This window comes from Neobacillus drentensis, assembly GCF_036962125.1.
Classification (GTDB): Bacteria; Bacillota; Bacilli; order Bacillales; family Cytobacillaceae; genus Neobacillus; species Neobacillus drentensis_B.
Genome location: NZ_JBALOA010000012.1, coordinates 1 through 44153 on the forward strand (window position 1 = coordinate 1; position 44153 = coordinate 44153).

General features: G+C 39.7%; 41 protein-coding genes and 1 pseudogene. 26 read left to right on the top strand and 16 right to left on the bottom strand.

Going from position 1 to position 44153, the window contains the following annotated elements; translation table 11 throughout:
- Positions 1–4767, bottom strand: a 4767-nt coding sequence (locus V7121_RS10900; protein WP_335546564.1) for an OmpL47-type beta-barrel domain-containing protein, incomplete at its 3' end; no start/stop codon positions are given.
- Positions 4768–5114: 347 nt separating this feature from the next.
- Between V7121_RS10900 and V7121_RS10905 the strand changes: the two genes are divergently transcribed.
- A complete protein-coding gene (locus tag V7121_RS10905) occupies positions 5115–8303 on the top strand; it encodes a DEAD/DEAH box helicase (RefSeq protein WP_335546566.1) in 3189 nt (1062 codons plus the stop codon).
- A 39-nt stretch (positions 8304–8342) separates the two neighbouring features.
- Here the strand turns inward: V7121_RS10905 and V7121_RS10910 are convergent, their stop codons facing one another.
- A complete protein-coding gene (locus V7121_RS10910) occupies positions 8343–8606 on the bottom strand; it encodes a YggT family protein (RefSeq protein ID WP_335494435.1) in 264 nt (87 codons plus the stop codon).
- A 113-nt stretch (positions 8607–8719) separates the two neighbouring features.
- Entirely contained in the window at positions 8720–9322 is a 603-nt protein-coding gene (locus V7121_RS10915; protein WP_335494434.1) for an HAD-IA family hydrolase, read from the bottom strand.
- 136 nt (positions 9323–9458) lie between these two features.
- Here V7121_RS10915 and V7121_RS10920 point away from each other — a divergent pair, with 136 nt between their 5' ends.
- Both V7121_RS10920 and V7121_RS10925 read left to right on the top strand, forming a co-directional pair.
- Positions 9459–9647, top strand: a complete 189-nt coding sequence (locus V7121_RS10920) for a hypothetical protein (RefSeq protein WP_335494433.1) — start codon at positions 9459–9461, stop codon at positions 9645–9647.
- 284 nt (positions 9648–9931) lie between these two features.
- Positions 9932–10801: an NAD-dependent epimerase/dehydratase family protein gene (locus V7121_RS10925; RefSeq protein ID WP_335494431.1), complete on the top strand. Its 870-nt coding sequence runs from the start codon at positions 9932–9934 to the stop codon at positions 10799–10801.
- 54 nt (positions 10802–10855) lie between these two features.
- Here the strand turns inward: V7121_RS10925 and V7121_RS10930 are convergent, their stop codons facing one another.
- Positions 10856–11665, bottom strand: a complete 810-nt coding sequence (locus V7121_RS10930) for an alpha/beta fold hydrolase (protein ID WP_335494430.1) — start codon at positions 11663–11665, stop codon at positions 10856–10858.
- 255 nt (positions 11666–11920) lie between these two features.
- Between V7121_RS10930 and hemY the strand changes: the two genes are divergently transcribed.
- From hemY to V7121_RS10970, 8 genes are all read left to right on the top strand, one after another.
- Positions 11921–13327 carry a protoporphyrinogen oxidase gene (gene hemY, locus V7121_RS10935; RefSeq protein WP_420490529.1) on the top strand — a complete coding sequence of 469 codons (1407 nt, stop codon included), beginning with the start codon at positions 11921–11923 and terminating at the stop codon, positions 13325–13327.
- Positions 13328–13706: 379 nt separating this feature from the next.
- A complete protein-coding gene (locus tag V7121_RS10940) occupies positions 13707–14954 on the top strand; it encodes a cation:dicarboxylate symporter family transporter (RefSeq protein ID WP_335494426.1) in 1248 nt (415 codons plus the stop codon).
- Positions 14955–15339: 385 nt separating this feature from the next.
- Complete coding sequence (locus V7121_RS10945) at positions 15340–15507, top strand: YezD family protein (RefSeq protein WP_335494424.1); 168 nt, start codon at positions 15340–15342, stop codon at positions 15505–15507.
- A 174-nt stretch (positions 15508–15681) separates the two neighbouring features.
- Positions 15682–16752 carry a sulfate ABC transporter substrate-binding protein gene (locus V7121_RS10950; RefSeq protein WP_420490528.1) on the top strand — a complete coding sequence of 357 codons (1071 nt, stop codon included), beginning with the start codon at positions 15682–15684 and terminating at the stop codon, positions 16750–16752.
- 83 nt (positions 16753–16835) lie between these two features.
- Positions 16836–17669, top strand: a complete 834-nt coding sequence (cysT, locus tag V7121_RS10955; protein ID WP_335494421.1) for a sulfate ABC transporter permease subunit CysT — start codon at positions 16836–16838, stop codon at positions 17667–17669.
- A gap of 375 nt (positions 17670–18044) precedes the next feature.
- Positions 18045–18935, top strand: a complete 891-nt coding sequence (cysW, locus tag V7121_RS10960; RefSeq protein ID WP_335494417.1) for a sulfate ABC transporter permease subunit CysW — start codon at positions 18045–18047, stop codon at positions 18933–18935.
- Between the two features lies 1 nt (position 18936).
- Positions 18937–20007, top strand: a complete 1071-nt coding sequence (locus V7121_RS10965) for a sulfate/molybdate ABC transporter ATP-binding protein (RefSeq protein WP_335494415.1) — start codon at positions 18937–18939, stop codon at positions 20005–20007.
- Positions 20008–20218: 211 nt separating this feature from the next.
- The gene (locus V7121_RS10970; RefSeq protein ID WP_335494413.1) at positions 20219–20704 is read left to right on the top strand and encodes an HIT family protein; all 486 of its coding nucleotides are present in this window, start codon (positions 20219–20221) and stop codon (positions 20702–20704) included.
- Positions 20705–20767: 63 nt separating this feature from the next.
- On the opposite strand, the gene gnd is transcribed toward V7121_RS10970, so the two are convergent.
- The 4 genes from gnd to V7121_RS10990 form a co-directional block, all read right to left on the bottom strand.
- Positions 20768–22171: a decarboxylating NADP(+)-dependent phosphogluconate dehydrogenase gene (gene gnd, locus V7121_RS10975; protein WP_335494411.1), complete on the bottom strand. Its 1404-nt coding sequence runs from the start codon at positions 22169–22171 to the stop codon at positions 20768–20770.
- Positions 22172–22314: 143 nt separating this feature from the next.
- Positions 22315–23661 carry a GntP family permease gene (locus V7121_RS10980; RefSeq protein ID WP_335494409.1) on the bottom strand — a complete coding sequence of 449 codons (1347 nt, stop codon included), beginning with the start codon at positions 23659–23661 and terminating at the stop codon, positions 22315–22317.
- A 23-nt stretch (positions 23662–23684) separates the two neighbouring features.
- Entirely contained in the window at positions 23685–25229 is a 1545-nt protein-coding gene (gntK, locus tag V7121_RS10985) for a gluconokinase (RefSeq protein WP_335494407.1), read from the bottom strand.
- Positions 25226–25960 carry a GntR family transcriptional regulator gene (locus V7121_RS10990; RefSeq protein ID WP_335494405.1) on the bottom strand — a complete coding sequence of 245 codons (735 nt, stop codon included), beginning with the start codon at positions 25958–25960 and terminating at the stop codon, positions 25226–25228. The genes gntK and V7121_RS10990 overlap by 4 nt, the downstream gene beginning before the upstream one ends.
- 232 nt (positions 25961–26192) lie before the next feature.
- On the opposite strand from V7121_RS10990, the gene V7121_RS10995 reads away from it, so the two are divergent.
- Complete coding sequence (locus tag V7121_RS10995; protein ID WP_335494403.1) at positions 26193–26900, top strand: MOSC domain-containing protein; 708 nt, start codon at positions 26193–26195, stop codon at positions 26898–26900.
- 18 nt (positions 26901–26918) lie between these two features.
- Here the strand turns inward: V7121_RS10995 and V7121_RS11000 are convergent, their stop codons facing one another.
- Positions 26919–27260: a YqzG/YhdC family protein gene (locus V7121_RS11000; protein WP_335494401.1), complete on the bottom strand. Its 342-nt coding sequence runs from the start codon at positions 27258–27260 to the stop codon at positions 26919–26921.
- Positions 27261–27368: 108 nt separating this feature from the next.
- On the opposite strand from V7121_RS11000, the pseudogene V7121_RS11005 reads away from it, so the two are divergent.
- The 3 genes and pseudogenes from V7121_RS11005 to V7121_RS11015 all read left to right on the top strand — a co-directional run.
- Positions 27369–27833, top strand: a pseudogene (locus tag V7121_RS11005) (GNAT family N-acetyltransferase); the annotation flags it as partial.
- Between the two features lie 21 nt (positions 27834–27854).
- Positions 27855–28427: a GNAT family N-acetyltransferase gene (locus V7121_RS11010; protein WP_335494456.1), complete on the top strand. Its 573-nt coding sequence runs from the start codon at positions 27855–27857 to the stop codon at positions 28425–28427.
- Positions 28428–28540: 113 nt separating this feature from the next.
- Complete coding sequence (locus V7121_RS11015; RefSeq protein ID WP_335494400.1) at positions 28541–29959, top strand: tetratricopeptide repeat protein; 1419 nt, start codon at positions 28541–28543, stop codon at positions 29957–29959.
- 77 nt (positions 29960–30036) lie between these two features.
- On the opposite strand, the gene V7121_RS11020 is transcribed toward V7121_RS11015, so the two are convergent.
- Positions 30037–30264: a hypothetical protein gene (locus tag V7121_RS11020; RefSeq protein WP_335494399.1), complete on the bottom strand. Its 228-nt coding sequence runs from the start codon at positions 30262–30264 to the stop codon at positions 30037–30039.
- Positions 30265–30415: 151 nt separating this feature from the next.
- Here V7121_RS11020 and V7121_RS11025 point away from each other — a divergent pair, with 151 nt between their 5' ends.
- Positions 30416–30871: a DUF2269 family protein gene (locus tag V7121_RS11025; RefSeq protein ID WP_335546569.1), complete on the top strand. Its 456-nt coding sequence runs from the start codon at positions 30416–30418 to the stop codon at positions 30869–30871.
- A 41-nt stretch (positions 30872–30912) separates the two neighbouring features.
- Here V7121_RS11025 and V7121_RS11030 read toward each other — a convergent pair whose 3' ends face one another.
- Positions 30913–31686: an alpha/beta hydrolase gene (locus V7121_RS11030; RefSeq protein ID WP_335494395.1), complete on the bottom strand. Its 774-nt coding sequence runs from the start codon at positions 31684–31686 to the stop codon at positions 30913–30915.
- A gap of 159 nt (positions 31687–31845) precedes the next feature.
- On the opposite strand from V7121_RS11030, the gene V7121_RS11035 reads away from it, so the two are divergent.
- The gene (locus tag V7121_RS11035; RefSeq protein WP_335494393.1) at positions 31846–32871 is read left to right on the top strand and encodes an alpha/beta hydrolase; all 1026 of its coding nucleotides are present in this window, start codon (positions 31846–31848) and stop codon (positions 32869–32871) included.
- Positions 32872–33367: 496 nt separating this feature from the next.
- Complete coding sequence (locus V7121_RS11040; RefSeq protein WP_335494391.1) at positions 33368–34612, top strand: MFS transporter; 1245 nt, start codon at positions 33368–33370, stop codon at positions 34610–34612.
- Positions 34613–34667: 55 nt separating this feature from the next.
- Here the strand turns inward: V7121_RS11040 and V7121_RS11045 are convergent, their stop codons facing one another.
- Positions 34668–35288: a DUF6944 family repetitive protein gene (locus tag V7121_RS11045; RefSeq protein WP_335494389.1), complete on the bottom strand. Its 621-nt coding sequence runs from the start codon at positions 35286–35288 to the stop codon at positions 34668–34670.
- A gap of 349 nt (positions 35289–35637) precedes the next feature.
- Between V7121_RS11045 and V7121_RS11050 the strand changes: the two genes are divergently transcribed.
- Positions 35638–37269, top strand: a complete 1632-nt coding sequence (locus tag V7121_RS11050) for a M4 family metallopeptidase (RefSeq protein ID WP_335494387.1) — start codon at positions 35638–35640, stop codon at positions 37267–37269.
- 179 nt (positions 37270–37448) lie between these two features.
- Entirely contained in the window at positions 37449–37580 is a 132-nt protein-coding gene (locus V7121_RS11055; protein ID WP_335494385.1) for a hypothetical protein, read from the top strand.
- A gap of 263 nt (positions 37581–37843) precedes the next feature.
- Here V7121_RS11055 and V7121_RS11060 read toward each other — a convergent pair whose 3' ends face one another.
- Positions 37844–38332: a nucleoside deaminase gene (locus V7121_RS11060; RefSeq protein WP_335494384.1), complete on the bottom strand. Its 489-nt coding sequence runs from the start codon at positions 38330–38332 to the stop codon at positions 37844–37846.
- 213 nt (positions 38333–38545) lie between these two features.
- Here V7121_RS11060 and V7121_RS11065 point away from each other — a divergent pair, with 213 nt between their 5' ends.
- Positions 38546–38767 (top strand): hypothetical protein, encoded by a 222-nt coding sequence (locus V7121_RS11065; RefSeq protein ID WP_335494382.1) that lies wholly within the window; start codon positions 38546–38548, stop codon positions 38765–38767.
- Positions 38768–38832: 65 nt separating this feature from the next.
- Here the strand turns inward: V7121_RS11065 and V7121_RS11070 are convergent, their stop codons facing one another.
- A complete protein-coding gene (locus V7121_RS11070) occupies positions 38833–39339 on the bottom strand; it encodes a DoxX family membrane protein (RefSeq protein ID WP_335494380.1) in 507 nt (168 codons plus the stop codon).
- A 259-nt stretch (positions 39340–39598) separates the two neighbouring features.
- On the opposite strand from V7121_RS11070, the gene V7121_RS11075 reads away from it, so the two are divergent.
- From V7121_RS11075 to V7121_RS11085, 3 genes are all read left to right on the top strand, one after another.
- Positions 39599–40315, top strand: coding sequence for an MBL fold metallo-hydrolase (locus V7121_RS11075; protein WP_335494378.1), 717 nt, complete (start codon positions 39599–39601; stop codon positions 40313–40315).
- A 5-nt stretch (positions 40316–40320) separates the two neighbouring features.
- The gene (locus V7121_RS11080; protein WP_335494377.1) at positions 40321–40893 is read left to right on the top strand and encodes a TetR/AcrR family transcriptional regulator; all 573 of its coding nucleotides are present in this window, start codon (positions 40321–40323) and stop codon (positions 40891–40893) included.
- A gap of 92 nt (positions 40894–40985) precedes the next feature.
- On the top strand, positions 40986–41591 hold the full coding sequence (locus tag V7121_RS11085) for an exonuclease domain-containing protein (RefSeq protein WP_335494375.1): 606 nt from the start codon (positions 40986–40988) through the stop codon (positions 41589–41591).
- Positions 41592–41662: 71 nt separating this feature from the next.
- Here V7121_RS11085 and V7121_RS11090 read toward each other — a convergent pair whose 3' ends face one another.
- Together V7121_RS11090 and V7121_RS11095 are read right to left on the bottom strand one after the other, a co-directional pair.
- A complete protein-coding gene (locus V7121_RS11090; RefSeq protein WP_335494373.1) occupies positions 41663–42088 on the bottom strand; it encodes a VOC family protein in 426 nt (141 codons plus the stop codon).
- Positions 42089–42274: 186 nt separating this feature from the next.
- Complete coding sequence (locus V7121_RS11095; RefSeq protein WP_335494371.1) at positions 42275–42799, bottom strand: DinB family protein; 525 nt, start codon at positions 42797–42799, stop codon at positions 42275–42277.
- A 265-nt stretch (positions 42800–43064) separates the two neighbouring features.
- Here V7121_RS11095 and V7121_RS11100 point away from each other — a divergent pair, with 265 nt between their 5' ends.
- Together V7121_RS11100 and V7121_RS11105 are read left to right on the top strand one after the other, a co-directional pair.
- Positions 43065–43559 carry a hypothetical protein gene (locus V7121_RS11100; RefSeq protein ID WP_335494369.1) on the top strand — a complete coding sequence of 165 codons (495 nt, stop codon included), beginning with the start codon at positions 43065–43067 and terminating at the stop codon, positions 43557–43559.
- Between the two features lie 85 nt (positions 43560–43644).
- Positions 43645–44049 carry a globin gene (locus tag V7121_RS11105; RefSeq protein WP_335494367.1) on the top strand — a complete coding sequence of 135 codons (405 nt, stop codon included), beginning with the start codon at positions 43645–43647 and terminating at the stop codon, positions 44047–44049.
- Positions 44050–44153 lie beyond the last annotated feature (104 nt).

The following is a 44153-nucleotide window of genomic DNA, read 5'->3' on the forward strand; positions in this document are numbered from 1 at the left end:
ATTATCGCGTTTTAGGGAAATGGATTTACTATCCTCTATATTTCCGGCTCGATCGCTACTGCGATAATCGATGGTGGAGATGCCATTTGTGTTTATCAAAATCGAACTTTCATACGTTTTCCAGTCGCCTTCATTCACACGGTATTCGGTTTTCTCAACACCGGCTCCTTCGTCAGATGCTGAAAGTGTGATACTGACTTCTGATTTGTACCACTCATTGGTACCGTCTGGTTTGCCTGGAGTACTTTCAGCCTTTGTAACCGGTTTGATATTATCGAGTTTTAGGGAAATGGATTTACTATCCTCTACATTTCCAGCCTTATCGATGCTGTGGTAGGCAATGGTGTAATTACCACCTGTTTTTACCGAAATTGAACCTTCATAGTTCTGCCAGTTACCCTCACTGACACGGTATTCGATTTTTTCTACACCGGCTCCTTCGTCTGATGGCGATAGTGTAATACTGACAGGTGATTTATACCACTCATTGGTTCCATCTGGCTCCCCTGGCACGACATTAGCCATTGTAAATGGCTTAGTAGTATCCAGCTTAAATGATATAGACTTGATCCCCTCAATATTTCCATTTTTGTCTATACTATGAAACTCAACCGTGTAGGGACCATTCTCTGTCGCAGGAATGGCTCCAGTGTAGACCTTCCACTCGCCATTATTGATTCTATATTCGGTTTTCTCTACTCCTGAATCTTGATCGACCGCAGTTAAGGTAATGCTTGCATCTTTCGTATACCAACCATTTGTACCATTCGGATTTTCAGGTGTGATTTTTGCTGTTGTGACTGGTGGTTCTTGGTCTTCTGGTAGTCTGTTATTATACAAATCAGTAATTTCAGCTGGACTTAATGAGTAGTTATAGGCCCTGAAATCATCCATTAGACCGCGGAAGTACTCTGTGACTCCTGGCGGGTCATAACCAATCAGCAACTGACCGTTATCATTCTTAAATACATCGTTCCAAGGTTTTGTATCTACTAGAGTTTCATTCACATAAAATTTGACGTTGCTGCCATCCCATGTGGTTGTGAACAAGTACCATTCTTTGAGATTAGTTTTTACTGTTGTGAATAGATGATCCGGCGAAGTTGTCGAACCGCCAGTCAATCTTACACCTGGAGAGACTCCGGATGGATCATGAAGTAGCGCATACGGACCGTACTCGGTGGTGTCACCTTTTGATAATATCGGTGACCATCCTCCGACTCCTTGATCTTCCTTATATAACCACATGGAAAACGAAAATGCGGTCGAAAGGTCAAGAGAATCATCATCCATTACTTTGATACCACTTTTTCCGTCAAATTTAGCTGCCTTCCCCTTAATACCATCGGCGAAGGTCATGTTCCCAGTAGGTGTACCATGGTTGTTGTTTCCTGAATAATCCTTAAAGTCGTTATCGAACGTGTATAAGGCAACTAGTTTAGGATCCCGTACAGCCCGTACGGTAATATCTTTGCTGTCCTTAGTTGATCCGCCGTCATCATCGGTAACGGTAAGCGTAGCAGTATATACCTTATCTGGTGCATCTTTTTCTAATGACGGGTACGTATGACTTGTAGTACAAATATCTGAGGTTGTTCCATCCCCGAAGTCCCATCGGCACGTTTTTGCATCAGCTCCCGGATCGTAGATATTTGCTGAAAAGGTTAACTTTTGTTCTGAACGCACGGTTATATCCCTGCCGACATCAACTGTCGGGGCAACATTAACCGGCGTAATGGTTTTTGTGACCTGTTGCTTCTTTCCATTTTTATCAACAGTTTCTAATGTGATGGTATATGTTTCGTTATCTCTATAAATATGATCATATGTTCCAGCGGTCGTCGTAAATGGAGAGGAACCATCGCCGAATTTCCACGTACTTGACACGATATTCCCCTCATCAAAACCAACAGAGGTATTGTAGAAGTTAACGTATTCTCCTTCTTTTGGTGTTTTTGGCAAGAAGGCGAAATCAGCTGATTGAACAATCTGATCTAAAGAGTAGGAACTGGTATTGCCAGCCTCGTCAGTAGCTTTTAAGCTGATCGTATACGTACCAGGTTCCGCATAAACATGCGTCGGATTTTTTTCCGTACTCACTGGGGTGTTGTCACCAAAATTCCATTCCCATGATACGATGTCGTTTTCTGGATCCGTCGATTGGTTTGCGAATGTTACTGTTGGCGTACTTACTTGACTGGTTTTAACTTTAAATTGTTGAGTAGAAATAACAGTATCCCCGCCATGTGAATTAAGAGGGCGGTACATAATATATTTTGCCAATACAGGTTGCGTCAATTTAAATTCCTGTAACGTCCCATTGTTGGCGGTTGTTGCCTTTAATACCGTTTTAAATGCGCCATCATCCAAGGTTGTCGTGGATACAGCCACCTCAAAGTCCTTTACGCGCTGGCTTGGGAAACCAGGGCGTGGCATCACTTGGATCCGATCAATTAAATACGTTTTGTTGTCGGCTAAACTGATTTTCACCCATTGATTGTCCCTCTGAGCTGTAGCCCAGGGATTGGAGTTTAAGTTCGTATCAAGCATGAGCTGTGCTGAATGACCTGAATCATATTGACTAGAGAAGGCCTCTACCTTTGCCCCAGATTCAAAGAGAGCTACGTTTTTTCCTAGACCGTCTGGATAGAACAATGCTTTAGGGGATAGGCTGATATCAGATGTCTCAGGATTGCAATCATCATCCTTCCCATTACCACGCTTCTCTTTTGCACCAGGATTGACAGTTGAATCTCCGTCATTACAATCCACATTAGCATTCCATTTGTCACCGTCGTTGTCCGGCATAAGGACAGACACTGGCCAGCTGACCGTCTCGTATCCACTTCGATGAGAGGAATCCGTTACAATCGCTTCAATAATGTGTTTACCGACTTTATCGTCTGAAGGTTTGTATGTGAATCCACTTCCTGTTCCAACATGAACACGGTCTACATACCACTCGATTTGAACCTGATCACCTTCTGGATCTGTTGCTTCTATCGCAAAGTCCTTGGCGTCACCGGCTATTACTACTGTTTCTGCCCGATCAGGTGACATGCTGGTGATGGTTGGACCATGGTTGCTATTTTCAATAAAAACAGTAGCATAACCAATGTTTGACCATCCATCGGCATTTGTGACTTTTAATCCCACTAGTTTATTTGTATTTCGGTCGTACGCAAAGGTTGGTTTTGCTTCCGTCGCATCATCAAACGCCCCGTCACCATCCAAATCCCATTCATACTTTACAATTTCACTGGGGCTTGTCGAAGCGGAGCCGTCAAAAGTAATCGTGCTACCTTCAGGATCTGAATATGGACCGCCGGCGTTGACAATCGGTGCACGGTCATTCACGGATGGCATGGCTGTCAGATAAGCTATCCAATTTTCATTCATATTCTTTGCAAGTTCTTCAAAGGCTGCACTCAGACTTTGATTCGTGGTGCGTAAGGAATCTAGTTGATTCAACAATCCATTTTTGTTGAACGAAAAGCTATCAGCTACAAGATTTGTCTTCATCTCGCTAATTTGTGAATTAGTTAAACCCATGTTTTTTAAATCACGCACAAAATCTGGATCAAAACCCTGTGCCGCAACTTCATCTCTAAAAGCTTGAAGATCGGTAGCTGTCTGATCGAGTGGACGCGGATCTGCATCTAGTACGTTCTTTGCAATTTCAATGGCTTTATTGGTGCGTGCAATTTGTAGCTTTAGCTGAGCTGCATAGTCTTGAACAGCTCGCGCATGGATAAGTGACCAGTCACCATTTTTTTCAATGGCACTTCCTTGGTATTTTTCAATAGAAGTTAAGAACGCCTTAAGTAATGGAGCTTCATTGCCAAGTTCGTTACCGATACCAACAAAGGCAATCGTTTCTGGATCATTGCTTTCCGTTTCAAGTAATTCTCGTGTATCAAGAGGTGTTAGCTTTTGAAAGTCAGGGTTCGGTGGATCGGCAGCAATCCCTCTATAATGGGAAGCAGTTGATAGAATTTGTTTCAACGCCAGTTGTTTAGGATTCACACCAGTGGCCCACTCAACACCCATCGTTAGTCCGGTGAAAAATCCATCAAATAATGCACTGTTTTGCACATCCCATGAAGTAGTTGTACCTGGAAGTGGCCCGCCTCCCATCTTGGGACAGACCAACGTAAGACTGAAGCTCGTGCTAACGGAAATGGCCGTCTCCTTTAGTCCGCCGCACTGCCACACTTTTCCAACCGTACCGAGCTTTGATTGGATCGCAAAGAAATCTTTATAAGCAGCATGAACACTTTCATACCATTCTTGAGCTTCAGCTGCTTTTGCCTTTGCTCTAGCAATGGCTGGGTCTGCCATAATATCTGGCATATCAGTAGGGAAGACAACCTCAAAGGCATCTGGAAATACCTTATCCTCCGGTGATACTTTCCCGTCTTGACATTCGTCATATACAACTGTGTATTTTCCAGGTCCTATCTTTCCGCCTGGTGTTGTATAGCCGATTACTTCAGAAATAAACAATCCCCCGTGAACCCCTTCAACAGTGTTGGGAGAGCCTGACACATCCTGCAGCTTTTCATCGGGTAGGCCCTGTCCGCTTGGTACAACATAAATGTCAGCAAACGGTTCAATGAAGTCATCAGCCCCACCATCCGCACAGCCTTTTAAAAACTCGATTTGCCCTGTATGGATCCGAATCTCTTGATTTGGCCCAAACGAAGCAAAGGTTTTCCCATCCTCACTCCACATCAAAAATTGTGACCCTGCCTGTGCAGACGGCAAGGCACCCCCTCCCAATATGTACATCAGTACTAGTTGGAGAATAAACAACACCTTTAATCCCTTTTTGAAACGCCTTTTCAGATTCTTCCCCCTCACTCAATTATCCCCTCCCTTTCATTTTTCGTTGGTAATCGACAATATTTTAAATATTCTGTAAATTACCAAATAAATCTTATCATAGGCAGGTTTGAAAGTATAGGTAATTTTTCCCTTAATAATTAAAATTTTACATATGTTTGTCCTGATACAAGTTAGGTATCAAACTTCTAAATGTAAATGGAATGTATGATACAATCTATTTACCATTGATATGAAAAAGAAGGATTCTCAAAGGAAGGGAAAGACACTTGAACATACCATTAAATCAAAAACTCATCAAAGAAATGTGTGGCACTGTCTCCTTCAAACGAGGAGATTATTTTTATCAAACAAATAAAGTAACATTTGAACAGTATCGACCCGATCGTTGTCACGCAACGGTAGCCGGAGACGAAAACTTCCATGTGACCATTAAGACGAACGGTAATGATGAGATATTCGCAGAATGCACCTGCCCGAAGCTGGCCTCGTTTACAAAGGATTGCCAGCATATTGCCGCGGTATTGCTAGCTATTTGCGGACATCAACAGAAGGGGACCACCCCCCAAGTGTCTAATCCAGCCCATCAAGATCTAACAAACGGGTTGCTGACACTTTTCACAGATCAGCCTGTGCGCACAAGCGGTCATCAACTCCATTTTGAGAAAAGAATCGTCCTTGATGTCGAGTTTACCTGTAAACCAGTGGATATTGGCAGGGGAAGGAATCTATTCGCAATTGAAATGGATATCGCTACCTTCCCTGTTCAAAATATCCGTCAGTTTTTGGAGCAAGTAAGAGCCGGAAAGGAGTATTCACTGTCTAATTCATTTAGTTATGATCCAAGTCAGCATTGCTTTGAACGGGAAACCAATGCCATCCTTGAGCAACTCATCCAGGTGCTTGGCGATGAAAAGGTGTATGTAAATATGGTACCTTACACCCATCCATCACAAATGCTGCTCATTCCATCATCTTCGTGGGAACGTCTGCAACTTTTGCTGCCAAAGATTTCACGCGTGAAGGTAGAGTATGGGGACGTTAGTTTTGCCGGTCTAAATACATCAGACGAACTACCATTAAAGTTCGATTTCTCGGAAGAAGCGAATGGGAGCGGCTATCAACTAATGGTGAAGGATTTACATCGGATGATTTTCCTCGACTCGTATGCTTCTATTTTCTATGAGGGGAAAATTACCAAGTTGGAGGATCAGGACTATAAACGTCTAGCGGACCTGAAGAAGATGCTGGATGCTTCAGGAACCAATCAAATTCCCATTCCAGAACAGCAAATTCAATTTTTTCTGGAAAAGGTGGCGCCCGGCTTAAAAAGAATAGGGCAGGTTACCGTTACTGAAGCGATTAAACGGCAAGTGATGAATACTCCACTTGTTGCCAAACTGTATCTTGATCGGGTGAAAAACCGTTTGCTTGCCGGAATTGAATTTCAGTACGACAATTGGATCATTAACCCGCTCGAAAACAGAGAGTTTCCGACAGGGTCGATGGTACGTGATGTTGATAGGGAAGATGAAATCCTGCAAATCATGGAAGATAGTTCGTTTGCTAAGACGGACGGGGGATATTTCCTCCATAATGAAGAACTCGAATTTGACTTCTTGACCTATGCTGTTCCTAAACTTCAAAAGCTGGTCCGAATTTATGCCACGACGGCGGTAAGAAATCGGATTTTCAGAGAGAATGTCCGCCCCATGGTGAGAGTGAAGGTCAAAAAAGAACGGACCAATTGGCTCGAATTCAAATTTGAAATGGAGGGTTTTCCTGAAAGAGACATACGTGAGGTATTGGCGTCATTAGAGGAAAAACGGAAATATTATCGATTGCCCAATGGATCGCTGCTCTCGCTGCAAACGAAAGAATTCGAGGAAATTCAGCGTTTTCTTCATTCACCTTTAGTCAAGGATAAGGATCTAGTCGATGGTTTAGATATACCAATGGAGCAGTGTCTTCAGCTCCTTGATACGGTTGAGGTTAGTAATGCCTTTAAGCTGGAGGAATCCTTCCGTCAGTTCCTCGATCACCTGCACAATCCAGCCAAGTTAAAGTTCGAGGTGCCGTCAAGTTTAAATCCAATATTGAAAGATTATCAAAAGATCGGGTTTAGCTGGATGAAAACACTGGCCTACTATGGATTTGGGGGAATTTTAGCCGATGATATGGGGCTCGGAAAAACGATTCAAAGTATCGCTTTTATGGTGTCAGTGCAATCCGAAATCCGTAAAAACAACTTGCCTACACTGGTTGTTTGTCCGTCATCGTTGACGTATAACTGGCTGAGTGAGATTCGGAAATTTGCCCCCGATCTAAAGGCGGTTGTTATTGACGGAACGAAGGTTGAGCGGACAAGCCTGCTGAAGAAAGGAACCGAGGCAGATGTGATAATTATCTCCTACCCACTACTTCGCCGTGAGATTAGTTGGTTCGAGAAGCAATACTTTCATACGGTGTTTTTTGATGAAGCGCAAGCCTTTAAGAATCCATTGACGCAAACCGCTCGAGCGGTAAAGAAACTGCAGGCTAATCATCGCTTTGCACTTACCGGTACACCGGTTGAAAATTCAGAAGTGGAACTTTGGTCGATTTTTCACGTTGTTTTTCCAGAGCTTTTCCTTGGTTTGAAGGAATATAGCCAGCTTTCTAGGGTAAAGATTGCGCGGAGAATCCGTCCGTTTTTGCTGCGGAGGTTGAAGGAGGATGTACTAGGGGAGCTTCCTGAAAAAATCGAATCACAGGAATCAGTGGAGTTGCTCCCGGAACAAAAGAGACTGTATGCAGCCTATTTGGCGAAACTGCGGCACGATACGTTTAAGCATTTAGATAAGGATACCATTCGAAAAAATCGCATCAAGATCTTGGCGGGGATAACGCGCCTGCGGCAGATTTGTTGTCACCCAAGTTTGTTTGTCGATGGATATCAAGGGAATTCAGCTAAATTTGAACAACTCCTCCAAATTATTGAAGAATCGAAACTCTCTGGTCGAAGGGTGTTAATTTTTTCTCAGTTCACCAAAATGCTTGATCTGATTGGCAAGGCGTTAACCTCGAAGGGGCATGCCTATTTTTACCTGGATGGAACCACTCCAGCCCAAGAACGGGTTGAAATTTGCGAGCACTTTAATCGAGGGGAACGAGATTTATTCTTAATTTCCTTAAAAGCGGGCGGGACAGGTCTAAATTTGATGAGTGCCGATACCGTGATTTTATATGATACATGGTGGAATCCAGCTGTTGAAGAACAGGCAGCTGACCGTGCCCATCGGATGGGGCAGAAAAATGTCGTCCAGGTGATCAAGCTTGTTGCCCGTGGAACGATTGAAGAAAAAATGAATGAACTGCAAGAGAGAAAGCGGCACCTGATCGAAGAAATTATTGATTCGGATGAGAAAGTGATGTCTGCGCTAACCGAGGAGGATATCAGAGAAATATTAATGATATGAAAAAAGGAACTGACTTGTGCAGTTCCTTTTTCTAATGTTTTAAGCGCCAATAAAAATTAGAGATTGGCGGAGACCTAGTAACGCATATTGTCTTATAAAACTAAAGGCAAACAGTGCGATAATCGGTGAAAAATCAATCGGACCAAGCGGAGGGATAAACCTTCTAAACAATCCTAAATAAGGTTCAACCAATTTGGCAACCCAGAGACCAAGCCTTGATGCTTGAAATTGAGGAAACCAAGAACCGAAAATCGAAATTAAGATTAACCAATAATAAATCTCAAAAGCATACTGACCAACCATAAAAATATAAGAACCCAATATAGATCTTCCATTCTTTAGTAATTTATTTATCATACAAGCTTGTGGCTTTATTTATATACGATTAAGGTCCGATAAAGTTTCAAAATATTATCTTAAATATTTTGTTGTAGCGGCACTAGGACCTTAGAATTAAAATCTGCATAACGTTCGATATAAAAATCGGCTTCAATGTATCGATTTTGAAAGGCACATGTTTTAATCTTTAATTCTCGAGCGGGAATTAAATCCAGGTCTCGGTCACCAACGACTAAATCGATTTGAAAACTTTTTAGAACATACTCATATGAGGCGCGGTGTGGCTTTCTTGTAAATCCCTGTTCCTCAACGGATACAATATCTTTAAAGTATTTTCTCAAATGATATTTCTCCAGGAGATAGATGGTGGATTCTTTATCGCGGTGTGTAACAATAATATTGGTATCAACAGCGGACAAAGCCTCCTCTAATTGTTCAAACGGTTTGCTTTCTGTCTTTGAATAATAGTTATGTAAATTTTGGTACTCTTGTCGGCGCTCTTCATCAATTCCATAATGTTTAAACGCTGTTTTGGAATCGATTTTTAGCCATTTCAGAACCTCATCCCGTTCTAGGTCTTGTTGACTGAGGGTGATGAATCCAGAGACAAGGGCTGGATAGGTATCAAAAAGGGTTCCGTCGAAATCCCATAGTACGTTAATAATAATCCCTCTTTTCAAAAACGTTTTGCTTTTTCTTTTTAGAGAGTACCATAAGTTGAAAATAAAGAAAAATCATTAGGCGCATTGGAGAGAGGAATTTGTTATACTTTTCCTAAGGAATGCACATGTTAATAGATAGAAATGAGGGATAACCATGCCATTTGATAGCTCCACACTAGGATTACCGTATTTTAGCCTTGATTCAGCATCCGTTGACAAAAGTCCGAGTGAATTGGTCATAACTGACGAAACGAAAGAAAACTATTACATAGTCTCTCGGGAAGTCTACGCGGACGGCCCGCAACAAAATGGGTATATCATTGTTGTAGAAGAAGGAGAGTAATGCACTCTCCTTTTTGCTTGCTTCTTTTTATTGATTGTTTAGCAGGAAAAGCAGGAATGAACGAGTAATTTAAATATAGATGTCTGTATTTTAAAATAAAGGGCGTGTTTACATGAGCTATCAACAAAAGACAAAAGAAACCGGTCACAGTGTGATTGAGTTTATGAAAACGTGCTAGTGAGATAAAGTAAGAGCGGCTCATTGACCGATAGGAGAAAATAAGAGTTCGAACGGTAAAAGAGAGAGCGGCTCATTGACCGATAGGAGAAGTGGGGGAATTTTTGATGAAATCAGTGTTAATACTTGGGGGAACACAGTTTGTTGGTAAAAGATTAGTCCAGTTATTTTTAAATGAAGGGATTGAAGTGACCATCGCGACTCGGGGGTTGACCTCTGATTCCTTTGGTAATCAAGTGGCTAGATTAAAAGTAAGTCGCGAAGACTCTGCTTCACTCGTCCAAGCCTTTCACAATAAAAGCTGGGATGTTGTCTATGATCAAACCTGCTATTCTTCACAAGAAGCCCAGGATACCCTGCAGGCACTTGAAGGGAAAATCCAAAAATACGTGTTTACTTCCAGTCAAGCAGTCTATGATTTTGGAACCAATCATAAGGAAGAAAACTTTAATCCACTAGAATATTCCCCGATTCTAAAAAGCAGGGGAGAGTACATCGGCTATGTAGGGTACCAGGAAGCCAAGCGTGCTGCTGAAGCCATTCTTTTTCAAAATGCACAAATTCCAGTAGTGGCTGTCCGTTTTCCAATTATTGTCGGTAAAGACGATTATACGAATCGGCTTAAATTTCACGTTGATCACGTGAAAAATGAGAAAGCGATGTATATCGAAAATCCCGATTTTAGATATAGTTTTATCGATTCAGAGGAAGCAGCTAAGTTTTTATTTAGTATTGCGAAGTCTGACTATCAGGGAGCCATTAATCCTGGTTCAAGTGACGATAGCAGTTTAAAAGAATTAGTAACGTTTATCGAGGACCAGACAGAAACCAAAGCAAAATTAGATGTAAATGGGGATCCCTCACCATATAATTTGCCTGGTTCTTGGTCAGTTGATACTAGCCTTGCCAATTCATTGGGGTATAATTTTACATCATTGAAAACATTATTAGAGCAATTAATCAATTACTATAAATAAAAATATTTTATGAAAAAACGCTTTCCACATTTGTAGTGGAAAGCGTTTGTGTTTTTACCCGATAAAACTCGCCAGCTCATGTGTAAACTTCTTTTGCTCCTCCCAAAACAATCCGTGGCCGCTATGTTCAAACCAGACAAGTTTGGAATTAACCATTCCCTGGCGGAGGACGGAGGCCAATGGAGGTAAACAAACTTGATCATGTTTTCCATGAAGAATCAATGTAGGTGCCTGAATTTTTTTAATATCAGAGAAGAGAGTTTCATCTCTTAAGGAAGCAAGTAAACCAGCGGTGGAATGGCCAGCCGCTTCCAGTCCTAATTGAAAGAACCAGTCTGAGAATGGTTTTGTAAGGGCTTGATGGAAGAACATATTGGTAAAATCCGCCAACATTTTCGGACGATCGTTATAAATCTGCAGCATTAATGCATGGATATCCTTTGCCTCTAGGCCAAAAGGAAATCCCGGTCTCTTAATAAAACTAGGAGCTGCGGCCCCAAAAAGGGCTAGTTTCGAAACCCCATAGCCATTGTGTCGAGCCATATACCTGATAACAATCGCGCCGCCAACAGAATGGCCGGCAAGAGTGAAATTTTGTAATCGCAGTGCTTTAACAATTTGGCGAATATCATCAGCGAGGCGGTCATAAGAGTAACCTTCCCAAGGCTTATCTGACTTTCCAAATCCCCTTAGATCAATCCCTATGCAGCGGTACCCCATTGCAGGAAGGACATTAAACTGATATTCAAATAATTTATGGCTGGCAGGCCATCCATGGACAAAGAGGATGGTCTTAGTACTTTTTGGATTAACATCTTCTACATATATATTTACTTGAGATGCCACTTTAACATAATACCCCATTTTCTATCCCCCCTTGAAAAAGCATGAAAAGTACATTTACAAATAAGCTATTCGTCGATAGCTAGGCTAATACATTAGTGAACATTTTCGTACAAGTTTTAGATAACCACTTTTTCTGTATCTAATAGTTTAAAATGGTGAAGGTAGGTGGAAGAAAAGCTTTCTCCTTGAAAAAGATCAAATAGTAAAAATAAAAATAAATTTCGTTCAACTACGAGTTGTTTCTAAAATAAAGGACTGGAGCTGGTTATGGTTATGGAGAAAAAGAGGGTAGTTATCATTGGTGGAGGAATTACAGGTTTATCGACAGCTTATTATCTACAAAAAGAGATAAAAGAGAAATCCCTGCCGCTTGAAGTAAAGCTGTATGAAGCGAGTAATCGTTTTGGCGGTGTCATCCACACCGTGAAAAAGGACGGCTTTATTATTGAAAAAGGCCCAGATTCTATTCTCGGAAGGAAACCAAGTGCCCTGAAATTAATTAAAGAGGTTGGCCTAGGAAATAAAGTAGTTTCCAATACAGCCGGGAAATCATATATTTACGCCCGTGGAAAGATTCACTCAATGCCAGAGGGAGCATTTATGGGCATCCCTACTCAGGTTACACCGTTTGCGCTTTCAGGACTTTTTTCCCCATTAGGGAAACTCCGTGCAGCGGGCGATTTTATTTTACCAAAAGGAAAAGAAAAGGCGGATCAATCTCTTGGTGAGTTTTTCCGAAGAAGGCTTGGCGATGAGATTGTGGATAACTTAATCGATCCGCTGTTGTCAGGGATTTATGCCGGGGACATCGACCGCTTAAGCTTAATGTCCTTGTTTCCAATGTTTTATCATATGGAGCAAAAACACAGAAGCCTTGTACTGGGCTTGAAAAAAACGATGCCAGTTCCCCCTAAAGCGGCAAAAAAAGAACCTTCAAAAAAAGGTATGTTCATCTCCTTATCAACAGGTTTGGAATCGTTAATTGACGAAGTCGTCAAACGGATGGATGAGGGAGCTCTTAGCAAAGGAAATCCTGTGGAAAAAATTGTCAGAGACCAGAGCCACTATCGGATTACTTTTGCGAATGGAAGGGTTGAACAAGCCGACAGTGTCGTTATTGCGACAGAACATTTTCACGCAAAAAAAATGCTTTCTGACTATCCTTTCATGGAGACGTTTGCTCAGATGCCATCCTATTCGGTCGCAAATGTGGCGATGGCATTTCCAAAGTCGGCGATTAAACAGGACATTGAGGGAACGGGATTTCTCGTGTCAAGAAACAGTGATTTTAGAATAACTGCCTGCACATGGACACATAAAAAATGGCCAAACACAACCCCAAAGGATATGGCTTTATTACGGTCCTACGTTGGAAAGCCAAATGACCAAGCGGCAGTTGATCTATCAGATGAAGAGATCATTGCTATTGCTTTAAGGGATTTAAATAAGACCATGAACATCACCGAAAAGCCGCTCTTTCATATTATTACAAGATGGAAGAAAGCCATGCCTCAATACAATGTGGGACATATTGAACGGATGAAGAGTGTAAAGGAATCGCTAGCTAAGGAGCTGCCCGGAGTATTTTTAGCCGGTGGTTCATATGAAGGTGTCGGTATCCCGGATTGTATTGATCAAGGAGAAGTTGCAGTTAAAAAGGTCCTGGAGTTTTTACAATAGTATTGAGGCCATAATAGTGTTGATGAAAAATAATTCAATGTCCAGTGGAGAGGGAGAGCGTTCCCTCTCTCTTTTTATTTTACTAATAAAAAGGTAATAAACGTAAATATGTCCATTTGTTGTCGGATTTTGGGTAATTTAGAACCTATCAATAAATAGGCATGAAGTCTTGGTATATAAGGGATAATTACTATACTACTATTCTAAATGAGAGGAATTCCCACTTATATACTATTGTTTAGAACTTGAATAACATATAAAATATACTAAGATTGCTTGTATAGTAGAGAGAATGTATTAATTTTAATAGAAAGAAAACAGAGTTGATGACGAAAAGGATCAACTTTAAAATTATTTTAATATAAAAGGAGAAATGCAGATGAAAAAGATTAGTCTAGCTTGGCAGATATTCATTGGTCTGGCCCTCGGTATTATTGTCGGTGCGGTTTTTTATGGTAATCCACATGTGGCAAGCTACCTCCAGCCAATTGGCGATATATTTATCCGTTTAATTAAAATGATTGTTGTTCCCATTGTTATTTCCAGTCTAATTGTGGGTGTTGCTGGCGTTGGAGATATGAAGTCATTGGGGAAACTTGGCGGGAAAACCCTGTTATACTTTGAAATAATTACAACAATTGCCATCATAGTTGGTCTACTTGCTGCGAACGTATTTCAACCAGGAGATGGCGTTGATAAATCAAAACTTACCAAAACGGATATTAACAGTTATGTAAGTACGGCTGAACAGACAGAGTCACATTCTATGATTGACACCGTTGTGAATATTGTTCCAACAAATATCATTCAGTCATTAGCAAACGGCGAAATGCTGCCAATTATTTTCTTCTCTGTTATGTTCGGACTTGGGGTGGCTGCAATTGGAGAGAAAGGGGTACCAATCCTTAATTTCTTTAGAGGAACCGCAGATGCGATGTTCTTTGTCACCAACCAAATCATGAAGTTAGCGCCATTTGGTGTGTTTGCCTTAATTGGTGTTACTGTTTCGAAGTTTGGAATCACGTCATTAATTCCATTAGGAAAACTTGTCTTAGTTGTATACGGAGCGATGTTTTTCTTCATTCTAGTCGTTCTTGGATTAGCGGCTAAAATTGTCGGATATAACATTTTCCATCTCATTAAATATTTAAAAGACGAATTAATTTTAGGGTATACCACAGCAAGTTCAGAAACGGTTCTGCCTAAAATTATGGAAAAAATGGAGAAGCTGGGCTGTCCTAAGTCGATCACTTCCTTTGTCATTCCAACGGGATATTCGTTTAATCTCGATGGCTCGACGCTCTATCAAGCCATTGCTGCCTTGTTTATTGCACAAATGTATGGAATTCATATGACTATTGGGCATCAAATTACGTTAGTTCTTGTCTTGATGTTAACTTCTAAAGGTATTGCCGGGGTTCCTGGTGTATCGTTTGTTGTTCTACTTGCGACATTAGGAAGCGTAGGCATCCCTGTCGAAGGACTTGCATTTATTGCCGGTATTGACCGGATTCTTGATATGGCCCGTACCTGTGTAAACATTGTCGGAAACTCTTTGGCAGCGATCGTTATTACCAAATGGGAAGGCCATAAGCTTACTAATTACGAGGAACAAAAAGCAGCTTAATATTTGGAAAAAAAGACATCTTCGAAATGGGGATGTCTTTTTCGTTGTATCCAATATTGCAACCAATCATTCTGAACTTAAATATATTTTTAAAAACATACTTGACAGGTAGGAAAAGTCAGAATAAAATGTAAATAATTCAAATAGATTCATAGAGAAGATGAATTGAATATTAAGCTGATTGGAAAACCAAAGGCTTATACTCTGATAAATAGGGTATAAGTCTTTTTTATTAGAAAGGGGACAAAACATGAATTTTCCAATAAGTAAGTGGAGTCCACATTGTTGTTTGAAGGTTTCTCAACGAAATGGAATCAAGGATCTTTTTTTACTATAAAACCAAGTATTCTTATGTGATATCAGGAGTTTGGAGGAGGATGATTAGATGGCAACTTTGGATCAAGCACAAGCCAACTATATTATATCGACCCTAAAGGGGTTGGAGTACGGTTCGGTGGTGATCACGGTTCATGATGGCACCATTACCCAAATCGATAAGACCGAGAAAACTCGATTTGCACAAAAAAAATACACCCCTAAAGAAAAAAAGTGACCAATGCTTTGATGATTTTTTAAAAACAGCCGATCAGACCACTGAAGGCTACTTATTTTTTAGATTATCCTTAAGATGATTACGGGCCATTTCTATTTGACGCTGAACGTCATGTTTTAAGTGATACTACTAAAAATAGGTAGTCTTTTTTGTTAAAAAAAGGAGGAAATGAAAATGAAAATAACTTACAAATTTACTACGGTACTACTTCTTGTCGCCCTTATTCTTGCGGGCTGCGGCAATCAGGCAAGTAATCAAAGCACTGAGAAAAAGGATAGTGGCACGAAACAGGAGACTACGAAAACAAAGGATCCTGTACAATTATTAAATGTATCCTATGACCCAACCAGGGAGCTTTATGAAGAATTCAACGGTGAATTCGCCAAGTATTGGGAAAAGGAAAAAGGACAAAAGGTGACGATTCAACAGTCACATGGCGGCTCAGGGAAACAAGGGCGTGCAGTCATTGATGGGCTTGAAGCAGATGTAGTAACACTAGCCTTGGCCTATGACATTGATGAAATTGCCAATATTGGCGGCTTACTTTCAACAGATTGGCAAACGAAACTGAAGGATAACTCGACTCCATATACATCTACAATCGTGTTTCTAGTTAGGAAGGGAAATCCAAAAGGAATTAAGGATTGGGATGATTTAACGAAAAAAGGCACTTCCGTTATTACTCCGAATCCAAAGACATCAGGTGGAGCTAGATGGAATTACTTAGCCGCTTGGGCGTATGCAAAGGATAAATATAATGGTGATGAAACAAAAATTAAAAAATTTATGAGCCAGCTCTATAAAAATGTTGAAGTGTTAGATTCTGGTGCACGCGGTGCAACGACTACTTTCGTTGAACGTGGCATTGGCGATGTCTTGATTGCTTGGGAGAATGAGGCATTTTTAACACTGAATGAATTAGGCAAAGACAAATTTGAAATTGTCGTTCCTTCGATTAGTATTCTGGCCGAACCGCCAGTAGCCGTGGTAGATAAGAACGTTGATAAAAAGGGAACCAGAGAGGTAGCAGAGGCTTATTTAAACTATTTGTACAGTGATGTAGGACAGGAAATTATCGCAAAGAACTATTATCGCCCGCGTAATCAAGCGATTCTTGACAAGTATGCAAATGTCTTTCCAAAAATTAATCTAGTGACGATTGACAAAGATTTTGGCGGTTGGAAAAAAGCACAAGAGACGCACTTTAATGATGGAGGCACGTTTGACCAGATTTACCAGCCATAGTTAGTAGTTCTGTTAGTGGGGTGTCCCTTAATCCTTTTGAGTGGGATGCCCTCTATGTATCTTATCCGGAAGGGGTCAACCTCATGGCTCGTTTAGCAAGTTTGAAATTGAAAAGAAATAGTGTGCTGCCTGGATTCGGTCTTTCGCTTGGATTTACGATGTTTTATATAAGCATCCTTGTCATTTTGCCATTATCCATGATTTTTATTAACTCCGTGACCGTTGAGTGGTCGAAAATTTGGGAGACGATTTCTGACCCGAGAGTGGTAGCTTCCTATAAATTGAGTTTTGGTGCGGCCTTTTTGGCGGCCTTTATAAATGTTATTTTTGGAGTGTTAATTGCATGGGTGCTGGTTCGTTATTCGTTTCCGGGGAGACGGATCATTGATGGACTAGTTGATTTACCTTTTGCCCTTCCAACAGCGATTGCTGGGATTGCCTTAACGACTTTGTATACGGAAAATGGCTGGGTCGGGCAGTTTTTAAGTTTCAAAGTGGCGTTTACTCCGCTCGGGATTACGATGGCATTAACCTTTATCGGCCTGCCCTTTGTGGTCCGCACGGTGCAGCCCGTTCTGCAAAGCTTGGAAAAAGAAATGGAAGAAGCCTCGGCAAGTTTGGGCGCAAATAGGCTTCAAACGTTCGTCAAAGTAATTTTTCCAGAATTACTGCCAGCCGCGCTAACAGGTTTCGCGCTCGCCTTTGCAAGGGCACTTGGAGAATATGGCTCGGTGGTTTTTATTGCAGGAAATATGCCGATGCGAACAGAAATCACGCCGCTCCTTATCATGACAAAATTAGAGCAATATGATTACGCCGGGGCTACAGCGATAGCGGCCGTTATGCTGATTTTTTCATTTATCATTCTATTAATTATTAATTTATTGCAATGGTGGACCAATCGGAAATTTATTTAGATGATTTTGAAGGGCGGGCGATTATTGGTTTCGCAAACAAACGGGGTGGTTTCGCAAATAAATCACCTAGTTTCGCAAATAAACGCACAGGTTTCACAAACAAACTAGGAATTTCCGCAAATAAATAAGAATAGGTAGCAGTTTGCTGATAGTTTTTGGTTGAAAATTACACTCTATCAGCGAATTTATCGGTTCAATCAGCGAATCCTCCAATTCAATGAGCGAATCCACCGCTTCAATGGGCGGATCAATCGCTTCAATGAGCGAATACCACGCTTCAATGGGCGAATTCTCCAATTCAATGAGCGAATCAAGATTAACAACAATTTTGTATCATCTAAAAAGGATCAATTTTAGGTCCAGAAGGAGGTATATATGGCAGGAAATGTCGCGATTCAATATTCAACCAGTACATCATCGCAAACCGTAGCCCGCAATTCCGAGCCTCGGCTTGTCCGCTGGATTCTAATCACTCTAGCATTAGCGTTTTTAGGTTTGTTTTTGGTTTTGCCACTAGTGGCAATTTTCATAAAAGCCTTTGATAAAGGCATTGCTGTTTTTCTGGAGGCAATTAGCAATCCTGATGCCTTATCGGCAATTAAGTTAACGTTAACGATTACATTAATCACCGTGCCGCTTAATGCGATCTTTGGTGTGGCTGCGGCATGGGCGGTTACCAAGTTCAATTTTAAAGGAAAAAGTCTGTTAATTACGATTATTGATCTGCCCTTTGCTGTCTCACCGGTAATCGCTGGATTAGTGTTTGTTCTATTGTTCAGCGCCCATGGCCTGTTTGGGACATGGTTAATAGACCATAATATCAAAATTATTTTCGCAGTTCCAGGAATTGCCATGGCCACGCTATTGGTTACGCTCCCCTTTGTTGCTCGGGAATTAATTCCGCTCATGCAGACGCAAGGCACGACCGATGAGGAAGCCTCCTTAACATTAGGAGCGAGCGGCTGGAAGACCTTTTTACTGGTGACTTTGCCGAATATAAAATGGGGACTCCTTTATGGGATTATCCTTTGTAGTGCACGGGCTATTGGTGAGTTTGGAGCTGTGTCGGTCGTTTCCGGACACATTCGTGGAATGACCAACACCATGCCGCTCCATATTGAAATTCTTTACAATGAATATCAATTTTCTGCCGCCTTTGCTGTAGCTTCCTTAATGTCACTATTCGCCATTATCACTTTAGTTGTGAAAAATGTGATTGAATGGAAAGTAAAAAAATCATTTGAACCAGGAGAAGGGGTACACTAGGATGAGCATTCAAATTCAAAACATCTCAAAATCATTTGGAAACTTCCAAGCCCTTGATCAAATTAATCTTGATATTCAAACGGGAGAGCTCGTTGCTCTGCTAGGTCCTTCAGGTTCAGGGAAGACCTCACTGCTAAGAATTATCGCTGGTTTAGAAGCAGCCAATCAAGGAGCGATCCTATTTGGAGAAGAAGATATTACCCACATTAGTACAAAAGAACGGAAGGTTGGATTTGTTTTTCAGCATTATGCTTTATTTCGTCATATGACTGTGTTTGATAATGTGGCGTATGGGTTAAAAGTAAGGCCAAGAAAATCACGTCCTTCCAAAGTGGAGATCAAAGAAAAGGTGATGGAATTACTTAGTTTAGTAAAATTAGAGGCATTTGCCGATCGGTACCCATCTCATTTGTCAGGCGGCCAGCGGCAGAGGGTAGCATTGGCGAGAGCATTAGCGGTTGAGCCCAAAGTACTTCTGTTGGATGAACCATTTGGGGCATTGGATGCCAAGGTTCGGAAGGATCTTCGCAGATGGCTGAGGAAACTTCATGATGATTACCAGATTACGAGCATTTTTGTAACACACGACCAAGAAGAGGCGCTAGATGTTGCCGACCGAGTCGTCGTGATGAATGAAGGAAAGATTGAGCAAATTGGCACTCCAGAAGAAGTCTATGAAAATCCTAACAGTCCGTTTGTTTATCACTTTCTAGGGAATGTTAATTTGTTTAAAGGGCGTCTTCATAAGGGGAAATTGCGCCATGGTGATTTTGAAGTCGATGCACCTGAATTTTCAGGGACAGTGAATACAGAAGCAGTCGGTTACGTGCGGCCGCATGACATTGGAATCGAAAGAGAAGCAAGCTTGGATTCAGTTTCTGCAAAAATTAACTATATTCATTTAGTTGGAGCCATCGTACAACTGGAACTGATTCGTAACGATAATGGCGAATACCTAGAAGTGGAAGTAACAAAAGAACACTTCCGAAACCTCAATCTAAAAGCTGGAGAAGAAGTGTTTGTAAAACCAAAACAACTAAAGGTCTTTATCCCTCAGGATTATTCCATTTAGTGGAAATGTGTCCACGAGCGGTACCTGACACCACCATGATTATTACACCATGATTGATTAGTATGAAAATAAAAAGACGAGCTTGAGTTTCAAGCTCGTTTTTGCGTGTTATCATTGATTAAAAGTTGGGAATTTCTGATATTTAGGATAGTTTTTAATTGGAAGGTTCTATAAAATTACTTTCAGATATTATTTAGAGGGGGGAACGTAATTGAGAAAAATAACCTTATCCAATGGAAATACAGTCGAGGTGGAATGTTTAAGCTGTGCGTTAACAAGTGGATTGATTGAGCCTGATGGAGGTGTTGTCCTCGAAACAGAATTTTTCCATGCACATCAGGATGTAGCCTACCCGATCAAGGGATTAATCATCCTAGCATCAAAACGGCATATTAAATGTCTGGATGAATTGACTGAAGAGGAGAGGTCGGAATACATAAATATTCTAACCAAAATTAGAATAGCTCAAAGGGAAGTCTTAGGAATCGAACATGTTTATTATTTTTATAATGAAGATACCACCCACCATTTTCACACCTGGATGGTCCCGCGTTATGAATGGATGAACGACTTTGGACGTTCGGTTGAATCGGTTCGGCCAGTATTACTCCATGCTAGAAATAAAATGAATCATGAGGAAAATCTCAAAGAAGTGCTAGAATCAATTAAGTTATTGACGATAGAGTTAAATAAATAAAATTTAAAAGGCCGACTCATTTATGAGCACGGCCTTTTTTGGTTGAAAATCGGCTTAAAACCATCAATTCCAATCTGTGTGAAAAACACCTTCCATATCAATTCGTTCATACGTATGGGCACCAAAATAATCGCGTTGCGCCTGTAAAAGGCTGGCGTTCGAACGGGCCGTTCGAAAACTATCGAAATAAGATAATGAAGTACTTAAACATGGGAAGGAGATGCCAGAATTAATCCCCTCGCATACTATTTTTCTCAACCCCGATTGATACTCCTTAACTTTTTCTGCAAAAAATGGTGCGATTAATAAATTCGTCAGATTTGCTTGTGATTGATAAGCTGCGCTTATTCCATTTAAAAACTCAGCGCGAATGATACAGCCACCGCGGAAAATAAGCGCAATCTCCTCTAAAGGCAAATTCCAGTCATAAAGGTCAGAAGTCATCTTATATTGTGTAAACCCTTGGGCGTAGGCACACACCTTGCCCATATATAATGCTTGTCTAACGTATTCAATCCACGCATCCTTATCTAATTCCCGCTGCTCCATTTTCGGTCCAGCTAATATTTCTTCCGCAATGACACGTTCGTCTTTTAAAGCAGATACATAACGGGAGAACAATGACTCCGTAATAATGGAGAGGGGAATCCCGTTATCAATGGCTTGCATACTTGTCCATTTACCTGTTCCTTTTTGACCTACCTTATCGAGGATGACATCGATCAGTGGTAAGCCCGTTTTATCATCCTTTTTCTTTAAAATTTCTGCTGTAATTTCGATAAGGTAACTTTTCAGCTCACCCTGATTCCAAGTGTCAAAGTTATCAGCAATTTCATTGACTGATAACTGCAATCTATCCCTTAAAAATGAATAAGCTTCAGTGATTAATTGCATATCAGCATATTCAATTCCATTATGAACCATTTTCACAAAATGCCCTGCACCTTTTGGACCAATATACGTACAACATGGCGTTCCGTCCACTTGGGCAGCTATTTTCGTGAGAATTGGCGCTACTTTTTCATACACTTCTCTATCACCGCCCGGCATGATAGAAGGTCCATTTAAAGCGCCAACTTCTCCACCCGAAATACCAATCCCTAAATAATCAATTCCTTTAGACTTCAAAACGTCATATCTTCGGGCTGTATCTTCGTAATGGGAGTTGCCGCCGTCCATGATAATATCACTTGGCTCAAGAAAAGGAACTAACGAAGAAATGACGGAATCTATTGCTGCTCCAGCGGTTACCATTAGAAAAATTTTTCGAGGAGTTGCCAAGGACTGCACAAATTTCTGCACGTCGTAGTAAGGATTGATTTGTTGACCTTCAATTCTATGTAAAAGTTTATCTGTTAAATCTCTTGTGTAATTATAGACTGCTACTTTTTCACCGTTGTTTGCCATATTTAGGGCAATGTTGCTGCCCATTACGCCTAAACCAATAACTCCGATTGTATTGTTCATTATACATACTTCTCCTTTATAAAAATTTGAAAGGGCAGTAAATCTACCTCATTAGCGAATTCTAAGCATAAGAGGGGGATACTGCCTTAACTTAACGACCAACAGTGGGGGTATTTAATACCGCCCACTGTTGGATATTCATCTTAAACGAATAAGCTTAGTAATAGAATAAATCCTAATCCACAAACGGAAATAATTGTCTCAAGTAATGTCCATGTTGCGAATGTTTCCTTCATGCTTAAACCGAAATACTCTTTAAACATCCAGAAACCAGCATCATTAACGTGTGATGCAATTAAACTACCAGCTCCAGTGGCAAGAACGACTAATGCAAGGTTGACATCTGTCTGACCCAACATCGGAATAACTAAACCTGCAGTGGTTAAAGCAGCAACAGTAGCAGAACCTAATGAAATACGTAAAATTGCTGCAATGATCCATGCTAGTAGAATCGGTGAAATGGAAGTTCCTTTAAATAATTCGGCTACATAGTCACCTACATGGCCATTAATTAATACTTGTTTGAAGGCACCGCCGCCGCCGATAATTAACAGCATCATTCCAATATGTGAGATGGCTGTAGAACAAGAATCCATCACTGTTTTAATTGGAATATTTCTTGCCAATCCCATTGTATATATAGCGAACAATAAAGAGATGACCATGGCAGGAGATGCACCGCCAACAAAACGGATGATAGCTAGTAAATTATTATCTGCAAATCCGATTGTTTTTTGAAGTAACGTAATAATGGTAGCAATCGACATTAATATAACAGGAAGCATTGCGGTAAACACACTGATTCCAAAACCTGGAGTGTCTTCGAGTTTGAATGTTTTTTGTTCACCTAAAGAAGCAATATTCCCAGTTTTCGCAAATGATTGAGGGACCATTTTTTTAGCAAGCTTTGTAAATAAAGGTCCAGCAATATAGACTGTTGGAATGGAAATAATGAAACCGTAAAGTAATACTTGGCCTAGATCTGCGCCATATTCGCCTGCAATGGTGGTTGGTCCCGGATGCGGCGGTAAAAAGCCGTGTGTAACCGATAAAGCTGCTGTCATTGGAATACCAAGGTAGAGAATAGAAACCTTTAATTGTCTAGAAATAGCAAATACAATTGGAATTAATAAAACAAGTCCCACTTCGAAAAATAAAGCGATTCCAATAATGAATGAAGCAGCCACTACAGCCCACTGAATATTTTTTTCGCCAAATTTATTAACCAGAGTCATCGCAATCCGCTGCGCGCCTCCTGAATCTGCAATTAATTTACCCAGCATTGCACCAAGTCCAAAGATTAATGCTATATGTCCTAGTGTTCCGCCTAATCCAGCTTCAATAGTTGCAATGATTTCATCTAATTTCATCCCAAGTGCGATAGCAACTCCGAATGAGACGACGATAAGTGAAACAAAGGTGTTCAATTTAAGGCCCATGATCAATATAAGTAATGCTACAATCCCTATTGCTACGATGACTAATGGCATTTTTATTTCCCCCAAAAATTCAATTATATATTTTTATTAATTAATCCCCTTTGATAATTGGCAATCCGTGTATAATCTTCTTCTAAAACTCTTGATAAGTTAATAAAGATTGGCAGTAATTGTCTATACTCAATTGCTGCCGCTTCTTTAGGTGTATGTTTGTGGGTACTTCCAACCATTTCAGAAACAACATCAAATGATTCGATTTTGCCTGTGGCATAAAGGCCTAAAATACAAGCACCTAAACAAGAACTTTCGTAACTTTCCGGCACAACTACTTCTAAGTCAAAGATATCGGACATCATTTGACGCCATACATCTGATCGAGCGAATCCACCTGTTGCTTGGATACGGGTCACAGGCCCTTCCATGCATTCAAGTAATGCTAAAAATACGGTATATAAATTGTAAATCACACCTTCAAGGGCTGCACGAATCATATGTTCTTTCTTATGCGCCATTGTTAAGCCGAAAAATGAGCCGCGCACGTCTGGATTCCATAAGGGTGCTCGTTCTCCTGCTAGGTATGGATGAAATAACAATCCATCGGACCCTGGTTTTACACCTTCTGCGATCTTAGTTAGGACTTCATATGGATCAATACCTAATCTTTTGGCAGTTTCAACCTCGGATGCGGCAAATTCATCGCGGATCCAGCGGAAGACCATCCCACCATTGTTTACTGGCCCGCCAATAACCCAATGTTTTTCAGTTAATGCGTAGCAAAAAATCCGCCCTTTTTCATCAGTTTGTGGCTGGTCAATAATCGTGCGAATGGCACCGCTTGTCCCAACGGTAACCGCGATCTCACCTTTTCGAATGGCATTTACACCTAGATTGGAAAGGACACCATCACTGGCACCAATCACAAAGGGAGTTTGTGGATCAATCCCCATTTGTTTTGCTAATTCTGGATTGCAGTTGGTAAAAATTTCAGTTGTTGATACGAGCCTAGATAATTGTTCACTTGAAATACCGGCGATGTTTAAGGCTTCTTGATCCCAATCAAGTTTTTTGAGATCCATCATACACATAGCTGAAGCAAGCGAATGATCGACCACATACTGGTCAAAAAACTTTTTAAAGATATATTCCTTTATCCCGATATATTTTTTTGCTTTTTCAGCTATTTCGGGACGTTCATTGACAATCCAAGTAATTTTACTTAATGGTGACATGGGGTGAATTGGCGTTCCTGTCCGTTTGTACACTTCATGTCCATTTAATTCATTTTTTATTTTATGGGTCCACGCTTCACTGCGATTATCTGCCCATGTAATACAAGCGGTAAGCGGTTGGTCATTTTCATCCATTGCAATCAGACTATGCATTGCACTGCTAAAAGAAATAAATGAAATCTCTTTTTGCGGATGATGTTTCGTGATCTTCGAAATTGCCTGTACGACAGCCGTAAAGATTTCTTCCGGGTCTTGTTCAGCTGTCGAAATATCAGGTGTGTAGAGTGGGTAACCAATATTCTCTTGTTGGATGACTTCGCCTTTTTCAGTAAATAATACTGCTTTGGTACTTGTCGTACCGATGTCTATACCTAACATGTAGCTAGTCATTTTTCTTGAACTGCTCCTTTAGATAGCATTTGTTGAGACCTCCAAAGGTCTTCTACTTTTTCTTGAACTTGAACATCATCAAAGTTTAGATGTAGAGATTCAATCATGAGGGCTCTATCTTTTGATTCTATCGCTTCAATATAAATCTCATGATTTTTAATTACCCTTGTAAAGTCCTCATACTCTTCAGCTATACGCATACGCATCGATAAAAGAATTAAGCATTCCATAACAGGTTTTATATTATTCCAAATCATCAGGATGTAGGAATGATTAATGGAACCGATAATTGTTTCATGGAATAAAACATCCTGGAGGGCAAATTCGTCAGCATCGCGATATTTTATCGCGACATTCATCATTTCTAAAATTTTACTAAGTTCTTTTGAAAGTTGATTTGTGTCCATTTTTAAAAGGCGTTCAAACACATACGTTTCAATTAGCAGACGAACATCATAAATCTCTTGTATTTCTTTTTCTGTTAAACCAACGACAACTGCACCCATTCTTTCTAATCGAATAATATTTTCGGATGCTAGTACTTTTAAAGCTTCACGAATCGGTGATCTACTCACAGCAAAATCAGCTGCTAATTTATTTTCAGATAATATGGTACCGCTTTCAATCATGCCTGAAATAATCCGCATTCTAAGCTCGCATGCAATACGCTCACCAGCGCCAGCTTTTAAAAGCATTTTTTCAGGAAATAGAAATTCCCTTGATTCAGCCATAAACTCACCTCTTGTTAATCAAGTATACTTGTATACAAGTATTATAGAATGAATTTTAAAAAATGCAAGCGCTTTTTTAAAGATTAATGAGATGATAGGAAGGTAGATTAAATATTCTTAACGAATTTAATAAAAAATTCGCAAATAAAGTCTATTAAATATAAGTTTAAGAAAGAGAGTCAATGTTGTTGCAAATGAAAATAATGGCATTTACTTTTAGGGGGAAATTCAAATGAGCATTTTTTTAAACCAAGTCTTTGTAGGTTTGCCGAAAACAGTTGGATTGAAAGAGGCAAAAAATCCAATGGAACGCGAATGGACTAGTGCTATTTTTAAAGAACCCGTCCAAGGGCCTGTCTGGGTCGGGAAAACGGGGTTAGCTGGTGATGGACAATGGGCCACAGAACATCATGGAGGACCGGAAAAGGCAGTCTTTGCTTATGCGCTCGAAAATTATACCTATTGGCAAAAGGAATTGGGGATTACTGAGATTTCAGCGGGCGGAATGGGTGAAAATTTTGTTATGGAGCACCTTACTGAAGGGATGATTTCAATTGGCGACACGTTCCAAGTCGGGGAGGCCGTTATTCAAGTTTCACAGCCAAGGCAGCCATGCTGGAAACCAGCGCGACGATTTAAAGTCAAGACCTTGGCGCTGTTACTACAAAATACCGGAAAAACAGGCTGGTATTTTCGAGTGCTGCAAGAGGGTAATGTCGAGAAAGGGCAGACGTTTACTTTAGTCGAACGCCCCTATCCACAGTGGACCATTCTGAAATGTAATCAAGTGATTCATGCAAAGCAACCAAATTTTGAGGAAGTACGTGAACTGTCCGAATGTGAATTACTTGCACCAGGGATGAGGGATACCTTGGCCAGAAGAGCCCAGACGATGGAAACCCCAGATATTCGAAGCAGGGTTTTTGGACCCAATGAGTGATTTTGAATCGCCGCTTATTTATCTCGGTGTCTCCTGAAAAGTGATCTTAACGAGCTTTTCTGTTTCATTATTAAATTCGATATTAACGAAAACACCGAATTCTTTATTGTTATCTTTTAACCAAAGCTTGAATCTTTCGGTAGACGTTTGCGGCCCTTTGATTCTACCGATGTGAAGATAATCCACTATTTTGGCATGTGGATATTTTTCATGAGTTTTCTGTAATGCTAGAGTCCCCCACTTCGCATAGGGTGGAATCGGTTTATGTTGAGCCAAGGCGCTATTCATGGCTGGAAGTGGACTAAAATATCCTGTGAAGACAAACGTGCTAACGAATAAACCAATGAAAAGTTTTTTCATGATATACCCTCTTTGTTTTTACTCTTATCATTTCAATTTGAGCCATTTTTTATGATTATATATTAATGTTAAATTTTGACGATGATTCATCTGGGCGAGGAGAATAATATGGATATTAAATTACTTACTGAAACTGACGCAGAAATCTATTGGACGCTAAGACTGGAAGCACTAAAGCAAAATCCGGAGGCATTCTTAACGAGTTATGAAGATGCTATCAAACGGGAAAACCCGATTGACCAAGTTGCACGAAACTTTACCACAGAAGGAAATTATACATTTGGAGCATTTGAAAACGGTTCACTGATTGGGGTAGTCACCTTACTTCACGAAAGGGCGGAAAAAATTCAGCATCGAGCTAATATATATGCTATGTATGTTACACCGAATAAACAAGGCTTAGGCGTCGGGAAAGCGTTAATGACAGAAGCCATTAATAAAGCCAAAACGATTAAAGCAATTGAAAAAATAAATTTATCAGTAATGGCAAGTAATGAAAAAGCGAAACAACTTTATCATAAACTAGGTTTTCAAGTTTATGGCTATGAGGAAAATGCCTTTAAAGTAAATGGTGTCTCCTATCATGATGAACATATGGTGTTGCATTTGAAATCAGCTAAGGAAGAGGCAAGTCTCAAAGGTGAAAACATCTATATCAGACCATTGTCCGGAGAAGATGCGCTATCACTTCTTCAATTACAATTAGACAATCGGCATTTTTTCGAAAAGTTTTCAATGGAGCGCGATGAAGAATTCTATACGGTTGAAGCCCAGCGTGAACGGATAAAGATTTATGAAGAAGATAGCATAAATGACCAAAGCTATATGTTTGGAATATTTAAATGTGAGGGCCAATTAATTGGGACGATAAATCTTTTTCATGTTTTAAGGGGTTCCCTTCAAAGTGCGTTCATCGGATATTTTTTAGATAAAAAGCATAATGGAAAAGGCTATACAACAGAGGCTGTAAAACTTCTAGTCGATTATGCATTTAAAAAATTGAGGCTACACCGGATAGAGGCGGGCGTCATGCCTCATAATATCGGCTCTATTCGTGTGTTGGAAAAATCTGGATTTCATAAAGAAGGTTTGGCTGTGAAAAATGTCAAAATCAACGGAAAATGGGAAGACCATCAGGTTTTGGCGAGGATTAACCCGACGGAATAGGGGGGTATCGCGGCTAAAAGCGAAGGAGGGGGTCCTCTATGTAAAGGACCTCTTTTTTCATTTATGTTATAATAAGGTCATGAGGGAATTATTTGATTGGGGGCAAGGGAAAAATGGATAATACACAAATGATGCCAACCGAAATATCGATAAAAGATAAAAAACATACGGTAAAAGGAAATGCAATCAGGACAGCGGTATTTGCACGAAGTAAGGTAATAGTAGTCAGTACTGCAGACTTGGAAAGCTATTATCTTATTTTTTATAAAAATTCCTTGATATTTGGCGGGAAGCTTGACCATGTAGAAGAAGGAACATTTATTAATAAGGCTATTCATGAAGGCATTGTTATTGAAACACCCCATCCAATTTTACGAGCGTTAATCCCCGAGAACATCGTTACGATCCCGAATAAAAGTACCTTACTTTCTCAACTCCAACTTCAATACTCACCACAGGAAATAGTCTATATTCTGACCACACTTGACTCCTTTATTGAAAGGGAACAACTGATTAAGATAATTGACAAGATCTATTTCCACTTAAGAAGAAATGGTAAATTTCTGAAATCCTTTCAAGTCCTCCAACTGTTAGTTAAATTCGCTCCAGAATTAAAGTCTGCACAAGAACGGTTAGCCTCACACGAATTTGCATCTTACCATCATTTTTATGATTCCTCCAGCTTAACGGCAATCCTAACCAAGGACCCTCTCTATGTTGAAATGCACTGCTTCCAGAATCGAACCAATTCAGATGAAAGAGTATTATTAGCAGATATCCTGAGTAAACAGGACGATTTAATTGCGTTATTATTATGGTTAGAAAATGTGGAAAAATTGGGCGAAACTCCATCCATTGTAACGTATACGAGCATGGCTTTGCGTTTTGTGACGATGGAAGAATGGATACTGATTTTAGCCCAGCTCAACATCAATCCCTTTCAAGCTCTTCCAGATTCAAAGTCCACCATCAAAAAAATGCTTCAAGCAGGCAATTATGAGAAAGCGGCCTTCTGCTTATTAAACTTTATCGATGATTTGCCTGCTTCCTATAATGCCCTTCTACAATTAATATGGGAACAATCCGACCCGACATTTGCCATTGCTCATTTTGATCAATTTGTTAAGTTATTGCAGCACCTTCCACATGAGGAAAAGACGAAGCAAATGGAGCAAAAAGTCTTCCAATTTGCTGAAATTCTGCTTAAAGAGCATGATCTTAAAACGGTTCATGGACGGCTAATGCCGATCCAAAAGATCATCCCAGGACTTGATGCGTTCCGAAAAATTAGTGAAATGGTTAGCATGGTAGAGAATCCCGATCGGATGATGGAATTGGGCGACTATTATGCGGAGTTTAAACAATTCGACCAGGCCATTGAATGTTTTTATTGGGAGATGGAACTACAGCCGCAAAATCCTTCTCCTGTTCGAAAAATCAGTAAAATGTATCAATCAAAGGGCATGGTACAGGAGGCAGCAGCCTATCAAAAGGTGTATGCCTTATTAAAAAGGAATCAAGAAACTGGCTGATGGTTAATATTCGCAAAAAAGGTCATCAGAAATTATCTGATGACCTTAATATGTTTTGTCAGTAAACTAAAAGCTGACTAGATGCGTTTCTTAATATCCTCTCTGATAAGTTCAATAATATTCTCGGATAAATTAGCTGGCAGGGAAGTACCATTCGTAAAAACCCACGCATTAACTAATTCAAGATCACCCTTCTTAAAGGTAATACTGTAATTTTGATCTTCATAGGTAAAATCAACAGTCACTTCTTCCTGGTCATATGAATCATCATCAATTATCATATTGGAAATTTGATAAGGTTTCATGGAAATGCTCCTTTAAAATTCTATTTACGTAATAGGGTTAACTTATAAAAATTTGTTATTCAACAGAGCCATAAAAACTACTATATTTCACTTTAATATATTAAATAAGAATATGATAAAATGGGATTGGAGTGAATGGAGGTTGGCAGGCATGATTACTTTCTATAAAATCCTTGTTTTTATACATATTTTTTCGGCTATCTTGGGGATGGGGCCGGGTTTCATCTTAACAACAGTGGTGAAATCGGGGAAAAACATGACGGAATTAAGGCATTCCTATCGGATCAGACATAGGCTGCATATTTTTGTTATTATTGGCGGTACCCTGTTATTACTCACTGGGGTAGGAATGGGTTTCCTCAACCCAAGCCTATTTCAGATGGGATGGTATGTAACTAGTCTGCTGCTCTTTTTGGCAGCCCTTGCTATCGGTCCCCTTGTTCTATCACCTAGATCCAAACCTGTGAAAACACTACTAGAATCTCATCAAGGCGAAGAGATTCCTGAGGAATATTGGAAGTTATCCAAAATTCTTTTTCGTTTTGAAAACCTTGAAAATATAATATTCCTAATCATCATCGCCCTGATGATCTTAAAGCCATTCTAAAAAGGTGTCAGGTACCAACATGGTACCTGACACCTTTGTCTTTATTCTGAAAATAAGTAGGATAGTACGGCTGGAATTCTTTGTCTAAAGAATGGATATGCATGTTCCGCATCCTCTATGAGTTGAAAGTTAAAATCGGTTACCTTTTCGTTCAATATCTGATTTACACGATTAGTAAGGTCAAGAAAAACTTGGTGCATCTCTTCATCATCACCGAGTTCTTTTGTTCCAAAGTCCATGTAAAACTTTTCAATTTCAGATAAGTCGGAGTTTCTTATTAATTTTTCAATTTCTTCTTGATTACGATAAAATCCCGGAGATAAAGCAGCAATTCTTCTGAAAATATGCGGATAGCGGCAGGCGGCATATGTCGAGATTAATCCACCTAATGATATCCCAGCCATTGATGTATGATTTACCAGAGTACGGTATTTCTCATCAATTAATGGTTTCAGTTCATGAACAATAAAATCAATATATTCCCCACCACGGCCACCCGATGGACTAGCATAACCTAAGATTTGTTTGCTTATATCGCCATTCACCCATGGGCAGTATTCGTTGACTCGTTCTTCCCCTTCAGGATTTAGATCAATTGCAACCACAATAATCTCAAGGCCTGTTTGATCTAAGTAATCTTTCATTCCCAATGATACTCCTTTAATGGCCCCTTCATCTTCGAAAACATTTTGTCCGTCATGCATATACAAGACTGGGAATCGTTTGTTTTCAACACTATAGCATCTAGGCAGGTATACCCTAATCAGTCTTTCTTGCTTAAATGAGTTCATATATACAGGGAATTTTTCTAACACGGTTGTCCACCTACATTCTTAATTTTTATAATAAAAATTTACCATAATTTTCTTTAAATTCGTTACCTTTTATTTCGAAAATTTGAATTGCCCTGTATAATATGGTTGGAATATATAGGAATATTGGATTGATTAGATTGGCACATGGGGGGGAGATAAATGTTTGCGAGAAAAACAAGAAAGATTGTGAGTAAGTTTGGATCGATTGCTGCATTAGAGGAAGTTTTCCTCGGAGGAACCAAACAGTTTGTCTTGATGAGAGGAGAGAACATTGAAAATCCAATCATGTTATTCCTGCATGGGGGTCCAGGAACGGCTCAAATCGGTTTTGCCCCAAAATTTCAGCGGAACTTAGAAAAAGATTTCCTTGTTGTCAATTGGGACCAAAAAGGTGCGGGCATTTCTTATTCACCTACACTGAAAAAGGAAGAAATGACTATTGAGAGTATGCTCCATGATGCCGTTCAGTTGATTAAATATCTTTTAAAACGATTCAATCAATCAAAATTATTTCTAGTGGGGCATTCGTGGGGAACGGTACTAGGAACGTTAACAGCCCAAAGATTTCCGCAATATATTCATAGTTATATAGGGATTGGTCAAGTGGCACATATGGAAAAGGGCGAAAAAATTTCCTATGAGTATACATTAAACAAGGCAAAGGAACTAAAAAATGAGAAAGCATTTAAGGAGTTAACTTTGCTTGACTATAATCCCTCTGATCTGAATTATTTACTCGTCCAAAGAAAATGGCTGTCCAAGTTTGGCGGATCGGCTATTGGAATAACGGATTATCAGCTCATTTATTCTAATATGTTTTCTGCGAATGAATATACGTTCAAAGATTGGTTTACTTACATGAAGGCTAGTAGATTTTCATTAGAATCAATGTGGTCACAAGTATTAACCATCGATTTTTTAAAAGATCCGCTTCAGATAGAAGTCCCTGTCTATATTTTTGCTGGGAAACAGGATTATCAAACACCGACTCAATTAGCTAATCAATATTTTGATAATCTGGACTGTCCACATAAAGGGTTTATTTTGTTTGAACAGTCAGCTCATCTACCTAATTTTGAGGAACCACAGAAGTTTTACGAGGAATGTGTCAAGATAAAAGAAAAACACACACCTCTATTGGATGAACGTGTTCCTAAACATAAAGAGTTGGTTAATACCAAATAATCTCATTTGGAGACTAGACGAATTTCTATCTTTGCGTCGATCTAGTCTCTTAATTTTACTTTTAAAGAATACTGCTTACCACTTTTTTATCATTCTTTGAGTTTAGAATTTGAGGGATTTACCTAAACTAATAGAAGAATACTTAGATGAAAGTTGAAAGTTCGGCGCCAAGAGTCTTTGAAAGCTTCAAGAAGGGATTTTAATTTTTTAGGTCCAGGTGAAGATCTCATTGGTAAACAACACTGACAAAGTTCGCTATTGATTCTTCGAGTTGAATCAAGTAGTATGGAAAATACGATAATTGAAAGGGTGACCAAAAAGCCAATGAATCACTAAACCTATTAAAAAGAAAACGATTCGGATGATAAAACGGACAAATTTCTGGATAGGTTTAGTGCGGGCTTTTTTAGACAATAGGAGTATACAGTTTTGGTGTACTGTATCCTATTGTTTCGAAGTACCTCCTATCCAGATAACTGGATGAGGAGGTTTTTTTATGGAAGAAACAAAAGACAGCATTACCATGGGGGACTTATTTAGAAATCGTGTCATTCGTACCATTTTACTCTCAACGTTATTTTTACAGGTTGGGATTTGGGTACGAAACTATTCGATTTTATTATTTGTGATTGAGCAGACCAACGAAGATCCCGTAGCGGTCTCGCTGATTTCCGTTGCGGAGTTCGCACCTATTTTTCTCTTTTCCTTTATTGGAGGCACCTTTGCTGACAGATGGCGCCCGAAACGGACCATGATATGGTGTGACTTCCTTAGCGCCGTGTCAATATTTATTGTGTTGCTTACACTTGTATTTGGCAGTTGGAAGGTAATTTTCTTCGCTACACTGGTGTCATCGATTCTATCACAGTTTTCACAGCCTTCTGGAATGAAACTTTTCAAGCTTCATGTAAAAGAAGAACTGATACAGATGGGTATGTCGATGTACCAAACTGTGTTTGCCTTGTTTATGATTTTAGGACCTGTTATCGGTACCTTTGTCTTTCAGCATTACGGGATCAATGCTGCAATTGCGATTATGGGGATTGCTTTTATTCTTTCGGCAGTCATTTTATTTATGCTTCCACCTGATCGGGAGCTTGAGGAAAGCCCAGTGAAATCCACACTTTTGGAAGAAATGAAGGCCGGTTTCGGCTATGTATGGAACAGTAGGGCATTAACATTGCTCGGTGGATGTTTTGCTGCAGCTGGTTTAGGGCTGGGGCTGACGCAGCCACTTTCTGTTTTCCTGATTACAGAACGACTTGGTTTACCAAAGGAGACGCTCCAATGGTTGATGGCGGCATTTGGTGCGGGGATGATTTTAGGCGGGGGCCTCACGATGGGGTTAGCAAAAAAGACTCCTCCACAAATCCTGCTTGCAATTGGAATGAGTGCCAGTGCACTTGGATTTTTGGTGATGGGTCTGTCAGAGCAGCTGTGGCTGACATTAACTGCACAGTTTATTAGCGGTTTGTTCATGCCTTGTATTCACATCGGTATTAATACAATGATTTTGAAAAATACAGATGAAGCCTTTATTGGAAGGGTTAATGGGATTTTAAATCCGATGTTTATGGGGACTATGGTTATTACAATGAGTGCAAGTGGGTGGTTGAAGAAAACATTTTCACTTGTCACCATGTACGAAGCTTCAGCCCTGCTTTTCATCATAGGGGTAATCGTCTTAATACCTCTCTTTAAACAACCTGTTTCTATTTTAAATAAGAGTGAGGAAATTTGAGTATATATTACAGAAAGTTGCTCTTTAGCAGAGCAACTTTTTTATTTTGAAAACATTACTCTCCCTCGTTATTATTGGATAATAATGGTGTGGAGACTTCAATCTCTTCCGTTTCTTTTATTACTCCTAGAAGAGTTAGGACCGAGCCGACAGCTTGGATCCAGCTTCCATTCACTTCTAAAGTTTCTCTATCATTTACTTCGTTCGGATTCAGAGTCGCCTCGCCATCTCCTACGAGTTCAATTCCGCCGCTAAGTGCTTGCATCGAATTTCCAATTACCTGCAGTATGTTTCCTATAACATGAAAAGGAAAACCTGCATTAGGACTTTCCTCCAATAACTCTCCGATAGCGGTTGCACCACCAAGTGCTTGTATCCAATTCCCTGTAATAATTAATCGTGTTTCCGTTTCTTCATCAACATTAAGGACAATACCAGCGGCGACGGTGGTATTTCCTACTGCTTGGATTTCATTTCCAACCTTTTCAAATGGCAATCCCTCCTCTGCCTCTGCTTGAAGGGAATTACCTGAGGCCTGTAAAATGTTACCCACCAAACTTATGTCTCTTCGTAAATATATACTTTCGATGATTGTAGGTGTACTTCCTATCGCGGCGACAACGGTTCCTAAGGCTGATAACCCAGCGCCAAAGATTCTTTTCGTTTGATTGTCCATATTATCTACCATCATTTCATGATTATCGGTAAATTATATTCAAAGATGGGAAAGAGCGTTAACAAATTAAGAAAGTTTATCTTATTAATTCCTATAGAATGTATTTTGTGACAGCTGCGTCATTTAAACAAAAAAGTGACACAAAAATTTATCATCGATAAAATAGTAGATTAATTTTTCCCAATGAAAAACTGAAAGCGGCGTTGATATTTTTAATAGAATCAGTTGTTTTTTGCTGGTACCTGACACCTTGTCCCTTACATTTTCCCAATTATCCTCATAGAGATGCTGTGTTATGATTATTTTGAAAATTCGAAAGAGTTATCATTTAATTAGGAGGCGGTTGGAGATGAAAAAGAGAACGTCACTTGTATTAGCGTTGGGATTAACAGTGGGGTCTGTACTGCCGATTACGGCTGCGGCAAAAACTGTGCCGTATAATGTTACGGTTCAGAAAGATGCATCACAGTTTGGTCAGGATGTAAAGGTTCAATGGAAACAAGGACAAAAGGTCCCATCCTTCGTCCATGGAAAGTTATCTACCAAAGCTTATAAAGATAAAGATGCCATTAAGCAATTTTTAAAAGAAAATAAGGAGCTTTATCAATTAGATACAGCTAAAGATTTAACCTTACTAGATGTTAAGACAGATGAACTAGGCAGCAAACATTATAATTTTGTCCAATCGGTACAGGGGATTCCGGTGGATGGGGCAAAGTTTAAGGTTCATACCGATAAAAATGGATTCGTTACGGCAGTAAATGGAGACGTGTTCCCAGAAGCATCCTCCTATTTCAAAGGTGCCCTGAAAGCCCAGCTATCAAAGGATGCCGCACTTAATCAATCTTGGAAATCTATTAACGTAACGAAAGCGGAAACCTTAACTAATGCTGAAGCGGGCCCTGCTGGTAAAAAGGTAGAAGATACCGTTGAAAAGGCAGAATTGGTTGTCCTTAAAAATGGAGATCAATTTAATCTAGCTTATAAAACCAACCTTCAATTTATCCAGCCATACCCTGCCAACTGGGTCGTCTATGTGGATGCGGTAGATGGCACAATTTTAAAATCCTATAATGCGGTTGCTGATGGTACAGGGGTTGGTGTGTTAGGGGATACAAAAACGATTAACACCTATTACTCTAGCGGAACTTACTATTTATATGATACTACAAAACCGATGACGGGTGTTATTGAAACAAGAACGGCAGCAAATCAATCTCGATTACCTGGTAACTACTCTGTTGACCCTGATAATAATTTCAACGCCACATCACAGCGGGCCGATGTAGACGCGCACTATTATGCTGGTGTGGTCTATGATTATTATAAAAATACGTTTAATCGAAATAGTTTTGATAATAACGGTGCGACACTTCGCTCGACTGTTCACTATGGAAGAAATTACAACAACGCCTTCTGGAATGGGTCACAAATGGTTTATGGAGACGGCGATGGAACAACCTTCCGCTCCTTGTCTGGTGCACTTGATGTAGTGGCTCACGAATTAACCCATGCGGTTACAGAAAGAACAGCAGGGTTAGAATATCAATACCAATCAGGTGCCTTAAATGAGTCGATTTCTGACACATTCGGCGTATTCCTTGATAAAGGGGATTATTTAATGGGTGAAGATGTGTACACACCTAATAAAGCTGGCGATGCTCTCCGCAGTCTATCTAACCCTGAACTTTATGGACAGCCATCGACGATGAGCGGTTATGTCAATACAACCTCTGATAATGGAGGGGTTCATACAAACAGCGGTATTCCGAACAAAGCAGCCTATTTAACGATTTCAAGCCTCGGGACAGCCGTCGCTGAAAAGATCTACTATCGTGCACTTACAGTTTATCTGACTCCGACAAGTAATTTTAGTGGTGCTCGTGCCGCTCTCCTTGCTGCAGCAGCTGACCTTTATGGCTCCGGCAGCACACAATACAATGCCGTGAAATCCGCATGGACTCAGGTAGGAGTTAACTAAGAAAAAAGGTCAGCCATCAAAAAATCTGATGGCTGACCTTTTTATGGGCAAAAAAAATAGATTGGTGCAGGGCACCAATCCAAAATGGGAAGTTTTAAGAAATGAGCTCTTCGAACCATTTCCTAAATAAGTTACCTTTATAATAAATAATACTTGTGAAGAACTTAGGTGGAACTTATGTGGAAGATATGAAGATGGATAATTCTTTGAAGAAAATCGGATTGAAGGCAAAAAAAATAGATTGGTGTCAGCACCAATCAAAATTATGGGAAGTTTTAAGAAATGAGTTCTTTGAACCATTTCCGTATTAACTTGACTTAATAATATGAAAAACTTGTGTAGAACTTAGGGGGAACTTGTGTGGAAATTGTGAAGATGATAGATTGTTGATAATCTCGGTCTGGAGGCAAAAAAAATAGATTGGTGTCAGCACCAATCAAAATTATGGGAAGTTTTAAGAAATGAGCTCTTTGAACCATTTCCATATTAACTTGTCTTTATAATATGAAAAACTTGTGTAGAAGTTATATTGAACTTATGTGGAAGTTGTGAAGATTTTTAAAAAACTTGTATGTTAAGATGGTTTGCGCCCATTTAATACGACTTCAGCCATAAATGATGAGTACTTCTTCAAAAGGTTTGCTGATTCGTCACTCAAGATACCACCCTGATAGTGATGGAGTCTTTTTTTAAGATAAGAGTTTGAATCAATGAAATGTGCCATATCCATGTATTTATCCTCAACAGAGAAGACAACATTGCGAATATTGGCAAGCGCTATGGTAGTAAGGCACATCATGCAGGGCTCAACGGTTGTATAAAGAATACATTCTCTAGCATGTTTTCGTAAATAGGACGCACATTGATTCATTGCATTGATTTCAGCATGTGCGAGCTCACTATCCATAGTATTAATTCGATTAGATCCGCGCGAAATGATGGTCCCATTGTGGACAATAATGGTTCCAATCGGCCGGTCCCCGCGTTTTCCAGCCTCTTCTGCCTCTTTTAATGCCTCCTTCATAAAAATTGAATGATCCAGTTCATTAAAATTGGTTATCAAATAACTCCCCGCCTTATCATCTTCTTTACTATTAAAATAGCAGATATTTGACAATAGTGAAGCATAAAAAGAAAACAATAATCTTTTTAAAATTGATTGTTGTTTAAATTAACATTTGCAATATAATAAGAATATAGATGTTCACGAAATTGTCAAAATTACAACTTTAATAACGTACATAAATTAAAATGCAAACATTTGGAGGGAAACGTGATGATTAGAGCTGCGGTGGCTGGTGTTGCTGGTTTTGTGCTTATTTTTCTAGAATCAATGATTGTGATGAAGTTTAAAGGTCTTGAAACAATCGAATTTGGTGGATTAACTCCGTTCATTAATGTCTGGGCCATGAACTTCTTTTTCATGTTTGCCATCCTTACACAGGTAACTAATTGGTACCAAAACAAGGAAAGCTTAAATGAGGATAATAGCTATTGAGAATCATTTCTTCAAATAAAAAAAGGCGACTCAATCATTTTGATTGAGTCGCCTTTTTGCAAGGCTTATCCGTTTTGTTTTACTGTTTTATTTCCGAATGCAGTTTTGCGGATGAATGGAATTACCCAACGGTCTAGACCAATACGTCCAGCATTATAACCAGAGAATAGAATAATAGCTCCGATGAAAAGATCGGTTGGAATATGAGATACCGTTCCAGCTAAGAAGAACGCGAAGTTCATCACTAGACCAAAGAACATTGCAGCAGTTGTTAAACATCCAAGAAGAAGTCCTAGTCCTACTAAAAATTCACCTAAAGGAACGATTGTGTTAAAGATATCAACGTTTGGTAATGCGAAATGTTGTAAGAAATCTACGTACCAGCCGTAAACAACGCTGCCATCAGGTCCTTTTACGGGATTAGCAATTACCCCTTTTAAAAATCCAGATGCGTCGAAACCGCCTGTTAATTTGTGATACCCTGCAGTTATCCAAGAATACCCCATATATAAGCGAAGAACTGTTAAAATTCCTGCGGCAAATTTATTTTCTCTTAACCAATTTACTACCATTTGAAACACTCCCTATTAAATAATTTATTGATTTGTTAACCACATTCATACTATAACAAACTTATTTTGAAATTAGGGTAAATTGTTCACTATTTCACATAATCGTAAAAAAGATGTGAACATTTTATTAACGAAAATCTTTTGAATGATTATCGTGCCTCTGGACCCATTTTTTAACTTTTTCCAAAAAAAGGTTGATTAAACTAATGGTGTTAGTTAATATAAAACTAATACTATTAGTTTAAGGGAGAGGGATCTGATGAGGGTCATCAATAATAAGCATTTGTATCAAGTTACCTTTATGGCGAGTGTTTTTCCAGTCAACTGTTATTTGGTGGAGGAAACGGATGGATTAACGCTGATTGATGCAGCCTTAGGTTTTTGTACAAAGGGCATTATGAAGGCAGCGGAAACGATTGGAAAGCCAATTACTAAGATTGTTTTGACTCATGCTCATGAGGACCATGTCGGAGCACTAGATTCCTTAAAAGAACTGCTGCCTGAAGTACCGGTTTATATTTCGCAGCGCGACCACAGACTAATGAATGGCGACCGCTCGCTCGATTCGCACGAGGTTCAATTGCCCATAAAAGGCGGGGTTCCTAAAAAATTAAAAACAAGTGCCAATATATTATTGAAAGAAGGAGATGTGATTGGTTCGTTAACTGCAATTGAAACACCAGGACATACGCCAGGATCCATGTCCTTTTTAGATTTACGGACAAAAGCACTGATTGCTGGGGATGCCTTTCAGACACGAGGTGGAATGGCCGTTGCGGGGGATATTGTTCCGTGGTTTCCATTCCCAGCCTTTGGTACATGGAGTAAAGAAACTGCATTAACGAGTGCACGGAAATTAGTTGGCTGCCAACCAGAGCTACTTGCGGTAGGACATGGTGAGATGGTATTGAATCCTGTTAACGAAATGGAGAAGGCTATCAAAAATCTGGAACGAAAAATTAGGGTGAGGAGTTAATTATTATGTCACCAAGACCAAAGATTGGTCTCGAACTATCATTTATTATCGAAGCAGCAGGGAAGCTTGCCGACGAACATGGAGTAAATGCAGTTACCCTGGCCAACTTGGCGAAGAAACTGGGGATTCGTCCGCCTTCCTTATATAATCATTTTGACGGACTGTCGGGCTTACGGAAAAAATTGGCGATTTACGGAATCGATAAGCTTTATGAAGCTATGGCTAATGCTGCGGATGGAGTGTCAGGTACCGAAACCGTGCTGGCGGTAAGTCAGGCTTATGTAGATTTTGCCCGCAGGCACCCTGGTATGTATGAAGCGACATTGCTTGCCCCCAATCCAGAAGATGTAGATGTCCAGCAAGCAGGAGCGAAAATCGTTGACCTGTCTGTCCGCATCTTGCAGGCGTATCAATTAGAAGGGGAGCGTGCCCTGCATGCCGTCAGGGGCTTGCGAAGTATTTTGCACGGATTTTCCGCTCTAGAGCAAAAAGGCGGTTTCAAAATGTCATTGGATTTGAATGAGAGCCTATTTATTAGTATTAAGGCATTACTCACTGGGATGGAGCATGGGGATTAATGTAGAAGCAAAGGGACATTTTGGAGATAGAGTCCCATGACTAGCTTTGGTATAATGGGATAAAGTTTACTTATTAAAGGATGATCATGAAGATGAGATCAGAAAAATTGGGTTTAGTATTAGATGTTGAGACAACCGGACTAGGTCCTACCAAGGATGAAGTAATCGAGCTCGCTTTAAAGTTGTTCTCTTATCGAGCAGACACCGGTGAAGTGCTCGATATTATCGAAGAAGACTCTTTTTTACGTGAGCCCATGTCCCGTTCAGCTAGGAACAATTATGACACAGCCTACCGAGTACATGGAATTCCATATGAGTTAGTTCAAGGGAAAAGTTTTCATGATTCAAAAATAAAAACGTATTTTCATCGCGCTGATTCGGTCTTCGCTCACAATGCTTCCTTTGACCGTAGTTTTCTATATCAAATGTATCCGGAAGTCAACGATCTGAAATGGTATTGCACGATGAGAAACATCCCATGGAAAAATTACGGTTTTCCTAATGGGAAATTACTCACCCTTTTACAAGCACACAACATTACAAACTATCAAACACATAGAGCTCTTGATGATATTACATACTTGTTGGAGTTGCTCAAGAAAACAAGTCCAAATGGGAACTTTTATCTGCAAGAAGTGCTAGACAAGGCGCCAATGAGAAAATATCAGCCAGCTGTTTCACGAACAAAAATGGGTTAAATTAATGAAATGAATCGATATATAAAAACCCGGTCGCAAATGAGACCGGGTTACTTCTTGTATGTAATGATCTATTGTCGGCCCTCAGTGAAAATTTGGAAGTTTATTCCGAATTTATCTATTACGCTGCCGTATGCTGGGCTGAAAAATGTCTCTTGAAGCGGCATGGTTACTTGACCGTCTTGCTGAAGAGCTTCGAAAAACTTATGTGCCTGGTCTTTGTCGTTAGTTGAAATACAGATGGTCACTTGATTTCCACTTTGGTGTGGCTGGCCAGGGAATGTATCAGAAAACATTAATTCCGTTTCGCCCACTTTAATGGTCGCATGGCTGATACGGTCTTTTGCTTCGGCAGGGAGTGGGAAATCAGGGTTTTCTGGCATTTCCCCAAAAGATTGTGAAAAAAGAACTTGTGCATCTAAAGTCTTTTCATAAAATTGAATTGCTTCCTTCGCATTTCCATTCATTACAAAATAGGGAATCAAACGTAATGTCATTATCAATCTCTCCTCTATAAAAAATATTTTTTTAATATCCTCAATCGGATCTAAGGTATGGACAATCTAAATTTAGCGTCCCACTACTTAATTATTACCGATATTTCCATTATAATACAAGGAACATTTGTTCGCAACTAAAATGAAGCCCGTAAGATAAAATAATCTCATGGGCTTCATTTTAGTTCATTTCAACAATGGTAAGTATCTATCCGTAATAATTTTATAATGGTGGAGTGCGTGGCCTGCAATGATGTAGCCGAGGGCACGGGCAGTGACTTCCGTGTTATTGGCAAAACCGATATTTGTCCAAGCTTGGTCCGGCATATTTTGAATTAAAGTTAGAGTTGCCTTTCTTGCTGAAATAAAGTCTTCGAGAATACTTTTTATTGGTAATTTATTAACTTGTGAACCTTGAACATAATCGTTCTCGTTAAAACCAGCTAAAGGTGTCTGGTCCCCGCGTCCAACACGGAGCAATCGGTAGCTCATGATTCTTTCTGTATCTGCCATATGGCCAAGAACTTCTTGAATGCACCATTTATGATCGGCATAACGAAAGTGACCGTCTTCTTCCGATAACGACTCAAAAAGCTCAATTGACTTTACTAGATTCTCCTTCAAAATAGAGATTAAATTCCCATCCGGAACGAGATTTACATATGGTTTGTAATATTCGGGGTACTCACTGTCTAATGGGCGTTGTAACATTGCATTAGCTCCCTTCTAATTCGCAAATAAGATTGAATTTTCGGATAATAACCATCAATAATCTTACCACAAATGGTAAATAGTTGGTCAAAACTAATAAAAATAAACATGACATTCCAATTACTTGTACAGACAGTTCGGTAGCAAATATCTTTTTATAAAACGAATGAGGTAATTCCAATTTCAAGAAAAAAATATCTTAAAAAAATCATAAATACTTTTTCCAAAATTTGTGCATTCTAAAAAGAAAAAGGATTGGCACATTATGAGAAAAAATAAAATGATTTTACTCGTGATTATGATACTTCCTTGGTTATCGATGCCCTTCATTGGTAAACGAACAATGAAGCGTCTATATCCAGGAGCTTTATTTATGTTTGTCTGGGTAGGTGTTGAAAGTATTCTCGCCAAAAAAAGAGTATGGTGGAGGATTTATGAAAGGATTAATCCTAAAGTAATCGGTGAATTGCCCTTCATGCTGGGTCCATTTTTTGTCGGTTCATTATGGATCTTAAAATGGACGTTTGGTAATTTTTTTCGTTACCTTTTTTTAAATTTAATCTTTGATACTCTTTTTGCATATCCAGGAATGTTTATTTTAAAAAGACTAGGAATTGCCTCTCTTGTTAGACTAAGACCTTACCAAATGGTCCTTTTATTTATGGGTAAATCAGTGCTCATGTACGGACTTCAAAGCTCGGCGGATAAATTGCGAAAAAAACCTAAATCTCTTCTTCAAAAATTCATTGGGATTTTTTGATTTTCCAGTAATAGTGATTTAAATCACGAAAAGACATCCAATTTATCTCTATAATAATCAAAAATAGGGGATAAATAGAAAGTGGATGGTGAGAAAATTGGAATATAATTTTAAGTCGCTTTATGCGGAAATTGGCGGGCAGGAAACGATTGATAAACTAGTGAATGCTTTTTACCCGCGCGTATATGCGGACCCAGAATTAAGACCATTGTTTGAAGGGGATATGGAAGAAATTAAACGCAAACAGCGGATGTTTCTCCCGCAATTTTTAGGAGGTCCTGCCCTTTACAGTCAGGAATTTGGACCGCCTGCCATGCAGCACCGGCATCTCCCATTCGAAGTAACGCCAAGAAGGGCAAAATGCTGGCTACGCTGCATGAAAGAAGCATTTGAAGAAATTGGACTTGACCAACAACCTGCTGGACTTGCGTTTTATGACCGTTTAACCCAAGTGGCTGGAATTATGATCAATAGCCCTGACCGGGAATAATCCCTTCCAAATTATACAATCAATCAATCAATCCTCATCCATTCATCGCTGGGTGAGGATTTTTATTGTATAGGAAATTATAAATTATTTAATTGTGGATATAT

What these genes read in the sequence shown, in the direction of transcription:
- V7121_RS10910 (WP_335494435.1), bottom strand. Translation starts at nt 8,606, where the DNA reads ATGGTTGGTCAGTATGCTTTTGAGATTTATTATTGGTTAATCTTAATT.
- V7121_RS10920 (WP_335494433.1), top strand. Translation starts at nt 9,459, where the DNA reads ATGCCATTTGATAGCTCCACACTAGGATTACCGTATTTTAGCCTTGAT.
- V7121_RS10925 (WP_335494431.1), top strand. Translation starts at nt 9,932, where the DNA reads ATGAAATCAGTGTTAATACTTGGGGGAACACAGTTTGTTGGTAAAAGA.
- V7121_RS10930 (WP_335494430.1), bottom strand. Translation starts at nt 11,665, where the DNA reads ATGGGGTATTATGTTAAAGTGGCATCTCAAGTAAATATATATGTAGAA.
- hemY (WP_420490529.1), top strand. Translation starts at nt 11,921, where the DNA reads ATGGAGAAAAAGAGGGTAGTTATCATTGGTGGAGGAATTACAGGTTTA.
- V7121_RS10940 (WP_335494426.1), top strand. Translation starts at nt 13,707, where the DNA reads ATGAAAAAGATTAGTCTAGCTTGGCAGATATTCATTGGTCTGGCCCTC.
- V7121_RS10945 (WP_335494424.1), top strand. Translation starts at nt 15,340, where the DNA reads ATGGCAACTTTGGATCAAGCACAAGCCAACTATATTATATCGACCCTA.
- V7121_RS10950 (WP_420490528.1), top strand. Translation starts at nt 15,682, where the DNA reads ATGAAAATAACTTACAAATTTACTACGGTACTACTTCTTGTCGCCCTT.
- cysT (WP_335494421.1), top strand. Translation starts at nt 16,836, where the DNA reads ATGGCTCGTTTAGCAAGTTTGAAATTGAAAAGAAATAGTGTGCTGCCT.
- cysW (WP_335494417.1), top strand. Translation starts at nt 18,045, where the DNA reads ATGGCAGGAAATGTCGCGATTCAATATTCAACCAGTACATCATCGCAA.
- V7121_RS10965 (WP_335494415.1), top strand. Translation starts at nt 18,937, where the DNA reads ATGAGCATTCAAATTCAAAACATCTCAAAATCATTTGGAAACTTCCAA.
- gnd (WP_335494411.1), bottom strand. Translation starts at nt 22,171, where the DNA reads ATGAACAATACAATCGGAGTTATTGGTTTAGGCGTAATGGGCAGCAAC.
- V7121_RS10980 (WP_335494409.1), bottom strand. Translation starts at nt 23,661, where the DNA reads ATGCCATTAGTCATCGTAGCAATAGGGATTGTAGCATTACTTATATTG.
- gntK (WP_335494407.1), bottom strand. Translation starts at nt 25,229, where the DNA reads ATGACTAGCTACATGTTAGGTATAGACATCGGTACGACAAGTACCAAA.
- V7121_RS10990 (WP_335494405.1), bottom strand. Translation starts at nt 25,960, where the DNA reads ATGGCTGAATCAAGGGAATTTCTATTTCCTGAAAAAATGCTTTTAAAA.
- V7121_RS10995 (WP_335494403.1), top strand. Translation starts at nt 26,193, where the DNA reads ATGAGCATTTTTTTAAACCAAGTCTTTGTAGGTTTGCCGAAAACAGTT.
- V7121_RS11000 (WP_335494401.1), bottom strand. Translation starts at nt 27,260, where the DNA reads ATGAAAAAACTTTTCATTGGTTTATTCGTTAGCACGTTTGTCTTCACA.
- V7121_RS11010 (WP_335494456.1), top strand. Translation starts at nt 27,855, where the DNA reads ATGGTGTTGCATTTGAAATCAGCTAAGGAAGAGGCAAGTCTCAAAGGT.
- V7121_RS11015 (WP_335494400.1), top strand. Translation starts at nt 28,541, where the DNA reads ATGGATAATACACAAATGATGCCAACCGAAATATCGATAAAAGATAAA.
- V7121_RS11020 (WP_335494399.1), bottom strand. Translation starts at nt 30,264, where the DNA reads ATGAAACCTTATCAAATTTCCAATATGATAATTGATGATGATTCATAT.
- V7121_RS11025 (WP_335546569.1), top strand. Translation starts at nt 30,416, where the DNA reads ATGATTACTTTCTATAAAATCCTTGTTTTTATACATATTTTTTCGGCT.
- V7121_RS11035 (WP_335494393.1), top strand. Translation starts at nt 31,846, where the DNA reads ATGTTTGCGAGAAAAACAAGAAAGATTGTGAGTAAGTTTGGATCGATT.
- V7121_RS11040 (WP_335494391.1), top strand. Translation starts at nt 33,368, where the DNA reads ATGGAAGAAACAAAAGACAGCATTACCATGGGGGACTTATTTAGAAAT.
- V7121_RS11045 (WP_335494389.1), bottom strand. Translation starts at nt 35,288, where the DNA reads ATGGACAATCAAACGAAAAGAATCTTTGGCGCTGGGTTATCAGCCTTA.
- V7121_RS11050 (WP_335494387.1), top strand. Translation starts at nt 35,638, where the DNA reads ATGAAAAAGAGAACGTCACTTGTATTAGCGTTGGGATTAACAGTGGGG.
- V7121_RS11065 (WP_335494382.1), top strand. Translation starts at nt 38,546, where the DNA reads ATGATTAGAGCTGCGGTGGCTGGTGTTGCTGGTTTTGTGCTTATTTTT.
- V7121_RS11070 (WP_335494380.1), bottom strand. Translation starts at nt 39,339, where the DNA reads ATGGTAGTAAATTGGTTAAGAGAAAATAAATTTGCCGCAGGAATTTTA.
- V7121_RS11075 (WP_335494378.1), top strand. Translation starts at nt 39,599, where the DNA reads ATGAGGGTCATCAATAATAAGCATTTGTATCAAGTTACCTTTATGGCG.
- V7121_RS11080 (WP_335494377.1), top strand. Translation starts at nt 40,321, where the DNA reads ATGTCACCAAGACCAAAGATTGGTCTCGAACTATCATTTATTATCGAA.
- V7121_RS11085 (WP_335494375.1), top strand. Translation starts at nt 40,986, where the DNA reads ATGAGATCAGAAAAATTGGGTTTAGTATTAGATGTTGAGACAACCGGA.
- V7121_RS11090 (WP_335494373.1), bottom strand. Translation starts at nt 42,088, where the DNA reads ATGACATTACGTTTGATTCCCTATTTTGTAATGAATGGAAATGCGAAG.
- V7121_RS11095 (WP_335494371.1), bottom strand. Translation starts at nt 42,799, where the DNA reads ATGTTACAACGCCCATTAGACAGTGAGTACCCCGAATATTACAAACCA.
- V7121_RS11100 (WP_335494369.1), top strand. Translation starts at nt 43,065, where the DNA reads ATGAGAAAAAATAAAATGATTTTACTCGTGATTATGATACTTCCTTGG.
- V7121_RS11105 (WP_335494367.1), top strand. Translation starts at nt 43,645, where the DNA reads ATGGTGAGAAAATTGGAATATAATTTTAAGTCGCTTTATGCGGAAATT.